Origin of the sequence: Pseudoxanthomonas taiwanensis, assembly GCF_010093135.1 — a bacterium.
GTDB classification, from domain to species: Bacteria; Pseudomonadota; Gammaproteobacteria; order Xanthomonadales; family Xanthomonadaceae; genus Pseudoxanthomonas; species Pseudoxanthomonas taiwanensis.
Window position 1 is genome coordinate 1 of record NZ_PDWK01000022.1, and the last position, 45,161, is coordinate 45,161.

Here is a 45,161-nt window from a genome sequence, read left to right on the forward strand (position 1 = left end):
CCTTCCAGCCACCCAGCTGGGACATACAATCCACTTCGGCCACGGCCGGCCCCGTTTTGTTGCCTCGAGAACAACAATTCTGCCGGGTCGGCCGTGCGCCTCTCTCCCCTCAGTTGGGAGAAGAACCGGAAAAAAGGGGCCGCCGCCGGCGCGGCGGCCCCTCCGGTCATGACACCCGGCGCAGGGCGTCAGAACTCGTAGCGCAGACCCAGCATGTAGCGCGGCTCCTGGTCCACCAGGCGCACCATCTGGTTCTTCGAGCGGGCGTGCCAGCGGATGTCCTCGCCGGTCAGGTTGATCACCTCCAGCGACAGCGTCAGCTTGTCGTTGAAGCTGTAGGCCACGCTGAGGTCGATCTGGTCGTACGCCTCGACGAAGTACGGGTTGCGGTTGTTGCCGTTCTGGTTGGCCGCCAGCAGGTACTTGTCGCGCCAGTTCCAGGCCAGGCGCGCCGACCAGCCGTACTTCTCGTACATCAGCACCAGGTTGGCGGTGTCCGACAGGCCGGTGAGGGCGAACACATCCTCGCCCGGGTCGGCAGCCCGGTCGATGCCCACATCGCCTTTGACGATGGTGTAGTTGGCCAGGACGCCGAAGCCGGTGTCGCCGAAGAAGTACTGGCCGCCGATCTCCCAGCCGTGCAGGCGCGCCGAGCGCTGGTTGACCGGGCGGTTGACGTCGAACATGTACAGCGGGTCGTCGGCCTCGCCGAAGATGTCGAAGCGCGACTCCATCTCCAGCACCTGCGCGCTGGAGCCGTTGTACGCGGCCAGGCCACCGGTCGCCGCCTCGTTGCGCAGCATCGCCAGGGCGGTGAACAGCGTGGTGTAGTTGCCCACGCAGGCCTCGCCCGGGTCGTTGCCGGCCGCCAGCACCTGGGCCTCGCACTGCGCGCTCTCCAGGAACGCCAGGGCGGCCTGCGCGTCGGGGCCGGAGGTCGGGTCGGTGATGCCGTACAGGTTCTGGCGGACCACGCTGTTGCCGATGAAGTTCTTGACCCGCTTGTTCCAGTAGGTCACACCCACGAAGCTGGACGGGGCGAAGTACCACTCCACGCCCAGGTCGAGGTTGTCGGACTCCAGCGGCAGCAGGCCCGGATCCTGCGCGCTGCCGGCGCCGCGGAACTGCTCGCCGAACAGGATCGATCCGGACGGCGCGCCCGGCACCGGGCCGGCATACAGGTTGCCGTACGGCGGACGGGCGATGGTCTTGCTGAACGAGGCCCGGCCCTTCAGGTCCGAGGTGAAGTCGATGCTGAAGTCCAGGTTCGGCAGGACGTAGCTGTAGCTGCCCTTCTCGCTGAACGGCTGCGCCTCGTCCGATGCGTCGATGGTGAAGTCGTTGTTGGACATCCAGCGGATCGCCCGCGGAATCTGGATCACCGAGGTGGAGGTCACGTCGGTCTTCTCGTAGCGCACGCCGACCACGGTGTAGGTCGGGAAGTTGCCGAGCTGGCCCTCCTGCTCCCACTGGACGTAGATCGCCTTGCTCTCCTCCTCGACCAGGTTGTTCTGGTCGTAGACGGTGCGCACCTTCGAGCTGATCTGGTCGCAGTCCGGCCACACCGCCGGGGCGGTGCCGCTGGCGCAGGCCGACTCGGCCCAGCGCGCCAAGGCGCTGGCGTCGCCGCGCCAGGCGTGCGGCGAGCCGCCACGGGTGCTGAAGTCGCTGAACAGGCCGGCGATGTTGATCCGGTGCAGCAGATCGGTCATGCCCTGCACCTGGCCGGCATCGTCCACGCCCCAGTTGCCCAGGGTCATCAGGTGGGCGTGGCCGTCCACGTTCAGCCGGCGCATCTTGGTCTGCGACCCGTCGGCGCCGAACACGAAGCGGCCGTTGTCGAAGTTCAGCTCGCCCTCCAGACGCCCCTGCTTGATCTCGGTCTCCTGCCGCGTGGCCCAGATGCGCATGATCTGCGAACCGAGCTGCGACGGCTCGAAGGCCGGATTGACGATGCCGTTGGTGTTGGCCAGGGCATCGGCCGTGGTCGGGTACAGGGTATTGGACATGATCGGCAGGCCGCCGCTGAACCAGTACTCCTGCGCCCAGTTGTTGTTGTTGCGGTCGGGGGCGACGCCGGCGAAGCTGAACGCGGTGGAGCTGCCGCCGGTGATCGGATCGTTGGGCAGGCTCTTGGTCTTGGTGTTGTGCGCGTCGAAGTGGACGGTGAAGCGGTCGTTCACGTCCCAGCGCATGTTCAGGCCCAGCGAGTCCAGCGTGTACTTCTGCTCGTCGCGCTGCTGCTCGAAGCCGAAGTCCTTGCCGGAGCCGGCGATGTCGCGGATGTAGATCGGCGTGGCGACCTGCGGATCCCCGTCGAAGGTGACGTGGGTCAGGCTGTTCTGCAGCCACATGGTCTGCTCGCCGCGTTGCGACGAGATCTCGTTGCGCGAGTAGGTGTAGTCCAGGGTGAAGGTGAACGCGTCGGTCGGGGCGAACTGCAGCACCGCCTGGGCGTTGGTGCGCTCGCGCTCGAAGTCCTGGAATGCGTAGCGCAGGTCGTTGGGCATGGAGTACAGCTGGCCGACCTGCGGGGCGTTCTCGATCACCGCGCCGGGGCGGAAGCGCGAGTCGGACCCGGTCCAGCGCGCCACGTTCCAGGTGTTCTCGGTGGCCTGCACCGAGCCGCCGTGGCGCTTCTGGTAGCTGGCGCTCAGGCCGACGCCCCAGACCTTGTCCGGGTTGGCGTAGCTGAAGATGCCGGACACCTCGGGCGTGATGTCGCTGCCGAAGACCTGCGACTCGTCCGAGACCGCCTTCACGCCGGCGCTGGCCACCACCTCGCCGCCCCGGTGGTTGAACGGCCGGTCGGTGAGAATGTCGATGGTGGCGCCGATGCCGCCGGAGGGCACGTTGGCGCGGCCGGTCTTGTACACCGTCACGCCGGAGATGGCCTCGGCCGCCAGCTGCGCGAAGTTGAAGCCGCGCACGCCCGAGCCGACGCCGCCGATCTCCAGGGCGCCGCTGCCGAAGCCATCGGCACCCGGGATCTGGCGGCCGTTGAGGGTCACCATGTTGAAGTCCGAGCCGAATCCGCGGGCGGTGACCTGGGCGCCCTCGCCGTCGCGACGCTCGATCGAGATGCCGGTGATGCGCTGCAGCGACTCGGCCAGGTTGGTGTCGGGGAACTTGCCGATGTCCTCGGCGGAGATCGCGTCCACGATGCCCGGCGTGTCGCGCTTGATGTTCATGGCGTGGTCCAGCGAGGAACGCATGCCGGTGACGACCACGGTGTCCAGGGTCGTCGCATCGTCCTGCTGGCGGGCATCCTGGGCGTAGGCGGGATTGATGATGATGGCGCCGCCGACGATGGTGAACATCGCCTTCGACCTGAAGCGGCGGCGGGTCTTGTGCTTCTGGCTCATTGGGCTGTCCTCAGCGCTCGTCGTGGTGGGCGCCGGCCGGCGCGCCTGGCTTGGCCGTCCGCGGCGCGGACGCTGCTGTCACCTCGCTGGATGACAGCGCAAGACATCGGTTCGGGCAAAAACTCATCTGCAAACCCTCCCTCCTGAGTTCAAACACTGGTGGATGTCTTTGCCCCGTGGGGGCGGCGGTTTACTTCCCCGCCTTCAGGTGAGCCGGAGCCGGCATGGGCTCCGTTTACTTCACGGCCGGCAAAACAGAATCCGGCCGAAAAAACATCCGTGCATCCCGTCTGCGTCCGTCGTGCTCCCAATCCGTCCGCGCGCAGCCGCCAAACACAGGCCTGATAACGCTATCAGCTCGAATTGCGCGCACTGTTAGCACGCACCCCCGGGGGTGTCACTGTGCGGCGCAACACAATTTTTACAGTTTCCCAGGCAACGATCGGGAATGTTTCAGCGCTTGTTTCATGACACCGCAGGACATGACATTCCATGTGGCCATGGTGAATGTCCGCGCGCATATTTCCACACGGACTTAACATTTATGTCCCGACAAACCGGCCGCTTCCGCGCCTGGCGGACGGCTGGCGAAACGGATGCCGAAACCCGGCCCCGGGCGTGTTCGATGCGGTGCAACATGCCTGCGCGAGCGGCAGGCCACCCGTGCCCGGGCGGCGACGGGCCAGGCGGTTCAGCGGCGCCGCAGGCGGCTGCGCAGCGCGGCCAGGGCGAAGTGGGCCCAGATCGCGGCGAACACCGCCGCGCGGGTGAGCGGGCCGCGGCGCGCGGCCTCGAAACGGCGGAAGTAGCGCCACAGGCCGCGGTGCTTGTGCCATTCGACGAACAGCGGGCGCGCGCGGCTGGAAACGCCGCGCACGTGCAGCACCGCCACATCGTTGGCCACCGCCACCCGGGCACCCGCCTGGCGCGCGCGGCGGCACAGGTCCAGGTCCTCCGCGTGCAGCCGGTAACCCTCGTCGAAGCCGCCGATGCGCTGGAACAGCGCGCGCGGCACCAGCATCAGCGCGCCGGAGACCGCGTCGACCGGCTGCAGCGCCAGCGCCGGATCGCGCGGCACCTCCAGGCGCGTGCCCGCCGCGGGATTGCGCAGCATGGCCGCGAAGTCCGGATCGCGCCGGCGCGCCGCGCCGTCGTACACGCCATCCTCGCCATACAGGTCCGCGCCCAGCAGCACCTCCCCGCCCAGCGAGACGGCGTGGGCGCGCAGGCGCACCAGGGTGTCCGGCTCCACCTGCAGGTCGGGATTGACGAAGGCCAGCCACGGCGCGGCCGAGGCCGCCGCGCCCTGGTTGCAGGCCACGGCGAAGCCCGGGTTGTCCGGGTTGGCGATGAAGCGCACCCGCGGATCGGCCAGGGCGTGGCGCTGCACGATCTCCAGGGTGGCGTCGGTGGAGGCGTTGTCCACCACGCGGATCTCGGCCACGTCCGCGGCCGCACGCAGGCGGGCCAGACAGGCATCGATGGTGCCGGCACTCTGGTGGCTGACCACCACCGCGGCGATGCCGCCGTTGGCCGTGCTCATGCACGCCCCTCCGCGGCGGCGAACAGATCGTGCTGCGGGCTGTCGCGCAGCACCTCGTGCAGACCGGCCAGGCGCTGGCGCAGGGCGTGCAGCGGGTCGTCCATGAGGAAGCCGGCCAGACGCGGATGCCAGGCCGGCCACCGCGCGGCCAGCCGCTCCATGTCGCCGTCGGCCGGGCACCCCTCGGCGCCACGGGCGACGAAGGCCGTCTCGCACAGCACGTTGCGCCAGCCCAGGCCGGCCAGGCGCAGGGACAGGTCGATCAGCGCCGCGTACCAGGAGGCGAAACTGGCCACGTCCAGACCGCCGGCCATGCGCCGGGCGCGGCCACGCAGCGCCACCGCGTGGGTGATCGCCGCCGGCAGTTCCGGATGCACGGGCGCCAGCGCCGCGCAGGCCTGCGCGGTGAGGGCGGGGTCGGCCGGCGGCGGGGCGATCTCGCCCAGGCGCGGCCAGCTGGCCGCCTCGCCGGCATTGCTCCAGGGCGTGGCGGTGGCGATGGCGGCATCGCGGGCCAGGCAGGCGGCCAGCTGCGCCAGCCAGCCGGGCAACGGCTGCGCGTCGGCGGCCAGCACCACCACGTCGGCCTCGCCGCAGGCCTCGAGCATCTGCTGCAGGTGCGCCACCTCGCCCACCGGCCGCGGCCGCCGGGTGTACTCGGCGCGCAGCCGGGTGCGCTTGAGCCAGCGCTCGACCAGGGCCACGCCGCGCGGGCCGGCGGCGGCGTCATCGGCCAGCCACACCGGCGTGCCGGCCGGCGTGGCCGCATCCAGCGCCGCCAGGCAGGCATCGAGGGCGTCCTCGTCGGTGCCGAGCGGCAGCAGGACGATGGGCAGGTCGCTCACGGGCGGCGGGATCTTCGTGTCGGGCAACGGCGCAGACTTTAACAGGCGCCGCACGCCCTCCTGTAGGCGCACGCGGCGACGCGACGGACGCCTCCGGTCATGTCGCGCGGGGTGCCTCCAGGCGCGGCGGTCAAACGCCGGCGCCGGGTGCGCCGGCCGGATCGCCGCTGACGCGGCTCCTGCAGATGACGCGCGGCCGGACGCTGCCCTGCCGGGCGCCTCCGCATGTGGGGGGGCCGAGCGCCGTGCCCGCCCCGCGCCGTGCGCACGGGGCGGGCGGCCGGGTCAGCCGACCCAGACCCGGGCGTTGCGGAACATGCGCATCCAGGGCGAGAACTCGCCCCACTCGGCCGGGTGCCAGCTCAGGTTGACCGTGCGCAGCACCCGCTCCGGATGCGGCATCAGGATGGTGGCGCGGCCGTCCTCGCTAGTCAGGCCGGTGATGCCGTCGGGCGAACCGTTCGGGTTGAGCGGGTAGCGGGTGGCCACGTTGCCGTCGCCGTCCACGTAGCGCAGCGCCACGCGCGCGGCGGCCTGGTCCACGGCCGAGTCGAACTCGACGCGGCCCTCGCCATGCGCCACCGCCACCGGGATGCGCGAGCCGGCCATGCCGCGCAGCAGCACCGACGGCGACTCCACCACCTCCAGCAGCGCGGTGCGCGCCTCGAACTGCTCGCTGCGGTTGCGCAGGAAGCGCGGCCAGTGCTGCGCGCCGGGGATGATCCCGCGCAGTTGGCTGAGCATCTGGCAGCCGTTGCACACGCCCAGCGAGAAGGTGTCCTCGCGGGCGAAGAAGGCGGCGAACATCTCGCGCAGCGCCGGGCGCTCCAGGATCGAGGTGGCCCAGCCGCGGCCGGCGCCGAGCACGTCGCCGTAGCTGAAGCCGCCACAGGCGGCCAGGCCCTTGAAGCCGTCGAGGGTGATGCGGCCGGCGATCAGGTCGCTCATGTGCACGTCCACGGCTTCGAAACCGGCGCGGTCGAAGCCGCGCGCCATCTCCACCTGGCCGTTGACGCCCTGCTCGCGCAGGATGGCCACGCGCGGGCGCGCGCCGGTGGCGATGAACGGCGCGGCCACATCCTCGTCCGGGTCGAAGGCCAGCTTCGGCTTCAGGCCCGGGGCCTCGAAGTCGCGCGCGACCTCGCGCTCCTCGTCGGCGCTGTCGGGGTTGTCGCGCAGCCTCTGCATGGCGTGGGTCACCGACCACCAGGCGTCGAACAGCTCCTCCCAGCGCCACTCGGCCAGGCGGTGGCCGTCGCGCATGACCCGCACCACCGGGCGCGCGGTCGGGCGGGCGATGCGCTGTGCGCACTCGGTCAGGGCATGGCGCTCGACCAGGTCGGCGAAGGCGGCACGGTCCTCGTCGGCCACCTGCACGATCGCGCCCAGCTCCTCGTTGAACAGGGTGCGGAACGGGTCGTCGCCCCAGCCGTCGAGCACGATCTCCAGTCCCTGGCGCGAGGCGAAGGCCATCTCGCACAGGGCGGCGAAGGCGCCGCCGTCGCTGCGGTCGTGGTAGGCCAGCAGCAGGCCGGCCTCGCGCGCGTCGCGGATCAGTTCGAAGAAGGCGCGCAGGCGCTGCGGATCGTCCAGGTCCGGCACCGGGCCGGCGAAGGCCGGCAGGCCGTCGCCCTGCGCGTGCACCTGCGCCAGCACCGAACCGCCCAGGCGCTGGCGGCCGCCGCCCAGGCCGATCAGCCACAGGTCGCTGTCGCGGCGCGGGGCCAGCAGCGGGGTCAGCTGCGCGCGCACGTCCGCCACCGGGGCGAAGGCCGAGACCACCAGCGACACCGGCGAGACCGATTTGTGGGTGGTGCCGTCGGCCTGCCACTGCGCCTGCATGGACAGCGAGTCCTTGCCCACCGGGATGGCCAGGTCCAGCTGCGGGCACAGCTCCATGCCGACCGCGCGCACCGCGTCGTACAGCAGCGCGTCCTCGCCCGGGTGGCCGGCGGCGGCCATCCAGTTGGCCGACAGCTTGACCGTGTCCAGCGAGCCCACCGGGGCCGCGCACAGGTTGGTGATGGCCTCGCCCACCGCCATGCGCGCGGCCGCGGCCGCGTCCAGCAGGGCCAGCGGGGTGCGCTCGCCGATGGCCATGGCCTCGCCGGCCACGCCGTCGTAGTCGGCCAGGGTGATGGCGCAGTCGGCCACCGGCACCTGCCAGGGGCCGACCATCTGCTCGCGCGCGGTCAGCCCGCCGACGCTGCGGTCGCCGATGGTGACCAGGAAGTTCTTGGACGCGACCGTGGGATGGGCCAGCACGCGCAGGCCGGCCTCGCGCAGGTCCAGCCCGGCGGTGGACAGCGCCGGCCAGCGCGGCGCCGGCGGATGCGCGGTGTCGCGGTGCATCTTCGGCGGCTTGCCGAACAGCACGTCCATGGGCAGGTCGATGGCCGCGTCGGCCGGGATCGCGTCCACCCTGGCGCCCCAGCCGACCACCAGGCGCTCCTCCGCGGTGGCGGTGCCAACCACGGCGAACGGGCAGCGCTCGCGCTCGCACAAGGCGGCGAACTCGGCCAGCCGGTCCTGGGGCACGCCCAGCACGTAGCGCTCCTGCGACTCGTTGCACCACAGCTGCATGGGCGACAGCGACGGGTCGTCGCTGGGCACCTTGTCCAGGTCGATCACGCCGCCCACGCCCGAGTCGTGCAGCAGCTCGGGGATGGCGTTGGACAGGCCGCCGGCGCCCACGTCGTGGATGCACAGGATGGGGTTGGCCTCGCCCATGGCCACGCAGCGGTCGATGACCTCCTGGCAGCGGCGCTCCATCTCCGGGTTGTCGCGCTGCACGCTGGCGAAGTCCAGGTCCTCGCTGCTCTGGCCGGAGGCCACCGAGCTGGCGGCACCGCCGCCCAGGCCGATCAGCATGGACGGACCGCCCAGCACCACCACCGCGTCGCCCGGGGAGAGCTTCTTCTTCTGCACCTGGATGCGATCGATCGCGCCCAGGCCGCCGGCCAGCATGATCGGCTTGTCGTAGGCGCGCACCAGGCGGCTGCCGTCGGCGTCCTCGCCCTCCGGCAGCTCGAAACTGCGGAAGTAGCCCAGCAGGTTGGGCCGGCCGAACTCGTTGTTGAACGCCGCGCCACCCAGCGGACCGTCGAGCATGATCTCCAGCGCCGGGGCCATGCGCGGGTTGAGCGGGCGCTCGCCCTCCCATGGCCGCGGCAGCGTGGGGATGCGCAGGTGCGAGACGGTGAAGCCGGTCAGGCCGGCCTTGGGCTTGCCGCCACGGCCGGTGGCGCCCTCGTCGCGGATCTCGCCGCCGGCGCCGGTGGAGGCGCCCGGGAACGGCGAGATCGCGGTCGGGTGGTTGTGGGTCTCCACCTTGATGCAGAAGGCCGACGGTTCCACCGGGCCGGTGCGGTAGACGCCGTCGTGGCCCGGGCGGTAGCGCGCGGCCGGGTAGCCCTCGATCACCGCGGCGTTGTCGCTGTAGGCCGACAGGGTGTGCTGCGGGGTCTGCTGGTGGGTGTGCCGGATCATCCGGAACAGCGAGCGCTCCTGCGGCTTGCCGTCGATGGTCCAGCTGGCGTTGAAGATCTTGTGCCGGCAGTGCTCGGAGTTGGCCTGCGCGAACATCATCAGCTCCACGTCCGAGGGCTGGCGACCCAGCTCGGCGTAGCGCGCGCGCAGGTACTCGATCTCGTCCCCGGCCAGGGCCAGGCCCAGGCGCCGGTTGGCCTCCTCCAGCGACTCCAGCGGGATGCGCTCCAGCCGCCCGCGCGGCGGCACGGCGAAGAGCGCCTGCGCGGCCTGGCGCGAGTCCAGCAGCGACTGGGTCATCGGATCGTGCAGCAGGCGCGCCACCGCGGCCTGCGCGGCCGGATCCTGCGGCCAGCCGGCCAGGTCCAGGCGCATGCCGCGCTCGACCCGCGCCACCGCCAGGCCGGCGCCCTGCAGCAGCTCGGTGGCCTTGCTCGACCACGGCGAGCGCGTGCCCAGGCGCGGCACCACGAAGCGGGAGCAGGTGCCCGCGGCGGCCGGGGCCGGCGTCTCCTGCGCCTGCAGGATGCGGCACAGGGCCTCGGGGTCGGGCCGCCCGTCGCCGGGCTGGACGAAGTAGACGTACCAGGCGCCTTCGATGCGAAGGCCGGGGACCAGGGACTGCAGACGGGATTCAAGCCGCTGCCGGCGGAACGGCGAAAGGGCAGGCGCGCCCTCGAGGACGATCATGTCCGGGAAAGTCGCAGGGAATGGCCGGCCATTGTAACGGAGCCGGCCGCCGGGCACCCGGCGGCCGGGTGGCGGGCCGCGCGGCGCGGCCCCGCGGGGCCGGCGCGCGCGGCCGTTGCGGCCTCAGCGGCCGCCGGCCTGGCCGTCCGCGCCGGCCAGACGGTCCAGGGCGGCGCGCAGCTGCGCCGGCGGCACGTAGCCGCCCAGCTGGGTGCCGTCGGGCGCGAACACCGCCGGGGTGCCGGTCACGCCCACCCGCTGGCCGAGGGTGTAGTGCATCGCCACCGGGCTGGTGCAGTCCTTGCGCGGCACCGGCTTGCCGCTCTTGGCGTCGGTCAGGGCTTTGCGGCGGTCGGCCGCGCACCAGACCGAGACCATGTTGCGGAAGCCCTCGCTGGCCATGCCCATGCGCGGGAAGGCCAGGTACTCCACGGCGATGCCCAGGCGGTTGTACTCGGCGATGTCCTGGTGCATGCGCCGGCAGTACCCGCACTCGATGTCGGTGAACACCGTCACCGTGTACCTGGCGTTGGGCGGAGCGAAGACGATGCGCTCGCCGGCCGGCACCGACGCCAGCAGGCTGCGGCGGTACTCCATCAGCCCGGCGCTGGCGGCCGGCTGGCGGGTCTGCAGGTCGAAGGGCTGGCCCTGCATCAGGTAGCGGCCGTCGTCGGACACGTACAGCACCTGCCCGTCCAGCAGGATCTCGCGGAAGCCCGGGAACGGCGCCGCGCCCACGTAGTCCGGCTGCACGCCCGGCATCAGCTGGCCGAGGGCCTCGCGCACCCGGGCCTCGGGCGAGCCGGCCGGTGCCGCCCTGGCGGCGGCCGCGGGCTGGGCCGGGGACGGCTGGACCGGGGACGGATCGGCGGGCTGCGCGCAGGCGCCGAGGCTCATGGCGCCCAGCAGCGCGGGGGGGAAGGAACGGGACATGTCGGGACACCGTCAGGGAGGTTGGGCGAAGTTTCGCATATCGCACCGCCCCGTCCCGCCACCGGGCCGCGGCCGGCCGCCCCGCCCTGCGGTTGCGGTTCAGCCGCGCGGGTGGTGGCGCGCGTGCAGCTGCCGCAGCTGCTCGTTGGCCACCCGGGTGTAGATCTGGGTGGTGGACAGGCTGGCGTGGCCCAGCAGCAGCTGCAGGGCGCGCAGGTCGGCGCCGCGGTTGAGCAGGTGGGTGGCGAAGCTGTGGCGCAGCCCGTGCGGGGTGACCGTGCGCGGGTCCACCCCGGCCGCGGCGGCATGGCGCTTGAGCGCCTGCCAGAAGGCCTGGCGGGTGGGCGCGCGGCGCGCGGCGGTCAGGAACAGCGGCACCTGGCCGTCCGGCCCGGCCGGAACCGGGCGGGTCCCGGCCAGCACCGGGCGGGCCTGCTCCAGGTAGCGCTGCAGCCAGTGCTGCGACTCCTCGCCCAGCGGCACCAGGCGCTCCTTGCCGCCCTTGCCCAGCACCCGCACCCCGCCCTGGCGCCGGTTGACCGCGTTGGCCGGCAGGCCCCCCAGCTCGCTCACGCGCAGGCCGGCGGCGTACATGAGCTCGAGCATGGCGCGGTCGCGCAGGCCCTCCAGCGTGGCGGTGTCGGGCGCGGCCAGCAGGGCGTCCACCTCCGACTCGGTGAGCGCCTTGGGCAGCGGCCGCGGCACCCTGGGCGGGTCCAGCAGCGCCGCCGGATCGTCCGCGCGCGCGCCCGAGCGCCCCAGGTGGCCGTAGAAGGCGCGCAGGCTGGCGCGCAGGCGGGCATTGCTGCGCGGGTGGTAGCCCTGACGCGCGCGCCAGGCCAGGTAGTCAAACAGGGCCTGGCGGTCGGCACCCTCCAGGCCGCCACCGGTGCCGTCGCGCCAGCGCGCCAGCTGCTCCAGGTCGCGCCGGTAGGCCTCCAGGCTGCGCCGGGCCAGGCCCTGCTCGGCCCAGGCGGCGTCGAGGAAGCGCTGGATGGCGCGCGCGTCGGCCTCGCGCAGCGGCGGCAGCGCGCGGGCCAGCTGGCGGCGTTCGGCGGTGGTGCGGGCCTGGGCCATCGGCACAGGATAGCCCGGCGCTGCCGCTATCCTGTTGCGCATGGAAAACACCGCCGCCGACACCACGCCCGAACGCCCGCGCGCCCTGCTGGGCTGGCGCCTGCTGGCGCTGTTCTACGACCTGTGGCCGGTGGTGGCGCTGTGGTTCCTGACCGCGGTGCCGTTCGTGCTTCTGGACGTGGTCCTCAGCGGCGACACCCGCCACAACATCGCCCCCCTCAGCCCGCTGTGGTGGCTGCTGTGGCTGGCCTGCTGGGCGGTGGCCGGGCTGTACGCCACGCTCAGCTGGCGCCACGGCGGGCAGACCCTGGGCATGCGCCCGTGGCGGATCCGGGTGGTGGCGCGCGACGGCGGGGCGCCCGGCCGGGGCGCGGCCTGGCTGCGCTTCGCGGTGGCCACGCTGTCGCTGGCCGCCGGCGGCTTGGGCTTCTGGTGGGCGTGGTTCGACCGCGAGCACCTGACCTGGCACGACCGCGCCAGCGGCACGCGCGTGCTGCGGGTGCCGAAGCGGCGCTGAACGCTCAGCCGGACTTGCGCCGGAACAGCAGCCAGGAGATGCCCAGCATCAGCACCGGCGGCAGCGCGTAGGCGATGCGGTAGTCGAAGCGGAACGCGCCGGCCAGGCGGCCGAACTGCATCTGCAGCAGCATGAAGCCCAGGGCGAAGATGATGCCCAGGAACAGGCGCTTGCCCATGCCGCCGCTGCGCAGGCTGCCGAAGGCGAAGGGCACCGCGGCCAGGCACAGGGCCAGCACGTTCACTGGGTAGAACCAGCGGCTCCAGTAGGTGTCCTCGTACTCGCGCGCGTCCAGGCCGTTGCGCTGGCGGTACTCGATGCTGGCCTGCAGGTCGGCGGCCGAGAGGTTGCGCGGCCGGGTCACGCCGGCGGCCAGGGCGTTGGGATCCAGCTCCGACTCCCAGCGCTGCTCGGCCGCCTCGGTGCGGCGCGCGTGGTCCTCGCCGAACTCGATCCGGCGCACGTCCAGCAGGCGCCAGCCGCTGCTGTCGTGCACCGCCATGCCGGCGCGGGTCAGCGAACGCAGGCGCCCCTCCCCGTCCACCTGGTACAGGCGCACATCGCGCAGCTCCAGCACGCGGCGGCCGCCCTCGATGCGCTCCTGGCCGTCCACGGCGTTGAGGAAGGTGTCGCCCTCGCGCGCCCACAGGCCGGAGTAGCGGGCCATGGCCACGTTGTTGTTCTTGGCCGCCAGCTTGAGCTGGTCGGCCTGGCGCTGGCCCCAGGGGGCCAGGGTCTCGCCGTTGACCACCATCAGCCCGGTCAGCAGGACCAGCGCCGCCACCACCGACACCGACAGCCGCCGCCGCGACAGGCCCAGCGCGCGCAGCGCGGTCAGCTCGGAGGTCGCCGCCAGCTGGCCCAGGCCCAGCAGCGAGCCGATCACCGCCGCGTAGGGGAAGATCGTGTAGGCGCGGCGCGGCACCGACAGGGCCACGTAGACCAGGGCGGTGGGGAAGTCGTAGCTGCCCTTGCCCAGGTCGCCCAGCTGCCCGGACAGGGCCATGACCACGTCCAGGCCCACCAGCACCGCCCAGGTGAGCAGGACCGTGGCCAGCACCACGCGGCCGATGTAGAGGTCGTGCAGGCGCGGACGCCAGGGCCGGCTCATGCCACCGCCCCCCGGCGCCGCCGCGGCAGGCGCCCGTCACGCAGGTACAGCCAGGCGGCCAGGGCCAGCAGCGGCAGGGTCAGCCACCACAGCCCGGCCGCCGCCGGCAGGCGCCCGTCGGCCAGCATGCGCACGCCGATGAACATCAGGTTCACGCCCACCAGGTAGGCCAGAAAGCCCAGCAGCAGGCGGCCGTAGCGCTGCTGGCGCGGGGCACTGCGCGCCATCGGCACGGTCAGCAGGGCGAAGCCCAGAGCCAGCAGCGGCGGGGCCAGGCGCCGGTGCAGCTCGGCCGCCGCCTCCGGGCGGCCGTTGCCGAACAGGTCGGTGGTCGGCAGCAGCGCCGGGGCGTCCTCGTCCGGGGGCTCGGCCCGGTCCGGCAGGGCCAGCTCGTTGATGGCGTAGCGCATCAGGCGGAAGTCCAGGCCGCCGTCCAGCGGGCCTTCGACCCGGTGGCCGTCGCGCAGCTGCAGGTAGCGCTCGTGTTCGCCGGCCAGCTCCAGGGTGCCGGTGCGGGCGGTGGACACGTCCACGCGGCCGTCGCGCTCGCGCTGGGTGAAGATGCCCTGCAGGGTGGTGCCGTCCTCGCTCATGCCGTCGATGTAGACGATCCCGCCCCCCGGCAGGGTGGTGAAGCGGCCCGGCTCCATGCCGGCCACGATCAGGCTGCGGTTGGCCTGCTCGACCATGCGCACCGCCGCCCGGTCGGCCCAGGGCCCCAGCCACAGCGAGCAGGCCCCGACCACCGCCACCACCGGCAGCACCGCCAGCAGCAGCGGCCGCAGCAGCCGCCGCGGGCCCACGCCCACGGCGTTGAGCACCGCCATCTCCGAGTCCCGGTACAGGCGGGCCACGGCCAGCATCAGGCCCAGCATCAGGGCCAGGGGCAGCACCAGCGGCAGGTAGACCAGCAGCTGCAGACCCAGCTGGGACAGCAGCAGGCGTGCCGGAATGCCGCCGTCGGCGACCTCCCCCAGCACGTCCACCAGCACCCCGCCCAGGCTGACGGTCAGCAGCACGATCAGCGTCGCCAGGAAGCTCTGGACGAAGTCGCGCAGCAGGTAACGGTCGAGCTTCGGCATCGGGCGGGCCAGTCCTATAAACTCTTGGATTCGCTTGCGGACGCCCGCCGCCGGCCGGCGGCCGGAATGGGCGAATCCGTGATTGTACGTACCTGCCCCCGGAATCTGATCAATGGCCCTGCAATTCACCCTGAACCGCGACGCCGCGCCTGCGGCCGCCTTCGACTGCGTCATCGCCGGCGCCTTCGCCGACAAGACGCTCACGCCCGCGGGGCAGGCCATCGACGAGGCCAGCGGCGGCCGCCTGCGCGCCCTGCTGGAGCGCGGCGACCTCAGCGGCCGCACCGGCCGCAGCCTGATGCTGCACGACCTGCCGGGCGTGACCGCCCCGCGCGTGCTGGTGATCGGCCTGGGCGAGCCGGCCAGGTTCGGCGTGCCGCAGTACCTGAAGGCCGTGGCCGACGCGGTGCGGGCGCTGAAGACCGGCCCGGCCGGGCGCGCCCTGCTGACCCTCAGCGAGCTGGCCGTGCCGGGCCGCGACGCCGCCTGGAACGTACGCCAGGCAGTGGTGGCCGCCGACCACGCCGCCTACCGCTACACCGCCACCCTGGGCCGCAAGCAGGACGAGCCGGGCCTGCGCGAGCTGGCCATCGCCGGCGAGGACGCCGGCGCCCTGGCCCAGGGCCAGGCCATCGCGGAGGGCGTGGCCTTCACCCGCGAACTGGGCAACCTGCCGCCGAACATCTGCAACCCGGCCTACCTGGCCGAGCAGGCGCAGAAGTTCGCCGCCGCCCACGAGGGCGCCGAGTGCGAGGTGCTGGACGAGGCCCAGATGCAGGCCCTGGGCATGGGCGCGCTGCTGGCCGTGGCCCGCGGCTCGGCCAACCGCCCGCGCCTGATCGTGCTCAAGTGGAACGGCGGCGGCGACGCCAGGCCCTACGTGCTGGTCGGCAAGGGCATCACCTTCGACACCGGCGGCATCAACCTCAAGACCCAGGGCGGCATCGAGGAGATGAAGTACGACATGCTCGGCGCCGGCAGCGTCATGGGCACGTTCGTGGCCGCGGTGAAGATGAAGCTGCCGCTGAACCTGGTGGTGGTCGCCCCGGCGGTGGAGAACGCGATCGACGGCAACAGCTACCGCCCGTCGGACGTGATCACCTCCATGTCCGGCAAGACCATCGAGGTCGGCAACACCGACGCCGAGGGCCGCCTGATCCTGTGCGACGCGCTGACCTACGCCCAGCGCTTCGAGCCGGCCGCGCTGGTGGACGTGGCCACCTTGACCGGCGCCTGCATGGTCGCCCTGGGCCACTTCGCCACCGGCCTGATGAGCAAGCACGACGACCTGGCCCAGGAGCTGCTGGACGCCGGCGAGCACGTGTTCGACCGCGCCTGGCGCCTGCCGCTGTGGGACGAGTACCAGACCCTGCTGGAGTCCAGCTTCGCCGACGTCTACAACATCGGCGGCCGCTGGGGCGGCGCCATCACCGCCGGCTGCTTCCTGTCGCGCTTCACCGAGGGCCAGCGCTGGGCGCACCTGGACATCGCCGGTTCGGCCAGCGAGGAAGGCAAGCGCGGCATGGCCACCGGCCGCCCGGTCGGCCTGCTGTGCCAGTGGCTGCTGGACCGGGCGCACTGACCGCGCCGCCATGCCCCGCGCCGACTTCTACCTGATCGCCAGGCCGCGCTTCGCGGAGCAGCCGCTGCTGCTGGTGTGCGAGCTGGCGCGGCGCGCCTGCGACACCAACCAGTGGACGGTGATCCTGGCGCGCGACCAGGCCCAGGCCGAGGAGCTGGACGACCTGCTGTGGGCGTTCGACCCGGACGCCTACATCCCGCACCAGATCGCCGGCGACGAGGAGGACGAGCTGACCCCGGTGCTGATCGTCCCGCCGGAGCTGGAGACCCCGCAGCGCCCGCTGGTGATCAACCTGCGCGACGGCGCCTACACCGCCCCGTGCGAACGCGTGCTGGAGGTGGTGCCGGCCGACCCGGCCGCGCGCGGCCCGCTGCGCCAGCGCTGGCGCGAGTACCAGGGGCTCGGTTACGAGCTGCACAAGCACGACATGTGACCATGCGCCTGCTGATCGCCCTGCTCCTGCCCTGGCTGGCCTTCTTCACCATCGGCCGTCCCTTCGCCGGCCTGCTGTGCCTGCTGCTGCAGCTGACCGTGCTGGGCTGGGCGCCGGCGGCGATCTGGGCCGCCTACGCGGTCGGCCAGTACCGCACCGACCAGAAGATCCGGCGCGCGCTGCGGGCGCGCGCCTGACCGCCACTTCCCGGAAAACCTCCCGATGACCACCCTGCCCCCCGGCTACGAACCCAAGGACTTCGAGTCGCGCCTGTACGCGGAATGGGAAGCCTCCGGCTGCTTCCGCCCCAGCGGCCAGGGCACGCCCTACTGCATCCTGCTGCCCCCGCCGAACGTGACCGGCACCCTGCACATGGGCCACGCCTTCCAGCACACGCTGATGGACGCCCTGGCCCGCTACCACCGCATGCGCGGCTTCGACGTGCTGTGGCAGATGGGCACCGACCACGCCGGCATCGCCACCGAGATGGTGGTCAGCCGCAACCTGGCTGCCGAGGGCAAGGGGCAGACCCGCGACTCGCTGGGCCGCGAAGGCTTCATCGCCAAGGTCTGGGAGTGGAAGGCCACCTCCGGCGACACCATCGAGCGGCAGATGCGCCGCATGGGCGCCTCCGGCGACTGGTCGCGCAGCACCTTCACCATGGACGAGATGTCGTCCCGGGCGGTGGTCGAGGCCTTCGTGCGCTGGTACGAGGACGGGCTGATCTACCGCGGCCAGCGCCTGGTCAACTGGGACCCGGTGCTGAAGACCGCCATCTCCGACCTGGAGGTGGAGAACGTCGAGGAGGACGGCTTCCTCTGGTCGATCCGCTACCCGCTGGCCGACGGCGCCACCTACGAGCACGTCGAGCGCGACGCCGACGGCAACGAGGTGCTGCGCGAGGTGCGCGACTACCTGGTGGTGGCCACCACCCGCCCGGAGACCATGCTGGGCGACACCGCGGTGATGGTCCACCCGGAGGATCCGCGCTACCCGGGCCTGGTCGGCAGGGAAGTGGTGCTGCCGCTGACCGGTCGCCGCATCCCGGTGATCGGCGACGAGTACGTGGACCGCGAGTTCGGCACCGGCGTGGTCAAGGTGACCCCGGCGCACGACTTCAACGACTACCAGGTCGGCCAGCGCCACGGCCTGCCGGTGATCAACATCTTCACCCCGGAGGCGGCGCTCAACGACAACGCCCCGGAGAAGTACCGCGGCCTGGACCGCTACGAGGCACGCAAGGCCATCCTGGCCGACCTGGAGGCCCAGGGCCTGCTGGTGGAAACCAGACCGCACAAGCTGCAGGTGCCGCGCGGCGACCGCACCGGCCAGGTGATCGAGCCGTACCTGACCGACCAGTGGTTCGTGCGCATGGACGCGCTGGCCCGCCGCGGCCTGGAGCTGGTCGAGTCCGGCCAGGTGCAGTTCGTCCCGCCCAACTGGATCAACACCTACCGCCACTGGATGGAGAACATCCAGGACTGGTGCATCAGCCGCCAGCTGTGGTGGGGCCACCGCATCCCGGCCTGGTTCGACGAGGCCGGCAACTGCTACGTCGGCCGCAGCGAGGCCGAGGTGCGGCAGAAGCACGGCCTGGGCGCCGAGGTGGCCCTGCGCCAGGACCCGGACGTGCTGGAGACCTGGTTCTCCTCGCAGCTGTGGCCGTTCTCGACCATGGGCTGGCCGGACCCGGAGAAGATGGCCGAGCGCGGCTTCGACCGCTACCTGCCGTCCAGCGTGCTGGTCACCGGCTTCGACATCATCTTCTTCTGGGTGGCCCGCATGATCATGGCCACCGACTACTTCACCGGGAAGGTGCCGTTCCGCGACGTGTACATCACCGGCCTGATCCGCGACAAGGACGGCCAGAAGATGTCCAAGTCCAAGGGCAACGTGCTCGACCCGCTGGACATCATCGACGGCATCTCGCTGGAGGACCTGGTCGCCAAGCGCACCCGCGGCCTGATGCAGCCGAAGATGGCCGAGAAGATCGAGAAGGCCACGCGCAAGGAGTTCCCGGACGGCATCCCGGCGCACGGCGCCGACGCGCTGCGCTTCACCTTCGCCGCGCTGGCCAGCCACGGCCGCGACATCAAGTTCGACCTGGGCCGCGCCGAGGGCTACAAGAACTTCTGCAACAAGCTGTGGAACGCCACCCGCTTCGTGCTGATGAACACCGGCGGGGCGCAGTTCGCCGGCGCGCCACAGCCGCGCACCGACGCCGAGAAGTGGATCCTCTCGCGCCTGGCCGCGGTGGTGGCCGAGGCGCAGACGCAGTTCGCCGCCTACCGCTTCGACCTGCTGGCGCAGGCGCTGTACGAGTTCGCCTGGAACGAGTTCTGCGACTGGTTCGTGGAGCTGGCCAAGCCGGCGCTCAACGGCGGGGACGAGGCCGCCGCGGCCAGCCCCCGCCACACCCTGCTGTACGTGCTGGAGGCGCTGCTGCGCCTGCTGCATCCGCTGATCCCGTTCGTCACCGAGGAACTGTGGCGGCAGGTGGCCCCGCGCCTGGGCATCGAGGGCGCCTCGGTGTCGCTGCGCCCGTACCCGCTGCCGGAGGACTTCGACGTGGCCGGCTGCGCCGGCGCGGCCGCGGACGTGGACTGGTTCCGCGCCATGGTCTCGGCCCTGCGCCGCGTGCGCAGCGAGCTGGGCGTTTCGCCCTCGCGCCAGGTGCGCCTGCTGCTGCAGGGCGGCGACGCGCAGGACCACGCCCGGGTGGAGCGCTTCGACGCGCAGCTGCGCTTCCTGCTGCGCCTGGAGGCGATCGAGGCGCTGCCGGCCGGCCGCGAGCCGCCGCCGGCGGCCGCGGCCGTGGTCGGCGAGCTGAAGCTGCTGGTGCCGCTGGAAGGCCTGGTGGACCTGGATGCCGAGCGTGCCCGCCTGGACAAGGAGATCGCGCGCGTGGCCGCGGAGAAGGCCAAGAGCGAGGCCAAGCTCGCCCGATTCACCGAGAAGGTGCCGCCGGCCGTGGTCGAGCAGGAGCGCCAGCGCCTGGCCGACTGGACCACCAAGCTCGCCGCCCTGACCGGACAGCGCGCGCGGCTGGGCTGATCCGCCGCGCCACATGCCCGCCGGCGCGCACATGGCGCCCGGCGGGACAGCTTTCCCGCTGTCCGGGCACACGACGCGCCACCGGACGTGGCCGGTGACCCATGCCCGGGCCGCCCTCCCCGGCCAGCCCGCCGCTTTCCTGCAACGCCGGCCGGGTCGCCGCGGACACGGCGACGCGACGGACATTTCCGGTCACGTCGCACCCGGGCCGAGGGCGCTCCAACCATGGCGGTTGAACGCTGGCACCACGCACGGCGCCCGGGTGACGTGCCTGTGGGAGCCGCGTACGCGGCGACGCGACGTACCTGTCCGGTTGCAACGGACGCTCCTGCGCCGAGGGCGCCTCCAACCGGACCGGTTGAACGCCGGTCCCGGCTGCGCCGGCCGGGTCGCCGCGGACGCGGCTGCCCCACGATGCGCGGTGACGCGACAACCCCGGCCATTCGCGGCGGATGCACCCGCCTGGGGGGCCTGGAACGCGGGAGGGGGCGAACGCCGGCCCCGATGCAAGGCCAGACCCGGGCCATCCGCGGTCAGCGCGGCGGCATCCCGGCTTCGCCGGCGTCGGGGAGCAGCTCCATCGCCATCACGATGGCGTCCTCGCGGCCGTTGTGCGCCGGGTAGTAGCGCGGGCGGCGGCCGATCTCGTTGAAGCCCTCGCTGTGGTACAGGGCCAGGGCCGGCGGGTTGGACGGACGCACCTCCAGGAAGATGCGCTGTGCGCCGCGGTCGCGTGCCATGCGCAGCAGGGCCCGCAGCAGGTACCGGCCCAGCCCGCGCGACTGCCGCTCCGGCGCCGTGCACAGGTTCAGCAGGTGCGCCTCGTCCGCGGCGATGCTCATCACCCCGTAGCCCACCGGGGTCTCCCCCTCCAGCGCCAGCAGGGCCGGATAGCCGGCCAGCAGGCAGTCGTGGAAGATGCCGCGGGTCCAGGGGAACGGATAGGCGCGGCGCTCGATGGCCATGACCGCGTCCAGGTCGGCCTCGCGCATGGCGCGCAGCCGCCAGGTCGGCGGGGACAGCTCGCGGTAGGCCGCCACGCTCATGGCCGCCGCCTCCGCAGCGCGCGCAACTGCGGCCAGAACGCGCGCTTGGCCGCCGGATCGCCGCGCAGGGCCTCGACCGGCCAGGTCTCCATCAGCGCCCGGGGGGCCGGATCGGCCGGATCCAGGCCCGAGGCGCGCAGCAGGGCCAGCTGCAGGCGGTCCGGCACCGGCGGCGGACGCCGCGTGGCCGGGCCCCGCGGCGCCGGGCCGGTCTCCATCGCCGCGGGCGGCGGCGCGGCAGGCGCGCGCCGGGCCGGCGCGGCCGGGCGCGGTTCGGCCGGTTCCGGACGCCAGGGCGGCCGGCCGTGCTCCTCCTCATGCACCGGCGGCGCCTCGCGCGCCTCGGTCAGGAGCGCCTGGTCCCCGCCGCCGAGCCGGTACACGGCATACCCCAGCGCCTGCAGCCAGCGCCGCTGCTGCGGGCTCCAGGGCGAGGCGGCGGCGTTCACGATACCGGCTCCGGACGGCGCACGCGGTGCCACAGGGCCAGCACCGGCCCGGACAGGGCGTACAGCACGCCCACGCCCAGCAGCGCGCGCGGCAGATCGATCACCAGCACGGCGATCACCACCGGCACGATCAGCAGCATCGCGAAGGAGACGCGGTCGCCGCCGGCGCCGGTGCCCTTGAAGCTCCAGTAGCGGATGCGGCTGACCATCAGCAGCGCGGCGGCCAGGGTCACGCCCAGGGCCACGTAGCGCAGCTCCTCGCCGCTCCAGCCCAGCTCGCCGTCGGCGAAGGCCCAGACGAAGGACATCATCAGCCCCGCCGCCGCCGGGCTGGCCAGGCCCACGAACCACTTCTTGTCCACGATCCCGACCTGGGTGTTGAACCGGGCCAGGCGCAGCGCGGCACAGGCCGCGTACAGGAAGGCCACCGCCCAGCCGACCCGGCCCATCAGCCCGCCATCGAACTTCAGCGCCGACAGCGACCAGTGGTACATGACCAGCGCCGGCGCCAGGCCGAAGCTGACCAGGTCGGCCAGGGAGTCGTACTGCACGCCGAACTCGCTGCTGGTGCCGGTCAGGCGCGCCACCCGGCCGTCGATGCCGTCGGCCAGCGCGGCCACGAACACGGCCACGGCGGCGGCCGTGAACCGGCCGTTGGCCGCGGCGATGATCGCGTAGAAGCCCGCGAACAGGCCGCAGGTGGTGAACAGGTTGGGCAGCAGGTAGATGCCCCGCGAGCGCGGCGGAGGGGTCTGGGATTCCATAGGACGCCCAGTGTACGGCCCGGCCGCCCGCGGCGGAACGCACCGATGGCGCTTGCCAGCCCTGCGCCGGGGTGCTGCAATCGGCGGGCCTGTACCGGTCCACGCCGTGGAGAGCCATCGATGCGCATCCTTGCCCGCACCTGCCTGCTGATCCTGACCGCCGGCCTGTGCGCCGCCGCCTGGGCCGGCAACGTCTACCGCTGGAAGGATGCCAACGGCGTCACCCACGCCTCGGACCGGCCGCCGCCGGGCCAGCGCTACGAGACCCGGCGGGTCGCGGCCGACCCCGACGCCGCGCCGGCCCAGGCCGCGCAGCAGCCGGCCGAGGATCCCCGCTGCACCACCGCCCGCAGCAACCTGGCGCTGCTCGACCAGGCCGGCACCGAAGTCCAGCAGGACGTCGACGGCGACGGCAAGCCCGACCGCACCCTGGATGCGGAGGAGCGCGCGGCCCAGCGCGAGCTGGCCCAGGCCGCCATCAAGGCCTACTGCAGGTAGGCGGTCCGGCGCGGCGCCCCGCAGGCCACGGCCCCGGCCGTGGCCTTTTCCGTGCGCCCGCCCACCGGATCGCCGCCGCGGACGGGGCCGGGCGGCCGCCGCCGCCGGCGTCGGCCCCAGAAGCCGCCCCATTGCTGGCAAAATGTCCGGTTCCCGTCCCGGACCGATGCCGCGATGCGCCTGTCACGCTTCCACCTGCACACCACCAAGGAAACCCCGGCCGACGCCGAGCTGGTCAGCCACAAGCTGATGCTGCGCGCCGGCATGATCCGCAAGCTGGCCGCCGGCCTGTACACCTGGTCGCCGCTGGGCCTGCGCGTGCTGCGCAAGGTGGAGCGGATCGTCCGCGAGGAAATGGACCGCGCCGGCGCCATCGAGCTGCAGCTGCCGACCATCCAGCCGCGCGAGCTGTGGGAGGAGACCGGCCGCTGGGAGAAGTTCGGCGGCCAGCTGCTGAAGATCCGCGACCGCAAGGAAGCCGAGTACTGCTTCAGCCCCACCGCCGAGGAGGCGATCACCGACTACGCGCGCCAGGAGCTGAGCAGCTACAAGCAGCTGCCGGTGAACTTCTACCAGATCCACACCAAGTTCCGCGACGAGATCCGCCCGCGCTTCGGCGTGATGCGCGCGCGCGAGTTCCTGATGAAGGACGCCTACTCCTTCCACGTCAACGACGCGGACCTGGTGCGCGAGTACGAGAACATGAAGGCGGCCTACACCCGCATCTTCACCCGCCTGGGACTGCAGTTCCGCGCGGTGCAGGCCGACTCGGGCGCCATCGGCGGCGATGCCTCGCAGGAGTTCCACGTCCTGGCCGACTCCGGCGAGGACGCCATCGCCTTCTCGACCGGCTCGGACTACGCGGCCAACGTCGAGGCCGCCGTGGCCGCCGGGCCCGGCCCGCGCCCGGCCCCGGCCGAGGAGCTGCGCAGGGTCCAGACCCCGACCCAGAAGACCTGCGAGGAGGTGGCCGCGCTGCTGGGCATCCCGCTCTCGCGCACGGTCAAGTCGGTGGCCGTGATCGCCGGGGACGGCAGCTTCGTCCTGGCCCTGGTGCGCGGCGACCACGCGGTCAACGAGATCAAGCTGGGCAAGGTGCCGGGCGTGGGCGAATACCGCATGGCCGGCGAGGCCGAGATCCTCGAGCACCTGGGCTGCGAGCCGGGCTTCCTCGGCCCGCTTGGCCCGCGCAAGCCGGTGCGCGTGGTCGCCGACCGCGAGGTGGCGGCCCTGGCGGACTTCGTGATCGGCGCCAACGAGCCGGGCTTCCACCTGACCGGCGTCAACTGGGGCCGCGACCTGCCCGAGCCGGACGCGGTGGCCGACATCCGCAACGTGGTCGAGGGCGACCGCGCCATCGACGGCGGCCGGATCCGCCTGGCCCGCGGCATCGAGGTCGGCCACGTGTTCCAGCTCGGCCGCAAGTACTCCCAGGCCATGGGCTTCACCGTGCTGGACGAGAACGGCAAGGCCGTGGTACCGACCATGGGCTGCTACGGCATCGGCGTCTCGCGCATCGTCGCCGCCGCCATCGAGCAGAACCACGACCAGGCCGGCATCATCTGGCCCGAGCCGATGGCACCGTGGACCGTGGCCATCTGTGTCATCAACCCGAAGAAGGACCCGAAGGTTGACGAGGCCGCCGAATCCCTGCTGCAGGAGCTGAAGACCGCCGGCGTGGATGCCGTGCTGGACGACCGCGGCCTGCGCCCGGGCGCGATGTTCGCCGACATCGAGCTGATCGGCATTCCGCACCGCGTGGTGGTTTCCGAGCGCGGCCTGGCCGCCGGCACGTTCGAATACCGTGCCCGCCGCGCCAGTGAATCCGAGGCCCTGGACCGCGCGCAGCTGCTGCAGCACCTCGGCGTCGCCTGAAATCCGTGACCAACGGCACATGCCGCCTGCCGGAAACGGCCGGCGGCATTTGTTTTTGCGCGGATTTTCCGCCGGTTTCGGCGCGATCCACACCCCATTCAGCCAGGGATTACCATTTACCTATGCAGGACATTAATTCCGGCGGGATAATCATCGGATATTCCGCCTCTCCTGCTCAGGGATGGGCATCCCCCTCTCTGTCCACAACCCGGAGATTTTCAATGTCGATCGACCTTTCCACGCTGTCCCCGCGTGAGCTCGGTGCATTGATCGCCAGCGCCAGGAAGCGCCAGCAGCAGCTGGCCAAGCGCAGCCCGGCGAGCAAGGTCCGCGCGAAGCTGACCAGGCTGGCCAAGGCCGAGGGTTACACCATCGAGGAGCTGTTCGGCCCGGGTGGCGGCGCCACCGGCACCCGCGGTGCCGCGCGGCCGGCCCGCAAGCTGGGCAAGGTTCCGCCGAAGTACCGCAACCCGGACAACCCGAAGGAGACCTGGACCGGCCGCGGCAAGCAGCCGCGCTGGCTGGCCGCCGAGCTGGCCAAGGGCCGCGACATCAGCGAGTTCCTGATCCCCGGCGTGACCAAGCCCACCGCCGCCAAGCCGGCCGCGGGCAAGCGCGTGGTCAAGAAGGCCAAGAAGTAAGCCGCCCGCCGCGGCACGAGGAAAACGCCGGCCCGGATGGCCGGCGTTTTTTTGCCCGCACGCAGGTCCGGCCGGTCGCCCGGCCCTCGCCACCGACCCGCCCCTTCCCAACCGGATCGCCGCATTTTTGCAGGCACCGCGTACGCGGCGATGCGACAGCGCCGCCCGGTCGCGGCGGACGCACCCGCGCCCGGGTGTCTGGATCGTCGTGGATGTACGCCGGCCGGGCCGCCGCGGACGCGGCTCCCTGGGGGCACACGCGCGGCAACGGCGGCGGACCGCCGGGCGCGCTGCCGGGTCAGAGGTTCTTGCGCGCCGGGATCACCAGGTTGCCGAACAGCAGGCCGGCCACCAGCGCCATCAGGATGTTGAGCACGCCCAGCATCGCGCTCTGGCCCACGTCCATGTCCTGCTGCTGCACCAGGGTCAGCAGGCCGCGCAGGCTGGCGCTTCCGGGCACCAGCATGATGATGCCCGGCAGGCGGATCAGGGCGCCCGGGCGCTGCACCCAGCGGCCGAAGCCATTGCCGGCGGCGGTCAGCACCAATGCCGAGAGGAAGATGCCGGACTGGTTGCCCCAGGCGTCCCCGGCGTAGCGGGCGATCAGGTAGCCGGCCACGGCCGCGCCCATCACCCACGGGTAGTCGCGCAGGCTGGCCTTGAACAGCACGGCGAAGGCGAACGCGGCCACGCCCAGCGCGGCCCATTCCACCCAGTCCGGCTGCGGCCGCGAGGCGCGCACCTGCGGCTCCAGGCCGGCCAGGTCCAGCAGTATCACCGCCACCATCGCGCCCACGGTCAGCTTCAGCACCGTGGTCAGGGCGCCGGCGAAGCGTACCGTGCCGGAGACCCAGTGCTGGCTGGACAGCTCGTTCATGGCGTTGGTGATCGCCATACCAGGCAGGAGCACGACCAGCGAGGCGATCACCACCGTGTTGAGGTTCAACGGCCCGCCCGCGGCGGCCACCAGGCTGACCACGGTGCCGGCCACCAGCGCCGACAGGGCCTCGCCGGCCTCGCGCCAGTTCAGGCGCGGGCTGACGAACTGGTCCAGCAGGCCCATCAGCACGCCGGTGACGCCGGCGGTGGCGATGTCCAGCCACGGCAGGCGCCACAAGCCGGCCACGCCGGCCGCGGCCAGGCCGAAGGCCAGCACCTGCATGATCCGGCTGCGCAGCCGCGGCGGCCGGTCGAGGGTGCGCAAGGCGGTATGGCCCTGGGCGATGCTCATGTGGCCGTTGGCCACCGCCTCGGCGATGCGGTCGGCCTCGCACAGCTTGTGCAGGTCGTTCTCGCCCGGCGGCAGGCGGATCACCCGGGTGGTGTCGGTGCTGCCCAGCGGCTTGCGCGGGTCGCTGAAGCTGAGGATCAGGCCGGTCGGGTTGGACCAGGCCTCGCACTCCAGGTCCAGCCGCTGCGACAGGGCGGTGATGGCCGCCTCCAGGCGCTGGGCGGTGGTGCCGTACCGGTGCAGGCGGGCGGCCATCTCCGCGACGAAGGCGATGCGCTGGGCATAGCTGGCCTGGGAGTGGACGGAAGCGGTCGCCATCGGACTAGTATGGCCCGAGGCGCGGCCACGCGCCCTTCCCCCGCCGCCCGTATACTCGCCGGGCCGACATGAGCCACACGCCCACGAACCCGCCACGATGGCAGCAGGACCCGGCCGACCCCGGCCGCGTGGTCCTGTCCGGCGAATGGACCCTCGCCCATGCCCCGGCCCTGGCCGACTGCCTGTGCGCGGTCCCGGAGGGGACGGCCACGGTGGATGCCTCCGGCGTGGCCCGGCTGGACTCGGCCGGCGCCCTGCAGCTGCTGCGTTTCGCCCGCCGGCGCGGGCTGGGCGAGGGCGCCATGCGCTTCTCCCCGGCCCACACCGCCCTGGTCCAGGCCATCGAGGACGTCTCCGGCAACCCGCCGCCGGCCCGGCGCGACTACGGCTTCGGCGCGGCCCTGGAACGCCTGGGCCGGGCGGTGCACCGCAACCTGCGCGAGGTGGTGGCGCTGCTGGGCTTCACCGGCGAAAACCTGTGGAAGCTGGCACGCATGGTGCGCGAGCCGCGCCGCTTCCGCCTGACCGCCACCGTGGCGCACATGGAGCAGGTCGGGCTGGACGCAGTGCTGCTGGTGGCGCTGCTGTCCTACCTGGTCGGCGCGGTGATCGCCTTCCTCGGCTCGACCATCCTGCGCGACTTCGGCGCCGAAATCTTCGTGGTGGAGCTGGTGTCCATCGCCTTCCTGCGCGAGTTCGCCGTGCTGCTGACCGCGATCGTCCTGGCCGGCCGCACCGCCAGCGCCTTCACCGCGCAGATCGGGGCGATGAAGGCGCGTGAGGAGATCGACGCCATCCGCACCCTCGGCCTGGACCCGATCGACCTGCTGGTGATCCCGCGCCTGCTGGCCCTGCTGGTCACCCTGCCCCTGCTGACCTTCATCGCGATGATGGCCGGCCTGGCCGGCGGCGTCACCGTGGGCGCCTTCGACCTGGACATCCCGCCGCAGATGTACCTGGCGCGCATGCAGGAGACGATGGAGGTGCGCCACTTCCTGGTGGGCCTGTCCAAGGCCCCGGTGTTCGCCCTGGTGATCGGCCTGATCGGCTGTCTGGAGGGCCTGCAGGTGCAGGGCACGGCGCAGTCGGTGGGCGAGCGCACCACCTCCAGCGTGGTGCAGACCATCTCCCTGGTCATCACCATCGACGCACTGGCCGCGCTGTGGTTCATGCACATGGACTGGTGAGCATGGCGACCGACAGCCCCCGTCCCGCCACCGCCCCGGCAGCCCCCGACGACGCGCCGGCCATCCGCATCCGCGGCCTGGTCAACCGCTTCGGGCAGCAGGTGGTGCACGACGGCCTGGACCTGGACGTGCGCCGCGGCGAGATCCTCGGCGTGGTCGGCGGCTCGGGCACCGGCAAGTCGGTGCTGATGCGCACCATCCTCGGCCTGCGCCGGCCGCAGGCCGGCAGCATCCAGGTGCTGGGCACCGACGCCCTGTCCGACCGCCCGGAGGACCGGCTGCGCATCGAACGCAGCACCGGCGTGCTGTTCCAGGACGGGGCGCTGTTCTCCTCGCTGACCGTGGGCGAGAACGTCGAGGTGCCGTTGAAGGAGCACCACCCCGAGCTGCCGGCGACCTGGCGCCGCGAACTGGCCCTGCTCAAGGTCAAGCTGGCCGGCCTGCCGGGCGACGCGGTGGACAAGCTGCCCTCGCAGCTGTCCGGCGGCATGCGCAAGCGCGCCGGGCTGGCGCGGGCGCTGGCCCTGGACCCGCCGCTGCTGTTCCTGGACGAGCCCACCGCCGGCTTGGACCCGATCGGCGCGGCCGCCTTCGACCGGCTGCTGCGCACCCTGCAGCAGGCCCTCGGCCTGACCGTGTTTCTCATCACCCACGACCTGGACACCCTGTACGCTATCTGCGACCGCGTGGCGGTGCTGGCCGACCGCCGCGTGGTGGTCGCCGCGCCACTGCCGGACGTCGAGCGCTTCGACCACCCCTGGGTGCAGGAGTACTTCCACGGACCGCGCGCGCGCGCCGCGCGCCGCGCCCGGGCCACCGCGACGGAGGCGGACTGAGCATGGAAACCCGCGCCAACTACGTGCTGATCGGCGCCTTCACCATCGTGGTGTCGATCGCACTGCTGCTGTTCGGCCTGTGGGCCGCCAAGTACTCCTCCGAGCGCAGCTGGCAGCGCTACCAGATCGTGTTCGACGAGGCGGTCACCGGCCTGTCGGTGGGCAGCCCGGGGCAGTACAACGGCATCGCCGTCGGCTCCATCCAGAAGCTGAGCCTGGACCCGGAGGACCCGCGCCGGGTGATCGCCGTCATCCGCGCCGACGCCCGCGTGCCGATCAAGACCGACACCCGCGCCAAGCTGGCCATCACCAGCCTCACCGGCCCGGCCATCATCCAGCTCACCGGCGGCACGCCCGGCGCACCGCGGCTGACCGCGGTGGACCGGCGCGACCCGCCGGTGATCCAGACCACGCCCTCGGCGCTGCAGAACATCACCGACACCGCCAACCGCATCGTCGAACGCCTGGACCAGGTGCTCAGCGACGAAAACGTGGCGCGCATCGGCCAGACCCTGGCCCACCTGGAGCGGATCAGCGGCACGCTGGCCTCGGACGAGGAGGGCCTGCAGGCGCTGCTGGCCAGCGCACGCGACGCCGCGCGCCAGCTCGACGCCACGCTGCAGACCACCAACGGCACCATGCAGCGCTTCGACCGGAACCTCGTGCGCGAGCTGCCGGGGCTGGTGGACCGCCTGGATTCCACCCTGGCGCGGCTGGACTCGGCCGCCGGCCACGCCGATGCCATCCTCGGCGAGAACCGCGCCGCACTGAACAGCTTCGCCAACGAGGGCATGGCCCAGCTCGGCCCCACCCTCACCGAGCTGCGCGGCCTGATCCGCGACCTGCGCCAGATCAGCGACCGCCTGGAGAACAATCCCGGCCGCTTCCTGCTCGGCCGCGACGCGCCCAAGGAGTTCGAACCGCGATGAATGCCCCCTCCCGCGCCCGTGCACGTCCGGCCCCGCGCCCTGCCGCGCTGCCGCTGCTGGCCGCCGCGCTGTGCCTGCTGGCCGGCTGCTCGATCCTCGGCGGCAAGCAGCGCGACCCGGTCACCCTGTACTCGCCCGAGGTCCGCGTGCAGGCCGACCCGTCCTGGCCGGCGGTGGAATGGCAGCTGGCCATCGCCCGCCCCACTGCGCCGCGCCTGGTGGACAGCGCGCGCATCGGCGTGCGCCCGGTGCCGGGCGAGCTGCAGGTCTACCGGGGCGCGGTGTGGGTGCAGCCGCCCACCGACATGCTGGAAGCCGCGGTGCTGCGCACCCTGGAGGACTCGGGGAAGATCGCCGCGGTCGGCCGCCAGGCCACCGGCCTGCGCTCGGACTTCCGCCTGGCCATGGACATCCGCCGGTTCGAAGCCGACTACGCCGGCGGCACGCTGCCGGCGGCGACCATCGAGGTCAACGCCAAGCTGCTGCGCAACGGCGAGCAGCGCGTGGCCGCCAGCCGCACCTTCCTGCGCACCCAGCCGGCCCCCGCCACCGACACGGCCAGCGTGGTGCGCGCCTTCGAGCAGGCGCTGGGCGCCATCACCGCCGACATCGCCGGCTGGACCCTGGCCGAAGGCCAGGCCGACATGCTGCGCCACCCACCGCAGTAACGCCCCGGCAGGTGCCGGGCAAGCGGCGACACGGGAGTGACCGGCCGCGGCGTGTGCTTCTGCGCCGGGGACACCGGACGGGCCACGCAATACAGGTGGCGGCTGCACACCGGCTCCGGATGCGCCGACCGGGTCGCCGCTGACGCGGCTCCTACAGAGGCTCCTGCGGGCACGACCGGCGCGGCGGCGCCCCCCCCGGTTCCTGGCGCGCCGGGCGCCGGAGGACGTGGCGGAAGGTCAGGTTGATGCGCTCGCCCACCGGCCGCGCGGTGCGTGGCAGGGCGTGGCGCCAGTGGCGCTGGGTCGGCCCTTCCATCAGCAGCAGGCTGCCCGGTTCCAGGTCCAGGGCCAGACGCAGCGCCGGATCCCGGCGGTGGCGCAGCAGGAAGCGGCGGGTGGCCCCCAGGCTCAGCGAGGCGATCACCGGCTCCGGACCCAGCTCCGGCTCGTCGTCGCTGTGCCAGCCCATGGCGTCGGCGCCACCGCGGTAGCGGTTGGCCAGCACGCTGTTGAATGGCCGGCCCAGTTCGGCCTGCAGGCGGTCGCGCAGGGCCGCCAGCTCCGGCAGCCAGGGGTGCGGCTCGAAGCGGCTGCCGGAATAGCGGTACACGGCCCCGGCGGCGCCGATCCAGCAGCTCAGGCGCGGCGAGGGCAGCTCGCGTCCGAACAGGCGGACCCGGTGCACTTCCCACGGGACCTCGCGCAGCAGGCGCGCGTGCAGGGCCCCGGCCTCCGCCGGCGCCAGCCAGCCACGGGCCAGGCGCACGCGTGCCTGGGGCAGGTCGAAATGCTCCCATTCGATGCCGCCAACCTAGCAGGCCGGCGCGGCGGCGGCGTGCATTTGCTCCGCCCGCGCCGAACCCCGAGAATGGGGTTTTTCCATCAGCAAGCCCGGAGCCCGCACGATGTCGGACACCCAAGCCAGCACGATTGCCCAGGCGGCCGAAGCCGTCGAACGTGACGTGATGGAATACGACGTCGTCACCGTGGGCGCCGGCCCGGCCGGCCTGGCCTTCGCCATCCGCCTCAAGCAGCTCAACCCGGACATCTCGGTCTGCGTGATCGAGAAGGCCAGCACGGTGGGCGCGCACATCCTCTCAGGCGCGGTGATCGAGCCCGGCCCGCTGGACGAGCTGCTGCCCGGCTGGCGCGACAACCCGCCGCCGATCTGCGTGCCGGCCACCGAGGACGAGTTCTGGTTCCTGACGAAGGACGGTGGCCGCAAGTTCCCGGTGGTGCCGCCGGGCATGCGCAACCACGGCAACTTCATCGTCTCCCTGGGCGCACTGTGCGCCTGGCTGGCGCCGCAGGCCGAGGCGCTGGGCGTGGAGATCTACCCGGGCTTCGCCGCCGCCGAAACCCTGCACGCCGCGGACGGCACGGTGCTGGGCGTGCGCATCGGCGACATGGGCGTAGCCCGCGACGGCTCGCACAAGCCCGGCTACACGCCCGGCATCGACATCCGCGCCAAGGTCACGGTGCTGGCCGAGGGCGCGCGCGGCCACCTGACCAAGCGCCTGGTCAAGCGCTTCGCCCTGGACCGCGACTGCGATCCGCAGGCCTACTCCATCGGCATCAAGGAGCTGTGGCAGGTGCCGGCCGGACGCGTGAGCCCCGGCAGGATCGTGCACACCCTGGGCTGGCCGGCCGACAGCCGCACCTACGGCGGCAGCTTCCTCTACCACCTGGACGGCGACCGCGTCGCCCTGGGCTACGTCAGCGGCCTGGACTACCGCGACCCGGAGTACAAGCCCTGGGAAGCCTTCCAGCAGTGGAAGAACCACCCGATGATCGCGCCGCTGCTGGAAGGCGGCAGCATCCTCTCGGCCGGCGCGCGCGCCATCGTCACCGGCGGCTGGCAGTCCCTGCCCAGAGTGGAGATGCCCGGCGCGCTGCTGATCGGCGACACCGCCGGCCTGCTCAACGTGCCCAAGATCAAGGGCACGCACCAGGCCATCCGCAGCGGCATGCTGGCCGCCGAGCACCTGGCCGGCAACGGCCTGGACCCGGCCGGCTTCGACGCCAGGCTGCGCGGCTCGGCGGTGGCCGCCGAGCTGAAGCAGGTGCGCAACATCAAGCCCGGCTTCAAGAAGGGTCTGTGGTTGGGCCTGGCCAACGCGGCCTGGGAGACCCTGGTGCGCGGCGCCTCGCCGTGGACGCTGAAGGTCACCCCGGACTGGTCCTCGCTGGACAGGATCGGCGAGCACGAGCAGCCCAGGCGCGACTACGTGGAGCGCAGGCTGCCGCCGCGCGACCGCCTGCAGGGCGTGTACTACGCCGCCACCGAGCACGACGAGGACCAGCCGGTGCACCTGAAGGTGCGCGACACCTCGATCTGCATCGAGCGCTGCACGGTCGAGTACGGCAACCCCTGCACCCGCTTCTGTCCGGCGGGGGTGTATGAGATCGTCGAGGACGCGGCCGGCCGCCGCCTGCAGATCAACGCCGCCAACTGCGTGCACTGCAAGACCTGCGACATCAAGGACCCGTACCAGATCATCGACTGGGTCACGCCCGAAGGCGGTTCAGGCCCGAACTACCAGAACCTGTGACCTTGACGCGGTAACGACCTCCGCCGTTTTTAGCATCGGCCCACCGCCCGCGACCGGGGAGGTGGGCCGTGGAGTTCAGGTTCCAGGACTGGAAAAGCCGGCAGGACCATCCCCGGCTGCGCGATGCCTGGCTGGCGACGCAGGAACTGGCCGCACGCAGGCTCGACGGGCGGGTGGCCGATTGCATCCTGTGCGGGCGCCCCACCGTGCTGCGCCTGGCCGGCGCCACCGATCCACCGGACCTGCGCGAGCAGCTGGTCTGCACCCGCTGCGGTCTCAACACCCGCCTGCGCGCGGCACTGCACCTGCTGCGCGGGCAGCTGCGCGGCCGGGTGCCCGCGCCACGCCCCCCCCCCCGCCGTCGCTTCCGCGCCGGCTGCTGTCCCGCATCGGCCTGGGCCCGGATCCGCCCCGCCTGCGGGTCTACGTGACCGAGCAGGCCACGCCCGCCTTCGTGTGGATGCAGAAGCACCTCGGTGTGGACCTGGAGGGCGGCGAGTTCGAACCGGACCGTGCCCGCCGCTGGCAGCTCACCCTGCACCTGCACCGGCTGGGCGGCCGGGGCCGGGTGGCCTACCGCGACCTCACCGCGCTGGATTTCCCCGATGCCTCGCTGGACGCGGTGGCCAGCTTCGAGGTGATCCGCCAACTGGCCCGGGTGCTGAAACCGGGCGGAGCCTGCGTGGCCACCTTCCCCTTCAACGACCGGCCGGACACGCTGGTGCGTGCCCGGCACAGTCCCGACGGCACGGTCGAACACCTCGAGCCGCCCGAGTACCACGGCGACCCGCTGGGCGGCGGCATCCTCTGCTACCACCACTTCGGCTGGGACGTGCTGGACCGCTTCCGCGAAGCCGGCTTCGCCCATGCGGCCATGGTCATGCCCTGGTCGCTGGAGCGCGCACTGCCCTACGGGATGTGGACGCTGCTGGCGCTCCGCTGAGCGCCGGCCGCCTCAGTGGGCGAAAGGCACGCCGGTCTTGGCCTTGAGCTCGTCGAGGTCCACGCCCGGCGCGGTCTCCACCAGCTTCAGGCCTTCGGGCGTGACGTCGAACACCGCCAGGTCGGTGATGATGCGGTTGACCACGCCCACGCCGGTCAGCGGCAGGGTGCACTGCGGCACGATCTTGTGCTCGCCGTTCTTGGCCACGTGCTCCATCAGCACGACCACGCGCTTGACGCCGGCCACCAGGTCCATGGCCCCGCCCATGCCCTTGACCATCTTGCCCGGCACCATCCAGTTGGCCAGGTCGCCCTTGTCGGTGACCTGCATGGCGCCGAGGATGGCCAGGTCGATGTGGCCGCCGCGGATCATGGCGAAGGAATCGTGGCTGCCGAAGTAGCTGGCGCCCGGGCGGGCGGTGACGGTCTGCTTGCCGGCGTTGATCAGGTCCGGATCCACCTCGTCCTCGGTCGGGAACGGGCCGATGCCCAGCAGGCCGTTCTCCGACTGCAGCCACACGTCCACACCCTCGGGGATGTAGTTAGCCACCAGGGTCGGCAGGCCGATGCCCAGGTTGACGTAGGCCCCGTCCGTGAGCTCCTGCGCGGCGCGCTGCGCCATCTGGTCGCGGGTCCAGGCCATTACTTCGCTCCTCGCACGGTGCGCTGCTCGATGCGCTTCTCGGGGTTGGGGTTGACCACGATGCGGTCCACGTAGATGCCGGGCAGGTGGACGTGGTCCGGGTCGATCTCGCCGATCTCCACCAGCTGTTCCACCTCGGCCACGCAGACCTTGCCGGCCATGGCGCAGGCCGGGTTGAAGTTGCGCGCGGTCTTGCGGAACACCAGATTGCCGGCCTTGTCGGCCTTCCACGCCTTGACCAGGGAGACGTCGGCCTTGAGCGCGGTCTCCAGCACGTACCAGTGGCCGTCGTCGAACTGCCGGGTCTCCTTGCCCTCGGCCACCACCGTGCCGTAGCCGGTGCGGGTGTAGAAGGCCGGGATGCCGGCGCCGCCGGCACGCAGGCGCTCGGCCAGGGTGCCCTGCGGGTTGAACTCCAGCTCCAGCTCGCCGGAGAGGAACTGGCGCTCGAATTCCTTGTTCTCGCCCACGTAGGACGAAATCATCTTGCGGATCTGCCGCGTCTCCAGCAGCAGGCCGAGGCCGAAGCCGTCCACGCCGGCGTTGTTGGAGATCACGGTCAGCCCCTTGACCCCCGAATCGCGCAGCGCGGCGATCAGGGCCTCGGGGATGCCGCACAGACCGAACCCGCCCACCGCCAGGGTCTGCCCGTCGGCGACCAGGTCGGCCAGCGCGGTTCTGGCGTCCGGATAGAGTTTGGAAACGGCCATGGTGCCCTCGCTGGAAAACCTCCCGCGATTCTAGCCACAGCCCCGGACCTGGCCACATGTACCTTCGGGCAGGTGCACGCGCGCGCCGGCGCGGGCAGGGCGCCGGTCAGCGGCGGCAGGGCTCGCTGGCCAGGGTGCGCCGCGCCAGCACCCGGCCATCCAGGGCCTTGAGGGTCACGGTGTACCCGTCGTGGGCCCATTTTCCCGCCTCGGCGCTGCCGCGCTTGCCGCCCTGCACCCACAACTTGGGGGGGCGGCCCAGGTTGTTCACCTCCAGTCTCACGCCACCCTCGCCGCGCAGCGCCGTGGCGTCCCACCGCACCCGGGTCACGGTCGGCGTCTCGCAGGCCCGGACCTGTTCCGGCTCCAGCTCCAGCCGCACCGGTGCCGGATCCATCTGCAGGCGGGCGGCCACGCCCGCCGCCACCACCAGGGCCACCACCCCCACTCCCGCACGCCAGGCCACTTTCATCGCAGGAACTCCTCGAAGCGCCCCTGGAACCGGGCCACCGCCGCCGCCTCCACGCCGCGCCGCAGCAGGCGGGCCTCCTCCGAGCCCGGCGGCAGCGCCGCCAGGCGGCGGCCGGCCACGCGGACCAGGTCGTAGTAGGGATCACCGCCGATGCCGGCCACCTCGAGGGCTTCCGCCGCCAGCTCCCAGGCGTGCAGCCTGCGCCCGGCGGCCCGCCGCCCCGCGTCCCCGACGATCAGCCAGGGGACGGTCTGCTCCTGCGCCCTGCGGCCGTCGACGAAGGACAGCGCCTCGTAGGCCTCGGGCAGGGCCGGCAGGTGGTCGCCGAAGAACACCACCACGAACGGCCTGCCGCGGGCCCGCAGGCCGTCGAGCAGGCGCACCAGCTCCCGGTCGGCATTGGCGAGGTGGTAGAGATAGTTGCGCAGGCCGGCCGCGGCGCCGTCCGGCAACCCCTCGGGCAGGCGGATCGCCGCGCGGGCGGCCTCGTCCAGCACCGGTGCGCGGCTGTCGTACGGGCCGTGGTTCTCCATGCTCACCGCCACCACCAGCAGCGGACGGTCGGCGCGCTCCAGCTCGCGCAGGACCAGGTCGGTCATGGAGGCGTCCGAGTACCAGCCGCCGTCCTTCTTCCCGCCTTCACGGAACGCGCGTTCGGTGAGGAAGCGGTCGATGCCCATGGACTTGTAGGTGTCGGTGCGGTTCCAGAACGCGCCCGAATTGGCGTGGATGGCCACCGTGGCGTAGCCGCGCCCGCGCAGCAGCAGCGGCAGGCCGGGCATCCGTCGTGCCGACATGTCCGCGTAGGGATAGATCACCGAGGGGAACGCGCTGACCGGCATCCCGGTCAGCACCTCGAACTCGGTCCGCACGGTGCCGCCGCCGTAGGTGGGCACCACCATTTCGCCTCCGGCGCCCTGCCGGATCAGCGCGCGTGCGCCGGGGATCACGTCGCCCAGCGCCTCCATGCCGGACAGGATGTGCGGGTCCATGAACGACTCGCTCAGGACCACGACGATGTCCGGCAGCTCCCCGCTGGCGGGCGCCGCCGCGCCGCCGGCGCGTTCGGCGGCGGTGGCGGCCAGCACCGCCCGCAGCGCCTCCTCGTCCAGCTTGTACACGGTGTTGGCGACTTCCAGGTGCTTGTACACCAGGCTGCTCATGAGCCCGGCGCGCAGCACCGCGGGTTCCGGGCCGAGGGCCGACGGGCGCACGTGCTCGCGCGTGTACACCGCGGTCCACGGCCACGTGGCCAGGGACTGGGACAGGGCCAGCGCGAGCCCGGCGGCCAGCACCGTGACGCTGGCCGCCCCGGCCCTGCGCGGGACCGGGGACTCGATCCGGAACGCGGCCACCACCGCAACCAGGCCGGCGACGCAGGCCAGCGCGAACGCCCGCGCATCCTCAAGGTAGGAGCCCAGGACCTCCAGGCTGGCGCGGTTGAAGCTGGTGAGGAAGTAGAAGTCCTGCAGGATCAGCGGCGTGCCCAGCACCTGCTGCTTGACCATGCTGGCCTGGCAGGCCGCCGCCTGCAGCAGCAGGACCAGCAGCAGCGAGGAGAACAGCCGCCGGGTCAGGCCCCACAGCAGCAGCACCCAGGGCAGTGCCACGGCGGCATTGAGGCCGACGTTGGCCAGGGTGCGGTAGGCACCGGGGGCCACGCCCAGGGCCCGCCGGTCCAGGCCCCAGAGCAGCAGCGCGTACAGCACCACGCACAGCAGTGCGCCTGCGGCCCAGGCCAGGCGCGGCCACCACGCGCGCCTGCCGGCACCCGGCTGCGGGACGGACACCGCGGACGGAGTTGCTGCGTTCATGCGATCCGAACCTCCCTGTCGATCCCGGGGCACGTCCGTCCCCGTGTGGGCACGGCGCCGGGACGCGCCTGGCGTGCACCGCGCTCCCGCAGGATCGCGCCGCCGGCGCGCAGCCCGACATGCGACAGGCGGACGAAACGTACGGAGTGGGCAGGCCTGCGCCGCCCGCGGCAGGCCGTGGCGGCGGCCGGGTCGCGCCTGCCCCCGGCGGGCCGGTAGAATCGCGGTCCGGCAGCGGCCGCCGTCGCGGACGCGCCGCCCGAACATCCCCGAGGAATCCCCGCACGATGAAGATCCTGGTCGCCTACAAGCGGGTGGTGGACTACAACGTCCGCATCCAGGTCAAGCCGGATGGCTCCGGCGTGGTCACCGAGGGCGTGAAGCTCTCGCCCAACCCGTTCGACGAGATCGCCCTGGAGGAGGCCCTGCGCCTGCGCGACAAGGGCATCGCCACCGAGGTCGTGGTGGCCACCATCGCGCCGGCGGATGCCCAGGCGCACCTGCGCAACGGCCTGGCGATGGGCGCCAACCGCGCCATCCACGTGGTGACCGACCAGCCGGTGCAGCCGCTGGCCGCGGCGCGCACCCTGCTGAAGCTGGTGGAGAAGGAGCAGCCGGACCTGGTGATCCTGGGCAAGCAGGCGATCGACGACGACGCCAACCAGACCGGCCAGATGCTGGCCACGCTGTGGGGCCGGCCGCAGGCCACCTTCGCCAGCAAGCTGGAGGTCGCCGACGGCAAGGCCACCGTCACCCGCGAGGTGGACGCCGGCCTGGAGACCCTGGAGGTCGAATTGCCGGCGGTGGTCACCACCGACCTGCGCCTGAACGAGCCGCGCTTCATCAAGCTGCCGGACATCATGAAGGCCAAGAGCAAGCCGCTGGAGACCATCGCCCTGGCCGACCTGGGCGTGGACGCCGGCCCCGAGCTCAAGACCCTGGCCTACGCGCCGCCACCCAAGCGCAGCAAGGGCATCATGGTCAAGGACGCGGCCGAACTGGTCGCCACGCTCCGGCAGCGGGGCCTGCTGTGAGCGGGCCGGTGCCCGCTTCCGCCCTGCCCACGCATTCCTGACGGCGGGCCCAGGCCCGCCCCACGAGAGGTTCCCATGTCCAAAGTCCTCGTCGTCGCCGAACACCTGGACGGCAAGCTCAACCCCTCCACCGCGCGCACCGTCAGCGCGGCCCAGGCCCTGAATCCGGAGGCCATCGACGTGGTCGTGCTGGCCGCCGATCCGGCCGCGGTGGCCGCCGAGGCCGCGCAGATCGCCGGCGTGGCGCGCGTGCTGGCCGTGGCCAACCCGGCCAATGCCCACGCCGTGGCCCAGGTGCTGGGCCCGCAGATCGCCCGGCTGGCCGCCGGCTACACCCACGTGTTCGGCCCGTCCACCACCTACGGCAAGGACCTGATGCCGGTGGTGGCCGCGCTGCTGGGCGTCAACCAGGTCTCCGACCTGATGGCCGTGGAAGGCGAATACACCTTCAAGCGCCCGATCTACGCCGGCAACGCCATCATCACCGTCGAGGCGCCGGCCGGACAGAAGGTGGTGGCCACCGTGCGCACCGCGTCCTGGTCCGAGGCCGCGCGCGGCGGCAATGCCGCCATCGAGGCCGTGGAGGTGCAGGCCACGCTGCCGGCCCACACCCGCTTCGTCGGCCTGGCCGCCGGCGCCTCCGACCGCCCGGACCTGCAGAGTGCGCGCCGCGTGGTCTCCGGCGGCCGCGGCGTCGGCTCGGAGGAGAACTTCCGCCTGATCTACAGCCTGGCCGACAAGATCGGCGCGGCGGTGGGCGCTTCCCGCGCCGCGGTGGACGCCGGCTACTGCCCCAACGAGATGCAGGTGGGCCAGACCGGCAAGATCATCGCCCCGGAGCTGTACATCGCCGTGGGCATCTCCGGCGCGATCCAGCACCTGACCGGCATCAAGGACGCCGGCACCATCGTGGCGATCAACAAGGATCCGGAGGCGCCGATCTTCGAGGTCGCCGACATCGGCCTGGTGGGCGACCTGTTCACCATCCTGCCGGAGCTGGAAGCGGCGCTCTGAACCACGCGCCCGCGTGCGCCCGTCAGATCTTCGTCGGGGTCGGGCGCATCGCGGTCTGTTTCGGGCTGCAGGGCGTGGCTTCCATCGTCCTGCGCGCCAGCACCACGCCGTTCATCGAGCGCACGGTGATGGTGAAGCCGTCATGGGCCCAGCCGCCGGTCTCGGCCTCGCCACGAGAGTCGGTCTTCGGCATCCACGCCTTGGGGCGCTCGCCGACGTTGTTGACCTCGATCCGCGCGTACTTCAGGCCCAGGCCGGACACGTCCCAGCGCACCTGCAGGCGGCTGGCGTGTCGCACCCGCTCACGACCTGCGGGGTGATCTCCAGTTCGGCGCCACGGTAATTGCAGCCGCCCCCCAGCAGCAGGACCGCCGGCGTAGCCCCCAGTGCCAGCGCACGGAGTGGGGTGAACGGCCTCACTTCGCGAACTCCTCGAAGCGACCGGTCAACCGTGCCGCGGCACCGGCGGCCAAGCCGTTGCGCAGCGCGTCCTTCTCGGGCGACGGCTCCATCTGCTCGGCCTTGCGGCCCAGCTCGCGGACGAAACCGAACCACGGGTCCTCGACGCCGGCGGCAGCCAGCACCTCGGCACCGAGGCGCCAGGAATGCAGCGGCCGCGAAGCGGCCTGCAGCGGCGCGTCGTCCTCGCTGCTGACCAGCACCCACGGCACCCGCTGCTGTTCCGGCGCGCCGCCATCGACGAAGCCGAGCGGTTCGTAGACCTCCGGCATCGCCGGCAGGTGGTCGCCGAAGAAGGCGACGATGAACGGCCGTCCTCTGCCCCTCATCTCCTCCACCAGCCGCGCGAACTCGCGGTCCGCGTTGCCCAGGTGGTAGAGGTAGTTGCGCATGGTCCGCTCCGCATCGCCCTCCAGGCCTTCGGGCACCGGGGTCGCGCTCCATGCCTCGGGATCGCGCACCTTGCGCCGGGTGTCGTACGGACCGTGGTTCTCCATGCTGATCGCCAGCACGAACGACGGCCGATCGTCGTGGTCCAGCTCGTGCAGGATCCGCTCAGTCATCGATTCGTCCGAATACCACAGGCCGTCGCGGACGCCGCCGGCCTGCTTGAACTCGGCATCGGTGATAAAGCGGTCGAAGCCCATCGCGCGGAACACCGTCCTGCGCTTCCAGAACGAGCCGGCATTGCCGTGCACCGCCGCGGTGTCGTAGCCCTTCTCGCGCAGCACGCTGGCCATGCCCTGCACGTTCTTCGCCGGCAGGGTCGCGTAGGGATAGTCCATGCCCGGCAGCACGGCCAGCGGCATCCCGGTCAGCACTTCGAACTCGGTTCGCACCGTGCCGCCGCCATAGGTGGGCACCATCAGCATGCCGCCGCGCCCGCCGTCCAGCAGCGCGCGCACGTTCGGGATCGCCTCCGGCTGCCGGTCCATGCCCGAGAGCACGCGCGGGTCCATGAAGGATTCGCTCAGCACCACGACGATGTCCGGCAGCGGGTCTGGCGCGGCGGAAGTCGCTGGCGGCTGCGGCTGCACCGCGGCAATCGCCTCGCGCAGCGCGGCCTCGTCGATCTTCAGCACCTTGGACTTCGCGACCAGGTGGCTGTGGGCGAGGCTGCCGACCAGGCCGGTGTGGAGCACGGCCTGGCTCAGGTTCAGCGGCGAGGCGCGCACCTTCTTGTCGTCCAGCAGCGCGGTCCACGGCCACGCCGCCTGGTAGAGCGTCGCCGCCAGCGCCACGCCGGCGACGAAGACGCCGGCCTGCACCGGGCCGAAGCGGCGGAAGGAAGGCTTCTCGAAGAAGAACACCACCCCGCCCACGACCAGCGCACCCAGGGCATACACGACCAGGTGCCACTGCTCGCCGAGATAGGAACCGAACAGGGCGAGGCTGGAACGATCCAGGGTGGAGAGGAAGAAGCGGTCGTGCCAGCCCACCGGCTCGGCCAGCAGTTCCAGCTTCATCCTGGAGGCCATGTAGAGCAGCCAGTGCAGCCCCGCGACCAGCAGCGCCGAGAACACGAAGCGGCGGGTCAGCGCCCACAGCAGCAGCAATGCCCCCACGCCCACCAGGGCGTTGGCCACGACCGCACGGGGTCCGAAATAGGCTTCGGCGGCGACGCCCAGCGCCTGGCGGTCCAGGGCCCACAGCAACAGCGGACCGGCCAGCAGCGTCAACAGGATCGCCGCCGCCTGCAACAGGCGCCGCTTCGGCGTGTCGCCGTCACGCACAACAGCTCCGAACAAACCCACTACCTCACGCACGCGGGGCACCACCGATGCCCCCCCCCGCCGGGGGATCCCGTTCCGTCGCCCCTCAGCCAGCGGAACCGGGCATCACGTACTGCTGCGGCGCAGGCGCCCTCAGGGCGCCGTCGCCGTGTCCTGCATCGCCGACGTGCGTCCAGCCACGACGTGGATCGCGGGACGTCCATCCCGGCTCTTCACGACGTAATGGCGGATGTCGGGCACGCCGTTGTCCTCAAGGGTACGAATGTACCCTGCTTTGTCCTCTTCCTTCCAGAAAGCGACCCGGACGCCGTCACGGATCCCCCGATGCCTGTCGATCGTCGCCGGCGTCAGTTCGACCTCGTAGGCGACGCGATTGCCGGTGAGGAAGGCGAACGGCATGAAGAAGCCCCAGTCCGGAAAATACCAGACCGTATCCCAGCGTTCGGTCAGCGCAGCCCGCGACAGTGCGGTCAGCGCATCCGTGCTCATGCCCAGGCCGCCGGTGGCGACCAGGCGATCGTGCACGCGCTGCTGCTGGACCATGTTCCCGCACAGCCAAACGCCCAGCAGCAACGCGCCCGCGACCGCGGCCACGCGGCCGGCCGCGCGCGGTGCGGCGAGCATGCAGATCCACCAGGCCGCCAGGCCCGCGACCATGTAGCCGACCGCGATCAGCACGGTGAAGTGGTGCGCCCACATGCGCGCGCCGAACCACGCGGCGATGGCGATGTACGCCAGCGGCAACGCCGCGCCCGCCAGCAGCACCCGCGCCATCACGCGGTTGCCCTTCCATTCCCGCACTGCGCCGGCGAGGCAGACCAACGTGGCGCCGGCCAGCAGCGCGGTGCGCCACGGCGCCCAGCCGGAGGCGACCGGAGCGCCGACCATCATCGTCTCGTTGCCGCCTCCGCTCACCGCCAGGCGCGCGTAGTGCAGCGCGCTGGCGATGCCGTCGAGGTAGCTCGGGCTGCCTTCGGTGGGCTTCAGCCCGGTCACCGCGTTGCGCATCCATTCGACGAACTGCGCCACGCCACCCACCTCGACCGCCAGCCACACGTAACCGACCACGTAAGGCAGCATGCCGGTGACGAAACCCGTACCCCACAGCATCGCCCTGCGCAGGAAACCGGCGCGTCCGGGACCGAGGATCGCCAGCAGCGCCACCGGCAGCAGGAAGAACAGGAACACGAAGTAGCCGTACACCGCCAGGCCCATCGTCGTGCCGGACAGCAGCAGCATCCACGCGCGGGCGCGGCTTTCCTGGACGATGCGCACGGCCAGATGGAACGAGACCATCAGCCACATCTGCCCGGCCAGGATGATGTAGGCCTGGGTGCGGAAGGAACTGATGAAGGCCATGTCGGTCGCCAGCGCAGTGGCCACCGCCAGCGCCAGCCACGGACGACCGGTGGCGCGACGCAGGACCAGCCAGGCGAACAGCACGATCACCGCGCCGTACAGCGCGTGGGTCAGGCGTGCCGATACCACGTGCGTGCCGAGGAAGCCGTAGGTCAGCAGTCCGAACCAGAAGGTCTGGGTACCGTGGTAGAGGTTGCCCAGCAGCGGCCACCTCGGCCCGGGCAGGACCCACACGGTGTTGTCGAGCGCGGGATTGAACCAGCGCGCGACCAGGTAGTCCGGGTTGATCGCATCCATGTACAGCCCGGGCAGCTCCACGTTGCGCACCGCGCACGCCAGGAACACCATCACCGCGACCAGCCACGCGGCCGGACTGCGTACGGCGCGGCCCACGGCCTGCCAGATCGACCAGTTCATCGCTCTCCCCTCATTCGTGCTGGATCACGACCGCCTGAACACGTAGCGCCGGGCCAGCAGGTAATTGACCAGCAGTCCGGCAAGTGAACCGGCGGCCACGCCGATCACCGGCCACTGGCGCACGCCCGCCAGCGTCGCCACCAGGACCGCGTAGACCAGGTAATTGACCGAGAACCCGCCCAGTTGCGAGGCCAGGTAGCGCCCCCACTCCTGCCACAGCGGTATCCCGCGCGCGCTGGCGGAAAACGTGATGCTGCGGTTGAACACCCAGGTCGTGGTCACCGCGCACAGGAACGAGACGAGCCGCGCCAGATAGGGATCGGCGCCAAGCACCGATACCAGCACGTGCAGCACGCCCGCATCGACCAGGAACGCGATGCCACCCGCTACCCCGAACAGCAGGAAGCTGCGCATGTTTCCGCTCAGCCCGGCCCGGGCTGGCGCAGGTAGGCCAGCATCTTCGCCTCGCGGCGGCCGCGGGTGACCGTGTCCAGGACCAGGCCCACGGTCGCGCTGAGCAGGCCGGTCAGCATGATGCCGGTGGCCAGCACCGCGGTCGGCAGGCGCGGCACCAGGCCGGTTTCCAGGTATTCGATGGTCACCGGGACCATCAGCAGCACCGAGGTGGCGGCGAGGATCGCGCCCATGCCGCCGTAGCACAGCAGCGGCCGTTCGGCGCTGAACAGGCGCAGCATCGTGCCGAGGATGCGGAAGCCGTCGCGGTAGGTGCTGAGCTTGCTGAAGGACCCTTCCGGGCGCTCCTTGTACGGCGTCTCGACTTCGCCGACGGACATCTTCATTTCCAGCGCGTGCACGGTGAGTTCGGTCTCGATGTCGAAGCCGGCGCTGAGCACGGGGAAGGACTTGACGAAGCGCCGCGAGAACGCGCGGTAGCCGGTGAGGATGTCGCGGCAGTTGCGCCCGAACAGCCAGCTGAGGAAGCCGGTGAGCATGCGGTTGCCCCAAGCGTGGCCGGCCCGGTAGGCCGCGTCGGTCTGGGCCTGGCGCACGCCGACGACCATGTCGTGGCCGCCCTCCACCAGGCAGCGCACCAGTTCCGGCGCGCTGCCGGCGTGGTAGGTGTCGTCGCCGTCGACCATGATGTAGACGTCGGCCTCGACGTCGGCGAACTGGCGCCTGACCACGTGGCCCTTGCCCTGCAGCGCCACGTGGCGCACCCGGGCCCCGGCGTCGGCCGCGATCTTCGCGGTGTCGTCGCTGGAGTTGTTGTCGAACACCCAGATCTGCGCTTCCGGCAGCGCCCGGGCCATGTCCTGCACGACGCGGGCGATGGTGACCGCTTCGTTGTAGCAGGGGATCAGTACCGCGACTTGCATGCGTGGCCTTTCGGTAGGGAAATTCATTCGCCGCAGGCGAGGCCGCCGACGACGTAGCTGGCCAGCTCGGTGCCGTCCAGCTTGACCAGGGCGAAGCGGGTTCCCTCGAACACCCAGTCGCCGGTATCGGCGGCGCCTTCAAGGCCGCCGCGGGTGAAGAGCTTTGCCTCGGACTCGCCGCGCCCGTACACGAGCACCTCCACCTTCTCCCCGACGCCCGGATCGGTGACCTTCCAGCTGACCTGGGCGGCAGTCCGGTCCCTGCCAGGGCAGCGGTACACGTAACCTGGCTTGACCTTCAGGGTGTAGGGACCGGCTTCGACGACGCCTTCCGGCGCCACCGCGGCGATCGCCGGGTGGTCCGCCGCCCCCCCGCGGGGGGGCGGCTCCTCGTCCGAGGGCCTTGGGCCGCACGCGGCCAGCATCATGGCGGAAACCGCCACGAGGAAAGGAAAACGACGCATCCGGGGCTCCTCCCGCTAAGGACAGGGGAAATCCGCGCAATTTAAGCA

At 72.1% G+C, this 45,161-nt stretch carries 40 protein-coding genes; 17 read left to right on the forward strand and 23 right to left on the reverse strand.

From position 1 onward, the window contains the following. Positions 1-188: 188 nt before the first annotated feature. The 6 genes from CR938_RS05980 to xerD form a co-directional block, all read right to left on the reverse strand. Positions 189-3,365: a TonB-dependent receptor gene (locus CR938_RS05980; protein WP_162124125.1), complete on the reverse strand. Its 3,177-nt coding sequence runs from the start codon at positions 3,363-3,365 to the stop codon at positions 189-191. A 691-nt stretch (positions 3,366-4,056) separates the two neighbouring features. Further along, positions 4,057-4,908, reverse strand: coding sequence for a glycosyltransferase (locus tag CR938_RS05985; RefSeq protein WP_162124126.1), 852 nt, complete (start codon positions 4,906-4,908; stop codon positions 4,057-4,059). Next, positions 4,905-5,753, reverse strand: coding sequence for a glycosyltransferase (locus CR938_RS05990; RefSeq protein ID WP_162124127.1), 849 nt, complete (start codon positions 5,751-5,753; stop codon positions 4,905-4,907). The genes CR938_RS05985 and CR938_RS05990 overlap by 4 nt, the downstream gene beginning before the upstream one ends. A gap of 285 nt (positions 5,754-6,038) precedes the next feature. Beyond that, positions 6,039-9,932, reverse strand: coding sequence for a phosphoribosylformylglycinamidine synthase (gene purL, locus CR938_RS05995; protein WP_162124128.1), 3,894 nt, complete (start codon positions 9,930-9,932; stop codon positions 6,039-6,041). 123 nt (positions 9,933-10,055) lie between these two features. Continuing rightward, on the reverse strand, positions 10,056-10,865 hold the full coding sequence (locus tag CR938_RS06000; RefSeq protein ID WP_162124129.1) for a thioredoxin fold domain-containing protein: 810 nt from the start codon (positions 10,863-10,865) through the stop codon (positions 10,056-10,058). 99 nt (positions 10,866-10,964) lie between these two features. Further along, entirely contained in the window at positions 10,965-11,942 is a 978-nt protein-coding gene (gene xerD, locus CR938_RS06005; protein WP_162124162.1) for a site-specific tyrosine recombinase XerD, read from the reverse strand. A 40-nt stretch (positions 11,943-11,982) separates the two neighbouring features. Here xerD and CR938_RS06010 point away from each other — a divergent pair, with 40 nt between their 5' ends. Further along, positions 11,983-12,459, forward strand: coding sequence for an RDD family protein (locus tag CR938_RS06010; RefSeq protein ID WP_162124130.1), 477 nt, complete (start codon positions 11,983-11,985; stop codon positions 12,457-12,459). Between the two features lie 4 nt (positions 12,460-12,463). Here CR938_RS06010 and lptG read toward each other — a convergent pair whose 3' ends face one another. Together lptG and lptF are read right to left on the reverse strand one after the other, a co-directional pair. Continuing rightward, positions 12,464-13,570 (reverse strand): LPS export ABC transporter permease LptG, encoded by a 1,107-nt coding sequence (gene lptG, locus CR938_RS06015; RefSeq protein ID WP_162124131.1) that lies wholly within the window; start codon positions 13,568-13,570, stop codon positions 12,464-12,466. Then, positions 13,567-14,652: an LPS export ABC transporter permease LptF gene (lptF, locus tag CR938_RS06020; protein WP_162124132.1), complete on the reverse strand. Its 1,086-nt coding sequence runs from the start codon at positions 14,650-14,652 to the stop codon at positions 13,567-13,569. Before lptF ends, lptG begins: the two co-directional genes overlap by 4 nt. A 112-nt stretch (positions 14,653-14,764) precedes the next feature. On the opposite strand from lptF, the gene CR938_RS06025 reads away from it, so the two are divergent. The 4 genes from CR938_RS06025 to CR938_RS06040 are packed head-to-tail and all read left to right on the forward strand — an operon-like array spanning position 14,765 to position 19,721. Next, entirely contained in the window at positions 14,765-16,234 is a 1,470-nt protein-coding gene (locus tag CR938_RS06025; protein WP_162124133.1) for a leucyl aminopeptidase, read from the forward strand. Positions 16,235-16,244: 10 nt separating this feature from the next. Beyond that, complete coding sequence (locus CR938_RS06030; RefSeq protein ID WP_162124134.1) at positions 16,245-16,667, forward strand: DNA polymerase III subunit chi; 423 nt, start codon at positions 16,245-16,247, stop codon at positions 16,665-16,667. A gap of 2 nt (positions 16,668-16,669) precedes the next feature. Further along, complete coding sequence (locus CR938_RS06035) at positions 16,670-16,864, forward strand: YqaE/Pmp3 family membrane protein (protein WP_162124135.1); 195 nt, start codon at positions 16,670-16,672, stop codon at positions 16,862-16,864. 25 nt (positions 16,865-16,889) lie between these two features. Beyond that, positions 16,890-19,721 (forward strand): valine--tRNA ligase, encoded by a 2,832-nt coding sequence (locus CR938_RS06040; protein ID WP_162124136.1) that lies wholly within the window; start codon positions 16,890-16,892, stop codon positions 19,719-19,721. A 533-nt stretch (positions 19,722-20,254) separates the two neighbouring features. On the opposite strand, the gene rimI is transcribed toward CR938_RS06040, so the two are convergent. From rimI to pssA, 3 genes are read right to left on the reverse strand one after another with little or no spacing between them, the layout of a single operon-like run. After that, positions 20,255-20,767, reverse strand: a complete 513-nt coding sequence (rimI, locus tag CR938_RS06045; RefSeq protein ID WP_162124137.1) for a ribosomal protein S18-alanine N-acetyltransferase — start codon at positions 20,765-20,767, stop codon at positions 20,255-20,257. Beyond that, positions 20,764-21,219, reverse strand: coding sequence for a hypothetical protein (locus CR938_RS06050; RefSeq protein WP_162124163.1), 456 nt, complete (start codon positions 21,217-21,219; stop codon positions 20,764-20,766). The genes rimI and CR938_RS06050 overlap by 4 nt, the downstream gene beginning before the upstream one ends. Next, on the reverse strand, positions 21,213-21,980 hold the full coding sequence (gene pssA, locus CR938_RS06055; RefSeq protein WP_162124138.1) for a CDP-diacylglycerol--serine O-phosphatidyltransferase: 768 nt from the start codon (positions 21,978-21,980) through the stop codon (positions 21,213-21,215). Before pssA ends, CR938_RS06050 begins: the two co-directional genes overlap by 7 nt. Before the next feature lie 120 nt (positions 21,981-22,100). Here pssA and CR938_RS06060 point away from each other — a divergent pair, with 120 nt between their 5' ends. From CR938_RS06060 to CR938_RS06070, 3 genes are all read left to right on the forward strand, one after another. Next, positions 22,101-22,478, forward strand: a complete 378-nt coding sequence (locus CR938_RS06060; RefSeq protein ID WP_162124139.1) for a DUF4124 domain-containing protein — start codon at positions 22,101-22,103, stop codon at positions 22,476-22,478. 174 nt (positions 22,479-22,652) lie between these two features. Further along, a complete protein-coding gene (locus CR938_RS06065) occupies positions 22,653-24,353 on the forward strand; it encodes a proline--tRNA ligase (RefSeq protein ID WP_162124140.1) in 1,701 nt (566 codons plus the stop codon). Positions 24,354-24,574: 221 nt separating this feature from the next. Beyond that, the gene (locus CR938_RS06070) at positions 24,575-24,994 is read left to right on the forward strand and encodes an H-NS histone family protein (RefSeq protein WP_162124141.1); all 420 of its coding nucleotides are present in this window, start codon (positions 24,575-24,577) and stop codon (positions 24,992-24,994) included. A gap of 298 nt (positions 24,995-25,292) precedes the next feature. Here CR938_RS06070 and CR938_RS06075 read toward each other — a convergent pair whose 3' ends face one another. Then, positions 25,293-26,543 (reverse strand): threonine/serine exporter family protein, encoded by a 1,251-nt coding sequence (locus tag CR938_RS06075; RefSeq protein ID WP_162124142.1) that lies wholly within the window; start codon positions 26,541-26,543, stop codon positions 25,293-25,295. 68 nt (positions 26,544-26,611) lie between these two features. Between CR938_RS06075 and CR938_RS06080 the strand changes: the two genes are divergently transcribed. The 4 genes from CR938_RS06080 to CR938_RS06095 are packed head-to-tail and all read left to right on the forward strand — an operon-like array spanning position 26,612 to position 30,163. Next, positions 26,612-27,730, forward strand: a complete 1,119-nt coding sequence (locus CR938_RS06080) for an ABC transporter permease (RefSeq protein ID WP_162124143.1) — start codon at positions 26,612-26,614, stop codon at positions 27,728-27,730. A gap of 2 nt (positions 27,731-27,732) precedes the next feature. After that, positions 27,733-28,566, forward strand: a complete 834-nt coding sequence (locus tag CR938_RS06085) for an ABC transporter ATP-binding protein (protein ID WP_162124144.1) — start codon at positions 27,733-27,735, stop codon at positions 28,564-28,566. Positions 28,567-28,568: 2 nt separating this feature from the next. Continuing rightward, the gene (locus tag CR938_RS06090; RefSeq protein WP_162124145.1) at positions 28,569-29,495 is read left to right on the forward strand and encodes an MlaD family protein; all 927 of its coding nucleotides are present in this window, start codon (positions 28,569-28,571) and stop codon (positions 29,493-29,495) included. Beyond that, entirely contained in the window at positions 29,492-30,163 is a 672-nt protein-coding gene (locus CR938_RS06095; RefSeq protein ID WP_162124146.1) for an ABC-type transport auxiliary lipoprotein family protein, read from the forward strand. The genes CR938_RS06090 and CR938_RS06095 overlap by 4 nt, the downstream gene beginning before the upstream one ends. Before the next feature lie 151 nt (positions 30,164-30,314). Here CR938_RS06095 and CR938_RS06100 read toward each other — a convergent pair whose 3' ends face one another. Further along, the gene (locus tag CR938_RS06100; protein ID WP_162124164.1) at positions 30,315-30,965 is read right to left on the reverse strand and encodes an alpha-ketoglutarate-dependent dioxygenase AlkB family protein; all 651 of its coding nucleotides are present in this window, start codon (positions 30,963-30,965) and stop codon (positions 30,315-30,317) included. A gap of 103 nt (positions 30,966-31,068) precedes the next feature. Between CR938_RS06100 and CR938_RS06105 the strand changes: the two genes are divergently transcribed. The 3 genes from CR938_RS06105 to CR938_RS06115 all read left to right on the forward strand — a co-directional run bounded on the left by CR938_RS06105 (position 31,069) and on the right by CR938_RS06115 (position 33,658). Further along, the gene (locus tag CR938_RS06105; protein WP_162124147.1) at positions 31,069-32,715 is read left to right on the forward strand and encodes an electron transfer flavoprotein-ubiquinone oxidoreductase; all 1,647 of its coding nucleotides are present in this window, start codon (positions 31,069-31,071) and stop codon (positions 32,713-32,715) included. A gap of 68 nt (positions 32,716-32,783) precedes the next feature. Next, complete coding sequence (locus CR938_RS06110; protein WP_162124148.1) at positions 32,784-33,146, forward strand: hypothetical protein; 363 nt, start codon at positions 32,784-32,786, stop codon at positions 33,144-33,146. Continuing rightward, positions 33,143-33,658, forward strand: coding sequence for a class I SAM-dependent methyltransferase (locus CR938_RS06115; protein WP_162124149.1), 516 nt, complete (start codon positions 33,143-33,145; stop codon positions 33,656-33,658). Before CR938_RS06110 ends, CR938_RS06115 begins: the two co-directional genes overlap by 4 nt. A 12-nt stretch (positions 33,659-33,670) precedes the next feature. Here the strand turns inward: CR938_RS06115 and CR938_RS06120 are convergent, their stop codons facing one another. The 4 genes from CR938_RS06120 to CR938_RS06135 all read right to left on the reverse strand — a co-directional run bounded on the left by CR938_RS06120 (position 33,671) and on the right by CR938_RS06135 (position 37,296). Beyond that, positions 33,671-34,300, reverse strand: a complete 630-nt coding sequence (locus CR938_RS06120) for a CoA transferase subunit B (RefSeq protein ID WP_162124150.1) — start codon at positions 34,298-34,300, stop codon at positions 33,671-33,673. Next, positions 34,300-35,010, reverse strand: coding sequence for a CoA transferase subunit A (locus tag CR938_RS06125; RefSeq protein ID WP_162124151.1), 711 nt, complete (start codon positions 35,008-35,010; stop codon positions 34,300-34,302). The genes CR938_RS06120 and CR938_RS06125 overlap by 1 nt, the downstream gene beginning before the upstream one ends. A gap of 106 nt (positions 35,011-35,116) precedes the next feature. Continuing rightward, a complete protein-coding gene (locus CR938_RS06130; protein ID WP_162124152.1) occupies positions 35,117-35,482 on the reverse strand; it encodes a hypothetical protein in 366 nt (121 codons plus the stop codon). Beyond that, positions 35,479-37,296 carry an LTA synthase family protein gene (locus CR938_RS06135; protein WP_162124153.1) on the reverse strand — a complete coding sequence of 606 codons (1,818 nt, stop codon included), beginning with the start codon at positions 37,294-37,296 and terminating at the stop codon, positions 35,479-35,481. The genes CR938_RS06130 and CR938_RS06135 overlap by 4 nt, the downstream gene beginning before the upstream one ends. Before the next feature lie 287 nt (positions 37,297-37,583). Here CR938_RS06135 and CR938_RS06140 point away from each other — a divergent pair, with 287 nt between their 5' ends. Next, positions 37,584-38,330, forward strand: a complete 747-nt coding sequence (locus CR938_RS06140) for an electron transfer flavoprotein subunit beta/FixA family protein (protein WP_162124154.1) — start codon at positions 37,584-37,586, stop codon at positions 38,328-38,330. A gap of 75 nt (positions 38,331-38,405) precedes the next feature. Beyond that, positions 38,406-39,344: an electron transfer flavoprotein subunit alpha/FixB family protein gene (locus tag CR938_RS06145; RefSeq protein WP_162124155.1), complete on the forward strand. Its 939-nt coding sequence runs from the start codon at positions 38,406-38,408 to the stop codon at positions 39,342-39,344. A gap of 22 nt (positions 39,345-39,366) precedes the next feature. Here the strand turns inward: CR938_RS06145 and CR938_RS06150 are convergent, their stop codons facing one another. The 6 genes from CR938_RS06150 to CR938_RS06175 form a co-directional block, all read right to left on the reverse strand. Further along, entirely contained in the window at positions 39,367-39,642 is a 276-nt protein-coding gene (locus CR938_RS06150) for a hypothetical protein (RefSeq protein WP_162124156.1), read from the reverse strand. Between the two features lie 118 nt (positions 39,643-39,760). Next, positions 39,761-41,536, reverse strand: a complete 1,776-nt coding sequence (locus CR938_RS06155) for an LTA synthase family protein (RefSeq protein ID WP_162124157.1) — start codon at positions 41,534-41,536, stop codon at positions 39,761-39,763. 132 nt (positions 41,537-41,668) lie between these two features. Beyond that, positions 41,669-43,312, reverse strand: coding sequence for a phospholipid carrier-dependent glycosyltransferase (locus CR938_RS06160; protein WP_162124158.1), 1,644 nt, complete (start codon positions 43,310-43,312; stop codon positions 41,669-41,671). A 24-nt stretch (positions 43,313-43,336) separates the two neighbouring features. Continuing rightward, complete coding sequence (locus tag CR938_RS06165) at positions 43,337-43,726, reverse strand: GtrA family protein (protein ID WP_162124159.1); 390 nt, start codon at positions 43,724-43,726, stop codon at positions 43,337-43,339. A gap of 8 nt (positions 43,727-43,734) precedes the next feature. Further along, positions 43,735-44,649 carry a glycosyltransferase family 2 protein gene (locus CR938_RS06170; RefSeq protein WP_246190994.1) on the reverse strand — a complete coding sequence of 305 codons (915 nt, stop codon included), beginning with the start codon at positions 44,647-44,649 and terminating at the stop codon, positions 43,735-43,737. Between the two features lie 23 nt (positions 44,650-44,672). Beyond that, positions 44,673-45,113 (reverse strand): hypothetical protein, encoded by a 441-nt coding sequence (locus CR938_RS06175; protein ID WP_162124161.1) that lies wholly within the window; start codon positions 45,111-45,113, stop codon positions 44,673-44,675. Between the last annotated feature and the right edge of the window lie 48 nt (positions 45,114-45,161).

What these genes read in the sequence shown, in the direction of transcription:
- CR938_RS05980 (WP_162124125.1), bottom strand. Translation starts at nt 3,365, where the DNA reads ATGAGCCAGAAGCACAAGACCCGCCGCCGCTTCAGGTCGAAGGCGATG.
- CR938_RS05985 (WP_162124126.1), bottom strand. Translation starts at nt 4,908, where the DNA reads ATGAGCACGGCCAACGGCGGCATCGCCGCGGTGGTGGTCAGCCACCAG.
- purL (WP_162124128.1), bottom strand. Translation starts at nt 9,932, where the DNA reads ATGATCGTCCTCGAGGGCGCGCCTGCCCTTTCGCCGTTCCGCCGGCAG.
- CR938_RS06000 (WP_162124129.1), bottom strand. Translation starts at nt 10,865, where the DNA reads ATGTCCCGTTCCTTCCCCCCCGCGCTGCTGGGCGCCATGAGCCTCGGC.
- xerD (WP_162124162.1), bottom strand. Translation starts at nt 11,942, where the DNA reads ATGGCCCAGGCCCGCACCACCGCCGAACGCCGCCAGCTGGCCCGCGCG.
- CR938_RS06010 (WP_162124130.1), top strand. Translation starts at nt 11,983, where the DNA reads ATGGAAAACACCGCCGCCGACACCACGCCCGAACGCCCGCGCGCCCTG.
- lptG (WP_162124131.1), bottom strand. Translation starts at nt 13,570, where the DNA reads ATGAGCCGGCCCTGGCGTCCGCGCCTGCACGACCTCTACATCGGCCGC.
- lptF (WP_162124132.1), bottom strand. Translation starts at nt 14,652, where the DNA reads ATGCCGAAGCTCGACCGTTACCTGCTGCGCGACTTCGTCCAGAGCTTC.
- CR938_RS06025 (WP_162124133.1), top strand. Translation starts at nt 14,765, where the DNA reads ATGGCCCTGCAATTCACCCTGAACCGCGACGCCGCGCCTGCGGCCGCC.
- CR938_RS06030 (WP_162124134.1), top strand. Translation starts at nt 16,245, where the DNA reads ATGCCCCGCGCCGACTTCTACCTGATCGCCAGGCCGCGCTTCGCGGAG.
- CR938_RS06035 (WP_162124135.1), top strand. Translation starts at nt 16,670, where the DNA reads ATGCGCCTGCTGATCGCCCTGCTCCTGCCCTGGCTGGCCTTCTTCACC.
- CR938_RS06040 (WP_162124136.1), top strand. Translation starts at nt 16,890, where the DNA reads ATGACCACCCTGCCCCCCGGCTACGAACCCAAGGACTTCGAGTCGCGC.
- rimI (WP_162124137.1), bottom strand. Translation starts at nt 20,767, where the DNA reads ATGAGCGTGGCGGCCTACCGCGAGCTGTCCCCGCCGACCTGGCGGCTG.
- pssA (WP_162124138.1), bottom strand. Translation starts at nt 21,980, where the DNA reads ATGGAATCCCAGACCCCTCCGCCGCGCTCGCGGGGCATCTACCTGCTG.
- CR938_RS06060 (WP_162124139.1), top strand. Translation starts at nt 22,101, where the DNA reads ATGCGCATCCTTGCCCGCACCTGCCTGCTGATCCTGACCGCCGGCCTG.
- CR938_RS06065 (WP_162124140.1), top strand. Translation starts at nt 22,653, where the DNA reads ATGCGCCTGTCACGCTTCCACCTGCACACCACCAAGGAAACCCCGGCC.
- CR938_RS06070 (WP_162124141.1), top strand. Translation starts at nt 24,575, where the DNA reads ATGTCGATCGACCTTTCCACGCTGTCCCCGCGTGAGCTCGGTGCATTG.
- CR938_RS06075 (WP_162124142.1), bottom strand. Translation starts at nt 26,543, where the DNA reads ATGGCGACCGCTTCCGTCCACTCCCAGGCCAGCTATGCCCAGCGCATC.
- CR938_RS06080 (WP_162124143.1), top strand. Translation starts at nt 26,612, where the DNA reads ATGAGCCACACGCCCACGAACCCGCCACGATGGCAGCAGGACCCGGCC.
- CR938_RS06085 (WP_162124144.1), top strand. Translation starts at nt 27,733, where the DNA reads ATGGCGACCGACAGCCCCCGTCCCGCCACCGCCCCGGCAGCCCCCGAC.
- CR938_RS06090 (WP_162124145.1), top strand. Translation starts at nt 28,569, where the DNA reads ATGGAAACCCGCGCCAACTACGTGCTGATCGGCGCCTTCACCATCGTG.
- CR938_RS06095 (WP_162124146.1), top strand. Translation starts at nt 29,492, where the DNA reads ATGAATGCCCCCTCCCGCGCCCGTGCACGTCCGGCCCCGCGCCCTGCC.
- CR938_RS06105 (WP_162124147.1), top strand. Translation starts at nt 31,069, where the DNA reads ATGTCGGACACCCAAGCCAGCACGATTGCCCAGGCGGCCGAAGCCGTC.
- CR938_RS06120 (WP_162124150.1), bottom strand. Translation starts at nt 34,300, where the DNA reads ATGGCCTGGACCCGCGACCAGATGGCGCAGCGCGCCGCGCAGGAGCTC.
- CR938_RS06125 (WP_162124151.1), bottom strand. Translation starts at nt 35,010, where the DNA reads ATGGCCGTTTCCAAACTCTATCCGGACGCCAGAACCGCGCTGGCCGAC.
- CR938_RS06130 (WP_162124152.1), bottom strand. Translation starts at nt 35,482, where the DNA reads ATGAAAGTGGCCTGGCGTGCGGGAGTGGGGGTGGTGGCCCTGGTGGTG.
- CR938_RS06135 (WP_162124153.1), bottom strand. Translation starts at nt 37,296, where the DNA reads ATGAACGCAGCAACTCCGTCCGCGGTGTCCGTCCCGCAGCCGGGTGCC.
- CR938_RS06140 (WP_162124154.1), top strand. Translation starts at nt 37,584, where the DNA reads ATGAAGATCCTGGTCGCCTACAAGCGGGTGGTGGACTACAACGTCCGC.
- CR938_RS06145 (WP_162124155.1), top strand. Translation starts at nt 38,406, where the DNA reads ATGTCCAAAGTCCTCGTCGTCGCCGAACACCTGGACGGCAAGCTCAAC.
- CR938_RS06160 (WP_162124158.1), bottom strand. Translation starts at nt 43,312, where the DNA reads ATGAACTGGTCGATCTGGCAGGCCGTGGGCCGCGCCGTACGCAGTCCG.
- CR938_RS06165 (WP_162124159.1), bottom strand. Translation starts at nt 43,726, where the DNA reads ATGCGCAGCTTCCTGCTGTTCGGGGTAGCGGGTGGCATCGCGTTCCTG.
- CR938_RS06170 (WP_246190994.1), bottom strand. Translation starts at nt 44,649, where the DNA reads ATGCAAGTCGCGGTACTGATCCCCTGCTACAACGAAGCGGTCACCATC.
- CR938_RS06175 (WP_162124161.1), bottom strand. Translation starts at nt 45,113, where the DNA reads ATGCGTCGTTTTCCTTTCCTCGTGGCGGTTTCCGCCATGATGCTGGCC.